This is a genomic window from Pyramidobacter porci, from assembly GCF_009695745.1.
Classification (GTDB): Bacteria; Synergistota; Synergistia; order Synergistales; family Dethiosulfovibrionaceae; genus Pyramidobacter; species Pyramidobacter porci.
Genome location: NZ_VUNH01000003.1, coordinates 114,304 through 171,379, shown reverse-complemented (window position 1 = coordinate 171,379; position 57,076 = coordinate 114,304). Strand labels below are relative to the sequence as shown.

Sequence of the window (57,076 nt, the reverse complement as noted above, 5' to 3'; positions counted from 1 at the left end):
ACGTCGGGAATGAAGCGGTGCCCGTCGACCTTGGTGCCGTGAAGCGCCACAAAGCCTTCGCCTTTCTGCGTTTCGCGGCTGTCCACCCGAATGACCAGAGGCAGCTCGGGGTCGGTTCCCTTCACCGTCACGCCGGCCTGCGACGCCAATCGACTCAGTCTCACCGGATCTTCACTCCCCTCTCGCAGCTCCAGCCCTCGACGACCGACCGGTCGCTGTAAGGATATTTGACACCGTTGATTTCCAGATACGCTTCCGGCCCCTTGCCGGAGAGCACCAGCAGATCGCCGCGGCGGCACCAGTCCAGCGCCTTGCGGATCGCGGCGTCTCGAGGAAGTTCAATGGACCAGCAATCGTCGGCGCGAACTTCTTTGATGCCCGCCATAATCTGTTCGGCGATTTTTACGGGATCTTCCGTGCGCGGGTTGTCCATGGTGACGAAGATCCGATCGGCTTTCTGCGCCGCTGCCCGCCCCAGCAACGGACGATGCCCGGCGAAACGGTCGCCGCCGTGCCCGAAGAGACTGACGAGTCGTCCTTCGGTCAACGGGCGCAGCGTTTCCAACAGCGCTTTCAGCGCATCCGCCGTGTGCGCGTAATCGATGACGACGCGCACGCCGTTGTCGAGATTCAGGCGTTCCATGCGTCCGGGCACCTGAGGCATGAGAGCCAGACCTGCGACGACTTTTTTTTCGTCGCAGCCTTCGGCTAAACAGACGGCCGCCGCGCCAAGCGCGTTTTCCACGTTATAGCGCCCCGAAAGCGGGATATGAACGCGCCCCATCTTTCGCCCGTCGAGGGTCAGGTCGAATTCGCTCCCGTCGATATCGAGCTTTACATTCGTCCCCTGCAGGCGGGCCGGAGCTTCGAGAGCCCAGGTCATGGCCTCCGGAAACTCGGCCGCAAGACGGCGGCCGTATTCGCTGGCGGCGTTCGGCGCCACGGCCGCGCCCGGCTTCAGATATTTGCGGAACAGCGTCGCCTTGGCTTCGTAGTAATTCGCCATCGTCCCGTGAAAGTCGAGATGTTCGGGCGTCAGATTGGTGAAAACGGCACCGTCGTAAACGCATCCGCTCAGACGTCCCTGCACGATGCCGTGCGAGGAGCATTCCATGGAACAGGCCTGGCAGCCGTTCTCGACCATGCTTTTCAAGAACTGCTGAATTTCGCTGCCCTCGGGCGTCGTGCGGTCGGCGAGCACAGACGCGGAACCGTCGTCGTAAACGATCGTTCCCAGCAGGCCGCATTTGACGCCGCAGTTTTGCAGAATGCTGCGCACCATGTAGCTGGTGGTGCTTTTGCCCTGCGTTCCCGTAACGGCGAACATTTTCATCTTTTCAGACGGCTCTTCGTTCAAAGCCGCGGCGATATATCCCATCGCCGCCCGGACGTCGGTTACCTGGATCCAAGGGATCGGCAGTCCCGACACAGGGCGCTGAATCAAAAGATACGACACACCGGCTTTCAGCACCTGCTCGATGAAACGATGCCCGTCCGCATGAAGCCCTACGACGCAAGCAAAAATATCTCCCGGGCCGACGGTCCGGGAGTCGCTTTTCAGGGTGCAGTCCGCCGGTATTTTGTTCCAGTCACCGCCGATATCTGTCAGAAGCCCAGCATTTTTCAGATCTTCAAGTCCTCTTTTTAATCGCCGATCCATGGTCACGCACTCCTCTTACTTGACTCCGATGCCCTTCAGACGTTCCACTTCGTCGACAATTTTTTTAAAAACCGAACCGGCGACGGGACCGCCGTAGTACAAACTGCCCGTCACATCGCCGAAAACGATCAGCATGGTATACTCAGGATCGTTCGCGGGCCAGAAGCCGATCATGGACGAATTGTAAAGCCCTTTGACGTACTTCCCGTTCCGGGCAACCTGAGCGGTACCGGTTTTTCCGGCTACGTGGACCAGCTCGCTGTCGGCCGGTTTGCCCGTGCCGCTGACCACTACCTGGCGCAGGACGCCGCGAAGCCATTTGGAATTTCGCGGCGAGACGACGCGGTTCACCTCCATCGGTTCGGAGTGATACACCTGATGCCCTTCGCCGTCGACGGCCGAACGCACCAGATAAGGACGGAGGAGCACGCCGTCGTTGACGATAGCGTTGAAAGCCGTGACAAGCTGAAGCGGCGTCACCGCGAAACCTTGCCCGATGGCGACGTTCGCCGGAGTGATCCCGTACCACTTGTCAGCCGTCGGCAACAGCCCCACTTCCTCACCGTTCAGTTTGATGCCCGTGCGGGAACCGATCCCCCAAGAGCGCATTTCCTCATACGTACTGAAGGGAGGCATTTTCATGCCGATCTGGGCCATGCCCACGTTCGACGATTTTTCGATGATCTGTGCCACCTTCATGACGCCGTTGTCCTTCGGATGGGAATCGCTGATATAACCGTCGGCCACCTTCAAATGCGCGGGACAACGGAATGAATCGCCCTGTTTCACTCTTCCCTGTTCAAGCGCCATGGCGACCATAATGGGTTTAAAGGTCGACCCCGGTTCGTACACCCGGTTTACGGCATTGTTGCTCAAGGCTTTCAGATTCTTGAATGTAGAACGATTGTTTGAATCGAAAACGGGATAACTGGCCATGGCCTTGATGGCGCCGGTCCTCGTTTCCAGACAAATTCCCGCCGCCCAGGGAGCCTTGATCTCGGCGGCTTGAGCGCCAAGAAAACGCTCTATTGCATATTGTATTTCAGAATCGATGGTCAGGTACAATCCCTGCTTTCCGCTGTGGGACTTCGCCCCCTGCGTCACGTCCACGGCCGCCGGCGCGCCACGGTAACTCGTGTGCATTTTTTCGGGAACCACCAGCGTGCCGTTCCACATCAGCTCGATGCCGGCAAGCCCCCAGCCGTCCTGATCGCAGAATCCCAGCAGGTGTGAAAGCATATTTCCCTTCGGGTAGATCCGTTTGCGTTCCTCTCTGATGTAAAATCCCTTGCCGCAGTTCTTTACGATCTCTTCTGCTTCGCTGCGCTCAAGATAACGTTTGATCCAATAAAAGCGACGATCCAATTTTTTGCCCAGGGCCTGCACTTTCACCTTGCCGATATAAGGCGCCAGATTGTCGAGACTGCCGGGCTCAAAACCTTCCACTCCCGGATCGAGAAACACGCTGTATGTCGTAACGGAGAGAGCCAGCGGCTCGCCGCGGCCGTCATAGATGCTGCCCCGGTCCATCGCCTTGCGCTCGTTCTGCTGATATTGCTTGGCGAGCTGCTCGGCCGCCCGACGATCCGGGTAAATATGGACCTTCACCAGCGCGGCCAGATACCAGGCCATCACGATAAAGACGAGACACCACTGAATTTTTCTGCAGCACGGCTCTCTTTTCGTCTCACCCGTTCTCCCTTCCGGCATTTCCTCGTCACCCGTTCTCCGTCAAAAGCGATTCCCCATTATCATCATTAACGAGACAACACGACTTCCGAACCGATCAGAGAAGCGGCCCTTGTGCCGCTGGAGCGCCCGACGCCATCCAGACGGACGGCGCCCGCCAGATGAACCTGAGTCATGCCGAGCTGATGGGCCGCATAAGTATAGATCACGCGGGGCGACATCATGGCCGCCGCTTCGCGCTCCAGATCGCGGCATTCTTTCTCGCACGTATCCAGCTGTCCCTGAACCGCAGAGATAGCCTCATCCATCCGCTGAGAATCGTTCCTCAGCATCGACAGAAGCCCCAGACACATAATTGAAGTGATAAAGAACATCACTAACGCCTGTCCAAACTTCCCGGAATTTCTTCTCGAATATCTTACACCCTGCGCCATGGTCCGATCCGCCCTTTCACCTTGTTCGACATGTTTTTCTTGAGAAAGCCGCGAAGCCGTGCGCTACGCGACTTCGGGTTGCGTTCCACTTCCTCGTCGTCAGGAACCTGTCCCTTTCGCGGCTCCAGAACGCCTTTCCCCTCTTCGTTCCACTCCTTAAACCGCCGCTTGACGATGCGGTCCTCCAACGAGTGGTACGTCACGACAAGCAGCCGCCCTTCCTCTACCAGGAGCGAAAAAGCTTCGCTCAAGCCCCGCTCCAGCGCGCCCAGTTCGTCGTTCACCGCAATCCGCAAGGCTTGGAACACCTTGCGCGCCGGATGGCCGTTCATCTTGCGCATCACCGGGGCGGGAATCCCCCGGCGGATCACATCGACCAGTTCCGCCGTGGTCGCTATCGGCCTTTTCAGCCGTTCTTTGACGATCTCGCCGGCGATGCTCCAGGCGAAACGCTCTTCACCGTACTTTCGAAAAATATCCGTCAGAGATTCTCGCGAAAGTTCATTCACTAATTCCGACGCCGCTCGAGCTCCTCCAGCGGGATTCATCCGCATATCCAGCGGCCCGTCCTCGCGGAATGAAAAACCGCGTTGACTGTCGGCCAGCTGCATATTCGACACGCCCAGATCGAGCACCACACAGTCAACTGTCTGAATCTCGACAGACGCGCAAAGTTCTCTCATGTTCCGAAAATCTCCGTCGAGAGCCAAAAAACGTTCCCCAAAAGGGGCCAGCCGCTGACGGGCGATGTCTCGCGCCCGTTCATCACGATCGATGCCAATGACCCTCCACCGGGGAGAGCGCTTCAAAAACGCTTCCGAATAACCGCCCAATCCCAGCGTGCCGTCGACGATCAACGCGTCGGCTTTGAGATCCATGCTCTCGACGACTTTCGTCAGGAGCACGGGAACGTGCTCAAACTCCAAGATCCGACACCCCCTCGGCCAGGGAAGTGAAGTTCTCCAGCATTTCGTCATTACTGGCGGCCCATTTCTCGCTGTTCCAGATTTCCAGATGATCGTTGACTCCATTGACGACGACCGCGTCGCTTAACAGCGCATATTTGCGCAGTTTTGCAGAAAGCAGAATGCGTCCCTGCCCATCCACGGGAAGTTCCTCCGCCGCCCCAAGCAGCGTGCGCATAAACTGGCGGGCCTGTCCCTTGGTGAATGGCAGCGATTGGAGCTTCTGCAGATATACGTTCCACGCGTCCATGGGGTAGACGGCAAGACAATTATCGAGGCCCACCGTGCAGACCACGGTGTCCCCCATCTGGGAACGAAACTTCGCCGGCATGACGAGTCGTCCCTTGTTGTCTATGCGATGGTCGTAGCTTCCCATGAACATGTCCATTTTCCCCACTTTCTACCACTTTACTCCACCGTGGCCAGAATATCGTTTTTTTCGAGGAGGGTCAATAAGCTGAAAGATCCTCTCAATCGTAGCAAAATGAAGCTTCGACATATTTGTTGACGAGCTATACCCCCAACAAAGAAAAAGACGACAAAACGAGAGCAAAAAAATTGGATCTTCCCCAAGCTGGGGAAGATCCATGATAAATTATCGAAATCTTAGAATTATTAATTACAGGATAAATGCAGATAATTCAAAATATTATTTGTGTAACATGGGACTTTTAAGCTGTTTATATTTTTACGGAATGACGGAGTGGCCCGTAAGCCGGGTTCTGTCTGGGATAGTCATTTATCTAGAACATGCATTGCTGCATGTCTCAAGCGATCTGTACCCGGAGGTCAGCGGGCAGCCTCGGCCCTCCCTATTCGATCTTGCTCCAGACGGGGTTTGCCAGGCACGACAGTCGCCTGTCGCCCGGTGGGCTCTTACCCCACCCTTTCACCCTGACCCGGTGCGGGAACCGGGCGGTCTGCTCTCTGTTGCACTTTCCTGTGGCTCGCGCCAACTGGACGTTATCCAGCGTCTTGCCCTGTGGAGCCCGGACTTTCCTCTCCCGTTCGCACGGCAGCGACTATCAGGACCACTCCGGTTCTGAAGTATATCATCGTTTCGTGCTCGCGTCACGCCGCAATTTTCCGCCAACGCTCCCACGCGGCGCTCCTGCCGGGGGAAGTCCGATGGCAGAAACCATTTCGCTTTTAAAGACGTTATAATAAACGCACTCATACTATTTCTTGATAAAAAGCATTGACATAGTTTGCCGGGCGCTGCGAGGGAGATTCACAAAGCGAGTTGCGCAGACTGCGCAGCAGTCGAGTATGTTCGAGCGACTGGACTCCCTCGCAGCGCCCTTGTGTTCAGCCTTTTAATTGAGGAGTAGTATCAGAGCGTTAAGGAGGTAAAATGAGCCGCCCTTCCGGAAGGACGGCTCATTTTTTACTAAAACGCCGGCAAGCGCTCGTTCTTCACAAAAGGGCGTCGACCTCTCGCCCTTTCAGCGCGTTTTTCAGTCCGCGTTTTCGCTGGCGCGCATCGCCTCTATTGTTTTGCCGATCAGTTCGTCAAGTTCCCAGCCCAGCATCTCGGTTCCCTGACGGATTACGTCGCGTGAACAGCCAGCGGCGAAACTTTTGTCCTTGAATTTTTTCTTCACGGACTTCACTTCGAGGTCGCTCACGCTCTTGGAGGGACGCATGACCGCCACAGCGCCGATCAGACCGGTCAGTTCATCGGCGGCGAAGAGGATTTTTTCCATCCGGTGCTCCGGTCGGGCGGCAATCCCCGTCAGGCCAAAGCCATGACTGGTCGTCGCGTGAATTATGCGTTCGTCGACGCCGTGCTCGCGCATGATCTCTTCTTCTTTGACACAGTGCTGCTCGGGATATTTTTCGAAATCGAGGTCGTGAAGAATTCCCACCGTCTGCCAAAAGTCGGCCTCGTCGCCAAATCCCTGGTCGACGGCAAACCAGCGCATCACATCGCCGACGATACGGCCATGTTTGAGATGAAACTCCCCCGTGTTGTATTCTTTCAACAGTTCATAGGCCTCCTGCGGTGTCGGTATCATCGCGCAACAACCTCCCCTGAAAATTTTCGGATGAAAGAGCCGCCCTGCGGCGGCGTGTCTTTTATTGTACTCTTTTGCACGGTGCGAATCAAACCGGCGCGTTCCACTTTAATCCAACTGGCGACTGCTCTATAATAAGAATAAGGTCACACGTCTTTGCGCAGGAGGAAAACCATATGCTCATCGTTCATCCTCTGGAACCTGTTTTCGACGCCTCATCTCGCGTTCTGATCCTCGGCACCATGCCCTCGCCGAAATCGCGGGAAGCCGGGTTCTATTACGCCCACCCGCAGAACCGTTTCTGGAAAGTTCTGGCGGCGCTTTTCAAAAGCGAGATTCCTTTCGACCGAGAGGCTCGGCGAGGGTTCGTCCTTCGCCATCGTATCGCTCTGTGGGACGTGCTGCGCTCGTGCGAGATCGAAGGCGCCAGCGACGCCTCGATCAAGCGCCCGGTGCCCAACGATCTATCGGTCGTTCTCGATCGCGCTCCGATTCAGGCCATTTTCTGCACTGGCGCAAAATCAGCCGCTTTTTACCGCAAACTGATTGAGCCGGTTACGAAACATCCCGCGATAGCGCTTCCCTCCACCAGTCCTGCCAACTGCGCCGTATCTTTCGAACGGCTTTGCGCCGCCTACGGCGCCATTCTTCCCTGGCTGTAGGAGCGCGCTCGCAAAAGAGGGAAGCGGGCGGAAGGCGCTGGGCGTCTTCCGTCCGCTTCTGTGCCGTCGCGTCACGAGGCGGCGATTTTCTCCGCGTCGAGCACGGCCAGCAGGGGCAGGAGCTTTTCCAGCTCCTGCATGCCTTCGATGTCGCCGTCGAGCATCGGCAACTGCACGATGCCGTACTGTCCGAACTCTTTTTGGATCTGCTCGAGATATTGAGTCTGCTGAGCCCTTTTTTTCTCGAAAAAACTTCCCGTTTCCGGCGGCATGACGCGGTTGACGATCAGCGGCCCCACGGCGATTTCGAACTCATTCATCAGGGCCACGGCTCGCTCCGTTTCGAGAACTGCCAATTTTTCGGCGTTGAGCACAAAGTGGAAGGTCGTCAGTTCGTGATTGGTCAATAATTCGCGGGCACGCTGGAAACGGTCGCGGCGGCGAGTCAAAAGATCGAAAACGGGATCTTCTTTCAGCTTCTCAAGCAGGTCGCGTTCATAATGAGAGGCCAGACGCATCATATCCATAGCTTTGCGGCGCTTCTCCAGCAGATGTTCCATCCACATGCCGAGCACTTCGGGCAACGTCAACAGACGCAGCGTGTGCCCGGTTGGGGCCGTGTCGAAAACGATCGCGTCGTACTTCTGCCCCGCTTGCTCCATCAGATCGACAAAACAATCGAAGATCGCCGATTCTTCCGAACCGGGAGACACATAAGCAATGCGCAGCTGCTTGTCGACCTCCTCCACAATCGCGGGACTGACGATCTGGCGCATCTGTTCGCGAATGCCTTCCATGTATTTCTTCGCTTCGAGCGCAGCGTCGATCTCCAGTCCCCAGAGATTCTCCTCGAGCTTGACCACTGAGCTGCCGATTCCGGTGCCAAACGCATCGGCCAGAGAATGAGCCGGATCAGTGGACACCGCCAGCGTGCGCACACCTTGGCGAGCCAGATGAAGCGCATAAGCCGACGAACACGTTGTCTTGCCGGTACCGCCCTTGCCGCCGAAGAATGTGAACCGTTTATAAGCCATGATTTTCTCCTTAGCCGTCAAATCCGTACTGTCCAGCCTTTTCCGCGATGAGCATCTGCCGGTTCATCATGCGGCGCTCCCAGCCGGGGATATCCTTCGCAATGTAAGGCAGCAGCTCCATCATATAGTAGGAAACCGGATTGGGAATGCCCAGATAATCGCCGAAAAGCAGCAGCATCAGCTCGTCGTTGACGTCGTAAGCCTCCTTGCGAACAACGCCCATGCGCTTGTCAAACGAAGCTCCCCAGAAAAAGAGACGAATCCACTCCCACGCGACGGCCATTTTTTCTTTAAAAGTTCCGTTCACTCCACTTCACCTCTACGCATAATCGTCATCTCATCCCGCACAGCTCGCCGTTTTGCTTATTATACACCACTCCGGCACATCGGTGCTGCTGAAGAGAACAGGATGTCCGATTTTGCCGCGGGCCCCATTTCATCCGGCGAAACCGCTCTCTGCCGTGCGGGCAATCGAACGTCCCGCCTGACGAACCATGAGGAACTCTTCCCATGTCCTCTTGCCTGAGGTCCTTCAAAATATTACAATGAAATTCGCAGTATCAAAAAATTCCATGGACATTTACCAGGGCGTTGCTGGAATGGGGTTGATGATCATCGACGCGATAAAAGACAAAGCCCCGCTTCCTCAAAAGCGGAACGGCAAAAAACGACTTCGCTGGTCTCTCGTTCCCAAGATATTCCTGGCGCTGGTTGCGATTATGGTCGGGCTGGCTGGCTTCGTGATCTGGGGGGGACCGCTGGTCACCGACATCGTCGCCTTCGGTGCGGGCAAATACTTTTCGAAAATGCAGTATCTCAGCGCTGCCTTCGAAAAGTTCGGCGGCAGTCCGTTCGACGGTTACGAACTGCTCGGACTGACCGTCGGCGACAAAAACGACCCCGCCATCGTCGCCGTGCGGAGAATTTTCGTCGCCGTCGATCCCGAAGAAAGCTGGCGGCGGCGCAAAGTGATCCTGCGCGGCGAGCTGGAAGGGCTGCGCGTCAAAGAGAACCGGCTGGCGCGGCTGGCCGCCGCGGCACAAAAAGATTTTCCCGCTCCGCCTCAAAAGCCCTCGAAAGACGGAGATGGGATCGCCCTTTTGTCGATCGTCACGCCGCAAAGTTTCATCGCCAGGGATCTGTCCGGTTCTCTGGGCTGGCGGGTCGAACGCCTGAGCGTCGAACAGCCGGAACCGAACAAACTGGCCTACACGCTGGAACTCGACGCCGATTATTTAAAGGAACAGATTCGCCTCGACGGCACGTTCGCCGTCACGGAAACGGGCCTGCCGGAACGGGTCGAACTGCGCCTGCGCGCGCTGCAAAGCGACGTGCAGATGCAGGCGTCGCTGCAAGACGGGCAGATCGCGCTGAAAAAACTCGAAGGCACGCTGCTCGGCGCTCTCGTCAAAGGCAGCGCTTCCATCGACGCGGCGGCCAAGGATCCGCGCATCGCCGCCGACCTGACGCTGCAAAAAGTTGACTTCAAGCCTTTGCGCAAGTGGGTTCCCGGGCTGGGGGCAAGCACGTTGGAAAGCCTTCGGGCGCATATCGCGGGATCCCTTGCCCGGCCGACGGGCACGATCGCTCTGAAAAACGGCGACATCGCTTACCAAAAATACCGGGCCGACAACGTGGAGGGCGTCGTCAGCCTGAACGGCGCCGCCGTGCAGATGGACCTCTCCGCAAATCTTCTGGGTTCGCCGCTTTCGGTCAAAGGCTCGCTGGGGCTGACGCCGGACGCGGCGCTGGACGTAAAGGCTTCAATGCCCTCGCTGGCGCTGAAAAACCTTGCTTCATGTTTTCCCGAAACCGCAAGCGCAGGGCTCGACGGCGCGCTCCATGCCGAGCTCGGCGTCACGGGCACGCTGGCGCAGCCGAAAGCCCGCCTGTCGATGCGTCTGCCGCGCCTGACGGTCCAGAAGCAGTACGTGGTTTCCGATATTGCGGCCGACGTGCTGGCCGGCCGCAAGGAACTGACGGTAGAGCATCTTTCCGCCCACGTCTTCAAGGGGCGCGTCCAGCTTCAGGGAACCGTCGGCCTGACCGGCAAGGCGCCGGCGCTCGATCTGAACGGTCTGGCCGAACGCCTCGACCTCGGCTCGGCCGTTCCCGGCAGGACCGTCAGCGGCACTGTTCATGGCACATTTCATCTGGGAGGCACGACGGCCAGGCCCGAGCTCGCGCTCGATTCGCGCATCGACAGGCTGGACGCCGGTCAGTTCGGCGTCAAAGAAGTCGCCTTGAACGTCAGCGGCGGCCGCGAAAAGATAAACGTGGAGACGAAAGGGCGCACCAAACGTGACGCTCCCTTCGGCGGCGGCGGAACCGTCGTCCTGCCGCTCGACAGGCGCCGCTCGTCGCTCGACCTGCGGCTCGACGTGGAAAAAATGGATTTGACGGAAATCCTTCCCAACACGATGAAATTTGCCGGCAGCGTGACGGCCTCTCTCCTCGTCAAGGGTTCTCTGGAAAGACCGCACGTCAGCGCCGAACTGGAAAGCGAAGAGATCCAGGTCAGCGGATTCAAGATCGTCAATCCCAAAGGCGCGGCCGAGTTAAAAGACAGTCATGTCGACGTAAAGGCTTCGATCGCCTTGGGCGACCGCCGCTCCGAGATCACCGGCACGGTGGATTTCAAAAAGGGACTGAAAGGCGCGTTCGACGTGACGGCCACCACGGTCCGCCTCGACGCGCTCGATCCCTCTCTGACCGGCGTCGCGGACGGCCGCGTTTCGCTCGCCGTCCACAGCGAGATCGACGGCAGCGACGTCAGTCTGACCGGTCAGGCCGCTTCGCCGCTCGTCACCGTTGCGCAGGCGCCGGTAAGCAACGTGCTGATTCCCTTCGCTTTCAGACAGAACAAAATGGATATTCCCGACGGACAGTTCGAACTCGGTGGCGGCACGTTCCATGTAAAAGCGGACGGCGACGTGGCCAAAGGAACTTATTCGGTGCAGCTGAACGGCAAGGACATCGACCTGAACCGCCTTGCCGCGCCTTTTGCGCCGCCGGCGCAGCTCGCCGGGAAAAGCGAAGTCAGCTTCAGGGGCACAGTCCGTTCCGGCCTGACCACGCTGGTGCAGGGCGACGGCAGGATCCGCATCCGGGACGTCGTCGTCGACAAATATCCGGGACAACTTGCCGTCACCGGTAAAGACCCGTTCAAGATCCAGCACGGCAACGTTTTCTTCAACGTCAACGACGGCGAGGTCTTCGTCCTGCCCGGCAGCGCCATCACGGCCTGGCCCGACGACACGTTCTTTCACTTCGTTTCCTTCACCGGCACGGCATGGAAGCGGGGACGCACGCTCCCCAGACTGGATCCCGCCATGATCCCCAAAGATCTGCTGCAGCGCGGCGACAACGTGTACCACATGCTCGTCAGCGGCAGCGTCAACATGCGCGTTCTCAACGGTTTGCTAGGCGGGCTCGGCGCCGTCATGCAGGCCGGCGTGTCGGGCAACGTTTCCGCCGAAAGCCTCGCCTCCAACTTCCTGCAAAAATTCATCGGCGGCAGCCTCGCCACGCAGTTCCGCGACTTCGATCTGGAAGTTTCCGGCAAAAATTACGGAGAGTTCAACATCGGCCTGATGAAATTCGGAGGCGAAGGCAGCTATGCCGACGTGGCGACCACCGACTGGACCGAAGACGCCGGGCAGAAAAAAACGTATCAGCGCTACTCTCTCAGCTATCCTCTTCCCGTCGGCCCCGATCCCGCCAAGCTCAAAACGAAAGACAAAAACGGCAAAAAGAAATAAGCGCGTCCCGTCTTCCGCAAGTTCGCAAAAGCCCGTGCATTTCAGCCGCACGGGCTTTTGTCGTCTTTTCGCTGTCATGTTATAATTTTTCGTAAAGTTTCGCGCTGTCATTGAATTTCAACGGCGCAGAAGGAGTGACCTGATCATGACGGAAAACTGGAAATCCAGCGCCGACGCGCCGGAGATGGGGGGTCGGCAGTACCACATCCAGTGCGCGCCCGGCGACGTGGCGCCTTATGTGTTTTTGCCCGGCGATCCCGGCCGCGCCGACTTGATCGCCGCGACATGGGACGAGCGGCGCTTCGTCGCCGGCAACCGCGAGCACCGCACGTTTACGGGAGCGACCGGCGGCGCGCCCGTTTCCGTCACTTCCACGGGCATGGGCGGCCCCTCGACTGCCATCGCCGTGGAAGAATTGCTCCGCGTCGGCGCCGACACGTTCATCCGCCTCGGCACCTGCGGCGTCATCCAGAAAGACATCGCCTGCGGCGATCTGATCGTCAACACGGCGGCGGTGCGTCACGACGGCGCCAGCAATCTCTACGTGGAAGACCGCTATCCGGCCTCCGCCGATCACGAGGTGACGCTGGCGCTGATCGAGGCCTGCGAGGAACTCGACCTGGCGTATCACGTGGGGCTCACCTGCTCCACCGGCTCGTTCCACTGCGGTCAGGGGCGTCCCGGTTACCGCGGCTACCGGCAGTCGTTCTTCGAGAACATCGTCGAGGACATGCGCCGCGCCCGTGTGCTCAATTTCGAGATGGAAGCGGCCACGCTCTTCACGATGAGCAACCTGTACGGCTTCCGCAGCGGCTGCCTCTGCGTGGCCGTCGCCAACCGCGTCACCGACGAGATGCTCTCGGTTCCGCTCGAACCGGCCATGGCCGCCTGCAATCGGGCGGTTCAGATCCTCTGCGGCCGCGACGCGAAAAAACGCGCCGCCGGCAAGAAGCACTGGACGCCGCGGCTCGGGTAAAAGGCGCGGCGTGCGCAAGCGCCGCACGGCGAATTTTTTCCGCACGTCGCCGTCAGAAGCAATCAAAAAGGGATCTGAACTCATGCCGAGGTCAGATCCCTTTTCTTATTTTCGCGACAGAAACTCCTCCGCCGCGCGCACGGTGTCCATGGCGTCGCGGGCATAGCGGTCGGCGCCGACGTGACGGGCCAGATCGGGCGTAAGCACCGCGCCGCCGACGATGACGCGCACTTCCGGACACTCGCGCCGCAGCGCGGCGATCGTTTCTTTCATGCTGGCGACCGTGGTGGTCATCAGGGCGCTGAGGCCGACCACCGCAGCCCCCGTCTTTTTGACGGCGGCCACGATGGCATCCGCGGACACGTCCTTGCCAAGATCGATCACGTCGAAATTGTAATTTTCCATGATCACCTTGACGATGTTCTTGCCGATGTCGTGCACGTCGCCATAGACCGTCGCGACGATAACCTTTGGACCGCTGCGGGGCGCGCCGCTCTGACCGCCGGCCAGCACGGCCTTCACCACTTCGAGGGCCGCCTTCGCGGCGTCGGCCGATTTTATCAGCTGCGGCAGATAGATTTTCTGCGCCTCGTAATCGCGCCCCACGGCGTCGAGCGCGGGAATCAGCGTTTCCTCGATGATCTCGAGCGGCGGCCGTTTTTTGACGAGCTCGGCCGCGCAGGCGCGGGCTTCGTCTTTCAGGCCGCGGGCGACCGCTTCGCCGAGGCCGCCGGAAAATTTTCCCCGATCCGAAACGGCGGCGGCACGCGGAGCGGACGCCGTCTCTTCGGGATTGGCGGCGCAGTAATCGATATATCCTTTGGCGTCGCGGTCCTGGGCGCTGAGCACCCGCCAGGCGGCCAGCGTCTCCTGCACGTTCTTCTCGCCGGGATTGACGATGGCGGCGCTGAGTCCGTTCGCCAGCGCCGCAGCCAGCATCGTCCGGTTGATCAGCGGGCGGCGCGGCAGGCCGAAGGAAACGTTGCTCACGCCCAGCGTCGTTTTGACGCCGAGACGCTCGCCGACCAGGCGCACGGCCTTGATCGTTTCCAGCGCCAGATCCTGCTGCGCGGAGGCGGTCAGCGTCAGACAGTCGATGAAAACGTCGTCTTTGGGAATGCCCAGCGCCGCAGCGCGGCCGACGATTTTCTGCGCCACGGCGAGCCGCGCTTCGGCGGTCGGGGGGATGCCTTCGTCGTCGAAGCAGAGGCCGAGCACGCAGGCGCCGTATTTTTTCGCCACGGGCAACACGCTGGCGAGGCTGGACTCTTTGCCGCTGACGGAATTCAGCAGCGGCTTTCCCGCGTAGCGCCGGGCGGCCGCTTCCAGCGCCGCGGCGTTGGCCGAGTCGAGCTGAAGCGGCAGATCGACGGCGCCCTGAAGCTCCGTGACGACGTCCCGAAGCATGGCCGGCTCGTCGACGTCGGGCAGTCCCACGTTGACGTCGAGTACCTCGGCGCCCTGTTCTTTTTGCTTCTGCGCCTCGAGCACGACATAGTCGAGATCGCGCTCGTACAGCGCCTGTTTGAGTCGTTTTTTGCCGGTAGGGTTGAGGCGCTCGCCGATGACCACGGTGCGGTCGAACGGCTCGACGCGCGTGGCGCTGCATACGCCGCGCAGAGGCGCGACCTCGCGCCGGCGCAGACGGCGGTCTCCGATCGCGTCATGGGCGGCGGCCAGAAATTCCGGCGTGGTGCCGCAGCAGCCGCCGACAAAGGCCGCTCCCCACTCGACGAACTGTCCAAGCCACTCCGCGAACTCAGCGGGGCTCACGTCCCATCCGGAAACGCCGTCGCGCACGACCGGCAGGCCGGCGTTGGGCTGAACGATGACCGGCACTCGCGAATGAGCGGTCAGTTTCTTCACGATCGGCGCCAGCTGGGCCGGCCCCAGCGAACAGTTCACGCCCAGTCCCGACAGGCCCAGCCCCTCGAAAGTCATGATCATGGCTTCCACGGGCGTGCCGAAAAACGTGCGTCCATCCGCCTGAAAGCTCATGGTCAGAAACACCGGCTTGTCGCTGTTTTCCAGCGCCGCCAGCGCGGAGGCCTTCGCTTCCAGCAGATCGGTGAAGGTTTCGAGCAGGATGCCGTCGCACAGTTCCGCGCCGGCGCGCACCTGACGGGCCACCGATTCGTAAATCTCGTCGAAATCGGCGTCGCCGACGGGAGCCATGGCACGCCCCGAAGGACCGATGTCGAGCAGGATCCCTTTGCCGGAAAAAGCGTCCGCGGCACGGCGCGCGATCTTCGCGGCCGCCTCGACGATCTGTCCCGTTTCATAGCCCGTTCCCCCGAGCTTGTACGGATTGGCGCCGAACGTGTTGGTCTGCACGAAATCGCTGCCGGCTACGAAGTACTCGCGATGGATCGACTCGATCAGCTCCGGCCGGATCACGTTCAGGCTTTCGGGAATCTCGCGGAGCTTCAGGCCTTTTTTCTGAAGCATCGTGCCCATGGCGCCGTCGAACATGACGACACGGTCAAATCCTTTCATCATGGCAGAAACCGCCCTTTCTTCTGTATTGGCAGGCCGCAAAGGAGCAGTCGTCGCAGCTGCGCCGCCGCTGTTCCGGTACGCTGGAAATCCCGATCAGCGCCGTCACCGACTTGATAGGAATCATCATGCCCTTCCGCGTCATCGTCAGGCCGATGCGGCGCTCCGCGTCGACAAGCCGGAGCAGATCGCCGGTAAACTCCATGGGGACGTCGCCGTAACCGGGGCTGAAACGCAGCGTCAGATACTCGCCCTCGCGCAGCGTTTCCTCGACTTCGTCTTCGATCTCGTCGCAAAGCGAATCGGCCCGCACGGACGCGCAGGCGTCAAGGCACAGCGCCCGGCTCATGCTGCCGCGGCCGAGAAGCTGCGTGCGGCGGTCAACCTCCGGCCCCAGCGTCACCGCCATGACGATGCAGGAACGGCAGTTTTTGAACAGTCGGGACAGATCGCGCGAGACACAGATCACCGAGCCGTCGCCCAGCGCGATGCCGCGCTCCCCGACCGTCAGCGGGAACCGTCCCCAGACTTTGCGCGGTTTCGCGCAGCTGCCCAGCTCCGCGAAACCGGCGCGCGCCAGCTCCAACATTTCCTCGCGCCCCCCAACAGGCACGCGGAGATAGCGCAACGCTTCTTCCAACTGTCTGCGCGTCGGTTCCATCAGGATTTCTTCACCCGCAGCGAATAAAGGATGCCGTGAATATTTTGGGCGATCTGGCGAGTGACGCCAGCCTTGTTCATGCTGTAAATGTGAATGCCCTCCACGCCCGACGCGAGCAGATCGACGATCTGCGACGCCGCGTAAGCGATCCCCGCTTCCCGGATGGCTTCGGCGTTATGGCCGTAAGCGTCCACAAAGCGCCGCACCGCCGGCGGGACCGAAGCGCCGCACAGGGAGACCACTTTGTCCAGCATGCTGGCCTGAGTGATCGGCATGATGCCGGCGATGATCGGGACGTTGATGCCGGCTTTCTGCGCCAGATCGCGAAAGCGATAAAAATCGTCGTTGTTCAGGAAGAGCTGAGTGATCAGCGCGTCCACGCCGGCGTCGACCTTTTCCTTCAGATGGGCGATATCGGCTTCCAGCGAAGGCGCTTCGGGATGTTTCTCCGGATAACAGGCCCCCAGCACGCGAAAATCGTAATTTTTCTTGATGTGAGCCACAAGTTCCGCCGCGTGCTTGAAGTAACCGTCCCCAAAATCCGCGTCGGCGCGGCGGTCGCCTCGCAGCGCCAGAATCGTGCGCACGCCTTTTTCCTTCAGCTCCGCCAGCAGCGCGTCGGTCTGTTCCAGCGAACTGCCCACGCAGGTCAGATGAGCTACGGCGGGCAGCATGTAACGATTCTGGATCGTGGAGGCGATTTCGATCGTGTTGTCGCGGTTCGAACCGCCCGCGCCGTACGTGACGCTGATCAGGTCGGGATGCAGGCTGGCCAGCGCGTCTACCGTGCCGTAAACCGATTCCAGACTGCCGGTCCTCTTCGGAGGAAAAATTTCGAAGGAGAAATTGGGAAGCATCTTTTCAAAAGCGTTGTTCATTTGGACACGACTCCTTTTACCTCAAATTTCCATAAAAAAACAGCCGCCCTGTTCACGACAAGACGGCTGCAAAATTTTCTCGCCCCAGCGGCTTATCGCTGTCAGCAGGACCACCACGTCCGCACGACGCGGACAGGTTGGCGCAGGATCGTTGAGCTGACTCTCTCCCCTGACTCTGGATAAAGGAAAACGATTATTCGGATTTTTGGATAGTATCACAGAATATCGACGGACGCAAGAGCTTGTTTGCGCAGACGCCGGGAAGCCTTCTCGTTCTCTCAGACGAGAGCCGCTCCCGCTTCCGCGCGGTTCTCGTTCAGCTTCTTCGTCAGCGCCTTGCCCGTGGGCGTCAGCGCGCAGCCGCCGCGGGCCGTTTCGCGCAGCGAAGGCGGCAGGGCGCGGCCGACATCGCCCATGGCGTCGATCACTTCGTCGGGCGGGATGATCGAGCGGATCCCCGCCAGCGCCATGTCGGCGGCAATCGCGCCGATGGAAACGAGCGTGCCGTTGCGCTTGACGCAGGGCGATTCCACCAATCCCGCCACGGGGTCGCAGGCCAGTCCGAGGATCGACTTGAACGCCAGCGCCACGGCGTGGGAGCAGGCTTCCGGCGAGCCGCCTTCCATGTGGCAGAGAGCGGCCGCGCCCATGGCGGCGGCCGCGCCGCACTCGGCCTGACAGCCGCCGGAAGCGCCCGCCAGCGTGGCGCGCTGGGAAATGATCTCGCCCACGGCCGCGGCGACGATCAGCCCTTCCAGAAGTTCTTCGTCGCCGCCATGCCGCGTTTCCTGCCAGGCAAAGAGCAGCCCGGGCAGAATGCCGCAGCTGCCGGCCGTCGGAGCGGCGACGATGCGTCCCATCGAGGCGTTGCAGGTGCCCAGCGCCACGGCGATCTCGCTGGCGCGCCAGACCAAACCGCCCGACAGCGGCGCGCGGGCGAGCGCCGCGTATTTGTCCTTATCGTCGCCGATCAGCTTCGGCTGCCAATGTCCCGCGAGCGCCGCGCTAACCGTTTCGCGCAGCACTTCGAGACGCGCGCGCAGCCGCGGACGCAGCGCGGCTACGTCAATCATCTGCTCTTCGGCGTCCATGGCGAGGACGGCTTCCGGCAGCGAGCCGCGCTCGCCGGCGCGGGCGATCAATTCTTCAAGGGATCTCATGCGGAAGCTCCTTCCTCGGCGCTTTTCAACAGGATCACGCGCTGGCAGGCGGGAACGATCGTCCGGATCCGCTCGTCCAGATCGGCGGGAACGGCACCGTCGAGAACGAACACGAAAACGGCCATGCCGCCGCGCACGCGGCGCTCCATCTCCATGCGCGCCACGTTGAGCCCGAGGCGGTAAAACTCGCCGGTAATGGCCGAAACGACGCCCGGCTGGTCGCGGTGCATGACGATCAGCGCCGGCTGGTCGAACGGCACGACCATGGGAAAACCGTCGACGGCGCGCAGCTCCACGGCGCCGCCGCCGATGGACGCGCCGACGACCTCGCACCGTTCCGCGCCGTCCGACATGACGACGCGCACGGAATTGGGATGCGCGCCGTCGATCTCTTCCGTGTCGAAAGAAAAATCCAGCCCTTCCGCGCGGGCGACTTCAAACGATCGGGGAATGCGCAGATCGTCGGGCTGCATGCGCAGCAGGCCGGCCACCAGCCCGCGGTCAGTGCCGTGCCCCCAATAGGTGGCGGCGAAAGAGCCGCGCAGGAACAGTTTGGCGGAACGCAGCGGCCGCTTCCAGCCCCAGAGGCGGCGCGCCAGCATGCCGATCCTGACGGCGCCGGCGGTATGGCTCGAAGACGGCCCGATCATCACCGGGCCGACAATATCCAGTAACGACATCTCGATCGACTCTTCCTTTGAAGGATGATGAAAATCAGCGGCCGCCCGTTTGCGGAGAGCCGCCCGCGAGACTTTCCCGAAAGTGAACGCCTCGCCGGTTAGCGTGACATTTTACCACAGCGGCATGGGCCCGTCAAAAACGTGCCGCGCGGCGTCTTCAAAAATGCGCTTGATTTCGGAAAACATTTTCATTATATTGAGTCCGTCTCATCCGCGTTGACTATCCGACATAAAAGGAGCGATCGCATGTCTTTCCTATCGTACCGAACAACGCCGCTGTTTCTCGCTGCTGCGCTGTGGGCCGTTCCCGCCGAGGCGGTGACCACGGCGCAGCTGGTTTCGCCTTTTTTCAAGGAAGAAAGCCGTCTTTCCATGAGCTGCGAGAACGTAAAAGCTCTCTTCAACGACGGCGCGAGGCCGCTGGAACAAATTTTCAGCAAAGCGGCGGCCGCCGCCATGGAATTGGACGAGGATCCCGACTTCCGCGAACTGGTCCTGCACGCCGGCAGCGCCGAAGGCCGGTGGCGCTACGACGTCGGCGCGCGGAGCGTCGGCACGGGAGTTTTCGCCGTCGAGCTGGACGACGGATTTCAGCTGCCCTTCGGGAGCGCAACCTTTCCTCTCCATCTGAGCGCGGCGCCTCCGGGAACCACGCTTGAGACTTTGGCCGTGGCCGGCTCCGAGGAGTCGCCCGTTTATATCGCGCTGCTGAGGCGCGGCGGGCAGCGCTTCATCGTCGGCGCTTCGGACGATTCCACCCTGCTCGAAGCGATGGCCGCCGTGCCGGATACCGAGCCGCTGGAGCCGAAGCACGCGCCGGCTCCCATCGGCTTCGCGTTCTTTCTGCCGCAGTCGCAGCTGCCGCTCTTGTTCGGCCAAAGAGCCCTGCCCGACAAATTCCTTAAAGCTCCCTTTGCGTTCGAAGTGGGCATCAGCGACACGGAGCGTTCGCTCCGCGCCCGGCTGTGGAGCAACGCAAGCGAGATCGTCGCGTTCGAAGCCGCCAAAGGCAGCGCCGACACTCATCCGGGATACGCGCTTCCTCCCGTTCAGGAAAAGCCGCTTCTTGTCGGCGGCGGACCGCTACTGGCGCTGCTGAGCGTCGAAAAACTGCTGCCGAGCGAAGACGCTCTCGACAGCTCGCTGCGCCAGAAGCTGCTCCCCGCGCTGGAAAAATTCGGCCTGACCATGAGCGATCTGGCGGAAGTGCTGCGCGGCCGCATCACCGTCGCTGTAGCGGGGCGCTCCAGCGGTTTGCTGGGCTCCTACCCCGGCTTTTACCTCCATCTGAGCGGCGCGAATCAGCGCGTCTGCGAGCTGCTGCTGGGGCTTCTCCAAAAGCAGGCGGAATCCCGCGCCTCCGTCAAGACCGAGCCGTTTGCCCAAGGGCAGTGGCAGGGACTGCGCCTGTCGAACAATCTGCTGTTTTCCGGCTATGCCGCATCGTCGCCGCGGGGCTTCATCGCCGCTTTTCAGAACAGCGCCGAACTGGAGCGGACGCCCTCGCCGGCGGACGATATTCGGAACGCGCTGGCCAAGCCCGGCTATTTCGCCTTCAGTTTGGATTTCCCCGCCCTCAGGACCGAGCTGAAAAAACTGATCGACCGGTTCGGGCCGCCGAGCGCGGACGCTGAACGACGCCGCGCCGCCGAAGCAACCGTCGACGCGCTAGACGCTTTCGGCGTCTTCAATATCACCGTGACCGGCCCTGACGGAGCCGACGCCGAGCTGTTCGTCAGAGAACCCCAGTTCGGCCGTCTGCTCGACCAAAAAATGCGCGAAGAACGGAGAGCCCCCGCCGACGGGGAGAAGCCCGCGGGGCCCGATGCCGCCCCGGAGCAGCGGCAAGAAGAAGCTTCCGGTCCAGGCGCCGGCATCAGAGCTCGCGCCAAGCGCCAGTTCCAACAGGTCGTCGGCAGCGCCGCCGCGGAATCACCTCTTCGGGTGAGGCGCGGCCGTCGCGAAACGGTTATGATCTTTTCAACGAAGAAAATATCCCCGCTCCGCGATGGCGTAAATTTTTGCGCCTGATATAATGGGCGCGAAGGACTGATTTTAAATTTTTATCGCAAGGAAGTGATTTTATCATGAAGAAAAAGAAAAGAATCGCGGCGCTGGCCGCGATTGTTCTCTGGGCCGCGCTGGCCGCGGCTGCGCCCGCGGCCGACAAGCGGCAGCTGATCAGCTACGCCGAACATTACCTGCGCGAGTTCGAACAGGAAGTCGCGCGCGAGCGCGGCGGCGAGAAGACGATCTGGCGCAGCAAGGACGCCGCGCTGAGCCGCGTGCAGGAGCTGCACGAGAAATACCCGAACGATCCCCAGGTGCAGGCGCTGTTCGAGCGCGCCCGCGTGGCGCTGAAAAAGAGCAAGGGCGACTTTATGGAGATCACGCCGGAGATGACGAGCTACCTGCGCACCGAGGAAACGCTGCGCAAAGACATCGCCGCCGCCGGCAAGGCCGCCTGGGAAAAGCTGATCGGCGAAAAGCGCGCCGAGACGATCGAAAAAATATTCCCCACGCCCGATTACAAGACCGTCTCCGTCGACGACCTGCAGGGGCGCTACGTCGTCCTCGAAAACGCGCGCTACCCGCAGGGACAGTTCTACGGCGCCACGGGCGAATACATCGCCGTCGGCAAGCCCTCCACCGGCTACTACTTCGTCGATATTTCCGGACGCGCCTGGCTCGGCCCCTACGAGGCCGTCAAGCGCTTCCGCCGCCAGGTCGACACCGATCTTGAAGACGTACAGAACTGGACGATCCTGGGCAAGATCACCGACATCACCTCGGAGATCCCCGACGCCAGCGAGAACAAAGTCGGCAATTACCAGTTCGGCTGGGTCGTCACGCCCGTGGCGCTGTACGTCCCCGACCACTGCATGGCACTGTACGACGCCAACCACGAATCGTCGGGCGTCTTCATCGGCGAAGAGAGCGTGCAGCGCGTCAAGGAAAGCTGGTACAGCGTCAAAAGCGTTCCCGACGACGTGACGCCGGAACGGCTGATGGAGATCTTCGTCACCGCCATCAAGGAGAAAAATTTCAAGCTGTACTGCAGCTGCATCGACCCGTCCGCCGACCGCAAGGACATCGACGGCGAACAGTCGACCTTCTTCTGGGACCTGCACCAGCGCCGCTTCCACAGCCAGTACGTCCACGTCACCTTCGGCAAGGCCAGGATTAAGGTGCTCAAAGGCTTCGACGAAAAGGACACCTTCGACAACTACTTCCTCGACGAAAAGGATCGCGCGGACATCAAAAAAGCCAGCGGAACGAAGCTCGAGGAAGCGGTCGTCGAAACCCGCGCCTGGGACGCCAACGGCAAGGTCGTCGGCTCGCCCAAGCCGCACCGCCTGCGCCGCCAGGACGGCGGGCGCTGGTTCGTCTACGACATCGGCTTCCGTTTCTAGCCGCAGAAAGGAGATCGCCATGAAACTCCGCGCCGTTATCGCCGTTCTCGCTCTGTGCCTGGCGGCTGCCGCGCAGCCCGCCGCGGCCGATCAGGATCCGCCTCGGCTCCCGATGCCGGAAGTCAGTCCCGAGGGACTGAACCTCAAAGTCGCGATGGATTTGCTGGAGCAGATGCACACGATCCGCCATCCGCTGGTCGTCGGCACGGTCTTCAAAGACCCCTCCATGGAATTTGCCCTCAAGAATTTCCAGGTCTACACGACGGCGCGCAACATGTTCGACGAGCGGACCGCCATCCGCGACACGGCTCAGAACATCCAGCGCGTCAAGGAAATCATCGAAGCCTACTACACTTACGTCAAAAAATCTACTCTCGACCAATATATGAACCAGCTCGTCGCCGTCATCATGGCCAACAGCATGGTGCTGCGCGCCAACCGGCTCCACGAGTCTTTCGAGTGGTTTCGCAAGTACGATGCGGAGTACGCCGAGACGCTTCGAGAGTACAACGTCGCTTACCGGGCTTTTCTCTCCATGGTGGAATCGCTGCGCGGCGGGCAGGGAATTTCCGGCCGCGCCTCCCGCAGCGGCGCGTACCCGAACAATTATCTTTTCAACGACGTGCTGCTTTATTCCGGCCTCTCTCAATACGTCAACACCGGCGGCAAACGCGCCGCCAGCGGCATCAACAATCTCGCCCGCATCATCGACAATCACGTCATGGCCGTCAGCGACGCCAAGCTGAAAGAATGCGAGGAACTCTTCGCGGAGCTGGATCGACGGCAAAAAGCCGCCAGGAGTTCCTACGACAAGGCCGTAGACGCCGTGTCGAAACTGCCCGGCGCCGACGCGCTCGGCAACATAGGCGTGGACGACTATCAGATCCTCGACAACGTCGACAAGCTGACCGCCCAGGTGATCGCCGAGATCGCCGTCCTGCGCGATCCCGAACTGACCCCGCTGCGCATGAACAAGAACATCGCGCCCGACGCCTTCAAGGTCGATCCCTCGTACAGTTCCACCGGCGGCCCCGTGTACGCGCGCAAGCTGCGCCGTTCCGTCGAGGAGCTGCGCGCGATCTGGAACGGCATGGCCGACCGGCTCGACGAACAGCACCGCGGCGATCCCAGCTGGCAGAGGATGCACGCCGATTAGAAAAGCCCAAGTTTTTCCGATATACCGCAAAAAAGACGCCGCCTCGATTATCGTTTCGAGGCGGCGTCCTGCGTTCCGCGCGGGACATTCTGTCGGCAAAATTTTCTACGATCCGGCGATGTCGGCGGCGAGCGCGCGAACGTCTTCTTCCCTGGTCGCCCAGCTGGTGCAGAAGCGCACGGCCTCGCGCCGCCCGTCGATTTTCGCCCACGGCGAATAAGCGTACTTCTCGCCGAGTTTTTTCAACGCTTCGACGGGAACGATCGGGAACTGCTGGTTCGTCGGCGACTCCACCAAGAATTCCCAGCCCTCGGCGCGGCAGGCGTCGCGGATCAGCATGGCCATATCCACGGCGTGACGGGAGATTTTCAGATACAGACCGTCCGTAAAGAGCGTTTCGAACTGCACTCCCAGCAGGCGCCCCTTGGCGAGCATGGCGCCGCGCTGCTTTTCGATGTAGCGGAAGTCTTCCTTCAGCGCCTCGTTGGTAATGACCAGAGCCTCGCCGAACAGCGCGCCGACTTTGGTGCCGCCGATGTAAAAGGCGTCGGTCAGGCGGGCGACGTCGGCCAGCGTCAGGTCGTTGCCCGCGGCCGCCAGAGCGTAGCCCAGGCGCGCGCCGTCCAGATAGAGATAGAGATTTTTCTCGCGGCACAGATCGTGCAGCGCCGTCAGCTCGGCCAGGCTGTAGATCGTGCCCAGCTCGGTCGGGTTGGAAACGTAGACCAGCTTGGGCTGCGCCATGTGCTCGTGGGTCACGTCATCCCAATGGTTTTCGACGAGCGCGCGCACCTGGGCGGCCGAGATCTTGCCGTTCGTCCCCGGCACGGCGATTACCTTGTGCCCGGTCGCTTCCACGGCGCCGCTTTCGTGCACGTTGATGTGCCCGGTACCGGCGCAGACGGCGGCCTGATGCGGGCGCAGCGCCGCGGCGATCATGACGAAGTTGGCCTGCGTGCCGCCGACGAGGAAATGCACGGCCGCCTCCGGCGCGGCGCAGGCGGTTCGGATCAGCGCGGCGGCGCGTTCGCAGTGCGCATCTTCGCCGTAGCCGGGCGTCTGCTCCATGTTGGTGCGGACCAGGGCTTCGAGGACGGCGGGGTGGCAGCCCTCGCTGTAATCGCAGTTGAAGCGGATCATATCGGTTCCTCCTTGCGCGGAGAAAATTTTGTTCCGAATCCCAAAAGAGCCGTCCGACGCGCGGCGTCGGACGGCTCGGAAAGCGCGGCGGGGCGCGCGGGAATTACTTTTTGAGGCTGTCGGCGAAAACGACGGCGGCTGCCACGGAAAGCAGCTTGGTGCGGGGCGAATCGGCGCGGCTGGTAAGCACGATCGGAGCGGCGGCGCCGATGATCAGGCCGGCCGTTTCGTTCTCGGAGAAGTAAACGATGGCCTTGAACAGGGCGTTGCCGGCCTCGATGTTGGGCGCGAGCAGGATGTCGGCTTTGCCGGCCACGGGCGAGTCGATGCCCTTGATCTGGGCGGACTTTTCGCTGACGGCGTTGTCGAGGGCGAAGGGGCCGTCAACGATGCAGCCCTTGATCTGCTTGCGGTTGTTCATGGCCGTCAGAGCGGCGGCGTCGAGCGTGGCGGGCATGTCGGGATTGACTTCTTCAACGGCGGCCAGGCAGGCGACCTTGGGGCACTCGATGCCGAAGGAATGGGCCAGCTGTACGGCGTTGCGGACGATGTCGGCCTTCTGGGCCACGTCGGGATACATGTTGAAGGCGGCGTCGGTGACGAAGAACAGGTGGTCGTAGCCCTTGATGTGGTGGAAGAAGCAGTGGGAGATCGTGTTTTTGCCGCGGCGCAGGCCCACTTCCTTGTTCAGCATGCCGCGCAGGAAGTTGGCGGTGTGCAGCTGTCCCTTCATGTAGATGTCGGCCTTGCCGGAGGAAACTTCGGTGACGGCCTTGATCGCCATTTCCGCCTCGCTGGCGGAGCACTCGATCACGTTGTAGTCGGCCAGATCGGCGCCGGCGGCTTTCGCGGCGGCCTCGATCTTGGCGCGCTCGCCGGTGATCGTGAATTTGGCGATGCCGGCCTTGCGGGCGTCTTCCATGGCCTCGAACAGGCCGGGGTCGTCCGCCTTGGCGACGGCGATGCATTTGGGACCTTTGGCGGCGGTGATCTGCTTGGCGTAATCCAGAAGCGCGCTCAGACTGCGAAGCTGTTCCATAAAAATTCCCCCTTGGATGATTTGCGCCACAGGAGAAGCGACCTCTGACGCGATTTTATGTATCGATTATACACTCGGCGGCGAAAGATTGAAAGGCGAAAGTCAAAATCCTCCCCTCGACGGGCTGCCGCAAAAAAAATTCCATATTGTGCGTTTCGCCATGTTCTTTCCCGCCGATTCTGCTAAACTACAAAGGTGTTTTCCAATTCAACGCTATCGAAAGGACTGATCGCTTTGAAATTTCTGCTTCTGATCGCCGCTCTGCTGACGCTTGCCTCGAGCGCCGGCGCAGCCCAGCGCCCGCCGCTGATCCCCGTTGAGGACTTTTTCCGTCTGCCGGACAAGGCCCGCTTCACGATCGCGCCCGACGGGCTCCACTACGCCTGGCTGGCCCCTTGGAAAGGCCGCATGAACGTCTACGTCGCCGCCGTCGACGCGCTCGGATCGGGCGAAGGCACGCGCGTCACTTCGGCCACCGAACGCGACATCGCCGGCTACGGCTGGGTCAGCAACGACCGCCTCGTCTACATGCAGGACAAGGGCGGCGACGAGAACCACCACATCTATTCCGTCGCCAGAGACGGCTCCGACGTCAGGGACATGACGCCGTTCGACGGCGTCAAAAGCGGCATCGTCGACCAGCTCGAGGAGGACGACGAACACATCCTCATCGAAATGAACAAACGCGACCGCCGTGTCTTCGACGTCTACCGCCTGAACGTGCTCACCGGGGCGCTTGAACTGATCGCCGAGAATCCCGGCACAATCGTGGGCTGGGGCACCGACCACGACGGCAAACTACGCCTCGCCACCGAATACGTGGGCACCACCACGCGGCTGCTCTATCGCGACAGCGAAAACTTGCCGTGGAAAACGCTGTTCGAGACCGATTTCCGCGACAGCGTCTCGCCCCAGGTCTTTACGGCCGACAACAAACGCCTCTACGTCATTTCCGACATCGGCCGCGACAAGGGTGCGCTGTTCGAGTACGATCCCGCCGCCGGCACGCAGAAACTGATCTATGAAAACGACGAAGCCGGCGTCGGCGGCATCATCTGGTCCAATCTGCACAAAAAACTGCTCGGCGCCACCTACTACACCGACAAACTGCACCGCGTCTACTTCGACACGGAAGCCGAGACCTTTTACAACAAGCTTCAGGCGCAGTTCCCCGGCCTGCGCGTCGGCGTCAGCGACATGTCGAAGGACGAAAAGCGCATGTTCGTTTCCGTCGGCTCCGACCGCGTGCCCGGACGGCTGTATTACTACGACAAAGACCAGCCCGGCGCCTTTACGCAGGTCACCGATTTCTACCCGTGGCTCAAGGAAGAATATCTCGCCGAGATGAAACCGATCAGCTATTCAGCCCGCGACGGACTGACCATTCACGGCTATCTGACGCTGCCCGTCGGCGTGGAAGCGAAAAATCTGCCCGCGATCGTCGTCGTCCACGGCGGCCCCGAAGCCCGCGACACTTGGGGCTACGACACCGAAGCCCAGCTCCTTGCCAACCGCGGCCTGGCCGTGCTGCAGGTCAATTACCGCGTCTCCACCGGCTACGGCAAAGCCTTCTGGGAGGCCGGCTTCAAACAGTGGGGACTGAAACAGCAGGACGACATCACCGACGGCGTCACATGGCTGATCGATCAGGGCATCGCCGATCCCAAGCGCATCGCCATTTACGGCGGCTCCTACGGCGGCTACGCCACGCTGATGGGGCTGATCAAGACGCCCGAACTCTACGCCTGCGGCGTCGATTACGTGGGCGTCAGCAACATCTTCACGCTCTTCCAGTCCATCCCCGAATACTGGAAACCGCTGCTCGAACAGATGTACGAGACCATCGGCCATCCCGAAAAGGACAAAGCCCAGTTCGAAGCCACCTCGCCCGCGCTCCACGCCGACAGGATCAGCGTACCGCTGTTCATCGCCCAGGGCGCCAACGATCCCCGCGTCGTCAAGGCGCAGTCCGACGCCATGGTCGAGGCCATGCGCCGCCGCGGAGTGAAAGTGCAGTACATGGTCAAGGACAACGAGGGACACGGCTTCCACAACGAAGAAAACCGTTTCGACTTCTACCGCGCCATGGACGCATTTCTGACGGAGCATCTGAGGCTCGAACGCACTGCCGGCTGACCCCTCTTTCGCCGTTTCATTTCCACAGACGGGCACAAAAAAATCCATCCCGATACCTTAAACATCGGGATGGGTTTTTTTGTTATTCTGCGTTGTCGTCCGTTGGAACCCGAGACTGCCCGGCCGGCGAAATGTCCGGGCGGCTGGAACGGCGGCGGCGGGGCCGGCGGCTGCCGGAGCGTTCGCCGTGCCGCCGGTCGGGACGTTCGCGCCGCTCCTCGCCCTCACTCTCGTAACGGCGCTCGGGGCGTCCGCCGCTGATCAGGCGGACGGCCACTTTGCGGCCGGGTTCGACGCCGATGGAATGAGTTTCCACGTTGGCGCTTTCGCGCAGGGTCAGATGGACGATGCGGCGCTCCCAGCTGGACATGGGCTGAAGGTACACGGTGCGCCGCGTCTTCATCGCTTCCTTGGCGGCGTCCATGGCGATGCGCTCAAGATCCTTCTCGCGCTTGCGGCGGAATCCCTCGCAGTCGATGCGCACGTGAGGCACGGGACCGTCGTTGCGGGCCATCAGGTTGACGATGTAATCGAGGGCTTTCAGTCCCTCGCCCTGACGGCCGGCCAGCAGGATGCGGCTGTCGGGGCCGGAGAGGTTGACCGAGCCGTCGGACTGGACATTGACTTCGAGGTCAAGCCCCGCCGCCTTCAGGACTCTTTCAAGCAAAACGACAAATCCGCCGTTCGCTTCGGCCGCTTTCGCCGGTCCCGCCGCGGGGACGGCGGGGCGGCGCGCTTCGACCTTCAGCTTGCGGCCGAAAAGTCCGAAGAGTTTTTTCTCTTCGCCGACGATGGTGAGGAGCACATCTTCCCTGGCGATGTTCCAATGAGACGCGGCGCGGTCGCGCGCCTCGTCTTCCGAGGAAACTTCCAGCACCAGCACTTCGTCGTCCTGAGTCTTCAGAATGTTTTCTTCCATCGTGCGGGAACCTCCTTCGGTGTCAGGCCTTACTTATGCCGTTTGGGGATGAAGTCGCTGAAATCATCGTAAGCTTCACCGCTCTGCACGGCGGCGGAGGGGATTTCCCCGAGCTCGCGCTTGGAAGCGGGGCGTTTTTCTCTGACGGGACGGGGCGCAAAGACGGCCTTCTGAGCGGGCGCCTCGCCCTCGCGGGGCTTGTCCTTGAACAGGACGGGCTTCTCCTCTTTAGCCACCTTGTGCACCGTGAACCACTGCTGGATCACGGCGAACAGCGAGGACAGCATCCAGTAAAGGAGCAGTCCGCCGGGCATGGAAAGGCAGATGAACCCCATGAAGATGGGCATGACGATGTTCATCGTCGCCATCTGCGGATTGCCCTGCGCGCTGAGCTTCTGCTGGTACCAAGTCAAAAAGACGATGAACAGCAGCAGGAACGTAATCGGCAGCCAGACGCCGACGGCGGAAAGTCCCGCGGGATTGGCGCCGATGGCGCGGCACGTGTCCATGAAACCGGCCGTCAGAGGATCGCCGCTGAAACCGACCGCCTTGGCAATCGAGGAAAGCACCGTGCCGGCCAGAGGCACGCCGCAGAAAGTGGCTTCGCCGAACTGAGCGCTGGCGTCGCGCAGCACGTTGAACAGCAGGATCAGGATCGGCAGCTGGATGATCAGCGGCAGACAGCCCGAAGCCGGATTGACCTTGTTCTCCTTGTAGAGCGCCATCGTCTCGCGGCTGAGGGTATCGCGGTCATTGGCGTATTTTTCCTGAAGCACCTTGAGACGAGGCTGAAGACGCTGCATCTGCTGCATGCTGCGCATCTGCTTGGCGTTCAGGGGATGCAGCACCAGGCGGACGATCACCGTCAGGGCGACGATAGCCCAGCCCCAGTTGCCGGTCATGCTGTAAAGGAGGTTCAAAAACTGAAAAAGATAATCACTCAGAGCTTTCCACAAGATTCCGTCACCTTCTCAGAAATTTTATAAACCATAAGAATGGTCAGAAACGTTTTTTCCGCGCCGGCGGCACCGGGTCGAAACCGCCCTCGCTCCAGGGGCCGCAGCGGAGCAGCCGCCAGACGGCGAGCGCCAGCCCTTTGACGGGGCCGTGAACTTTCAGCGCTTCGACGGCGTAGCTTGAACAGCTGGGATAAAAACGGCAGCGATGGCCCAGCAGCGGCGAGATCCAGCGCTTGTAGCCGCGGATCGGCAACACCAAAAGCCAGACGAAAAATCTACTGATACCAGATCGCACCGGGCCAGTCATCTTTCATAAAGCCTTTGCGCTTCAACAAAGCGCCAAGATCGGCATACACCTCGTCGGCTTTCGCCCGAAGCCCCTGCTCGTTCAGCATGCAGGCGAACCACCAGCCCTCTTTCATCCAGGGATGGAGACGGCGCAGCGATTCCTTGAGCACACGGCGGCCGCGGTTGCGCAGGTGCGCTTTGGCCGCCTTTTTGCCGACCGCCATGGCGAAGCGCGTTTTACCGTCAGGCGCCTTAACAAACAACAACCGCACCAGCCTGCCTTTTAAACGACTGCCGGTGCGGAATAGTGTGTCGTATTCCCAGCCCTGTTTAAGCCGTAATGAAGCGGGATATGGGAAGACCAAGGCTTGCGGATTAGACGGCCAGGCGCTTGCGGCCTTTGGCGCGACGCGCGGCGAGCACGCCGCGTCCGCCGTGGGACCGGGAACGGGCGAGGAATCCCATGCCCCTCTTGCGCGATCTGACGTGAGGCTGAAAAGTCTGCTTCATCCGATGTACACCTCCTAATTTAGGAACTCCAGCATGAAAATACTTTTCTGGATAGTCAATTCAGCCCTCGAACTATATCACATCCGGGGCGAAGTTGTAAATACGCAAATTCATTTACGAGCGCCGACCAGGCGGTATTTTTTTACAGGGACCGCCGGCAGGCTGTTCAATATTTTCCAGTCGGGGCGGGTCACGATGCGCCCGTCGAGGATCACCACGCGCCCCCGATCGGCGCCGGAGCGGATCAGCCGCCCCGCCGCCTGGCGCAGCTGCATTTTGGCGCTGGGCAGCACCACCTTGACGAAATTTTCGCGGCCCTCCAGTTTGGCGCGCGCCTCGCCGACGGGATCGTCGGGATGGGGAAAAGGAATGCGGTCGATGATCACCTGCGTGAGCGCCTCGCCGGGCACGTCGATGCCCTCGCGGAACGACGCCATGCCCACCAGCACGCTGCGCTCGTTTTCCTTGAACAGTTCCAGCAGTTCCGTGCGCGGCAGGTCGCCCTGCACGAGGATATTCAGCCGATCCTTTTCAGCGTTCATCTTCAGATAAGCGGAAACGGCCGTCAGCAGCCGCCGCGACGAGAGCAGGATCAGCGTCGCGCCGCCGTTTTCGCGCGCGTATTTGCGGCACACCCGCGCCACCGCGTCGGCGTAGCCCGGCGACATCACCGGCATCCCCAGATCGACGACGTCGATCTCCATCAGCGAAGACAGATCGAACGGCGAATCGAGCACCGCCGTCTCGTCGGGGGCCAGCCCCGTCTCGTTGGCCCAATACTCGAACGAATTGTCCACCGTCATCGTCGCCGACAGGGCGACGACTTTTATCTCATCGTCGTCGAAGGCCGGCGGGATCAGGTCGCCGCCGTTCACACAGGAGCTCTTCAGGCTGCCGCCCTCGCGCCAATAGGCCCACTCGGGATAGTTCTGCGTGTCGTAGCACCAGCGCAGCGAGTCGCGGAACGCCGTCAGTTCGCCGTTCCAGACGGCGATCCCGCCGTCGTCCCGCAGGGCGTTCGCGTCGTGCCCGCCGCCGGCGGCCGCTTCCTGAAGTTCGTCCAGATGGCCGATGATCCGGTCGCATTTGACCAGCAGCTCGGCCGTGTCGTTTTTCAGCTCCGGCGGATAGGCCGTGAAACTTTTCCCGTCGGGCAGCAGCGCGGCAAGCTGATCGAAAACGCTCTCAAAGACCCGGCTCAGATCGGCCACTTCCTCGGCAAAACGATCGGCCGGGCAGTCCACGCTGCGCAGCAGAGACGCCTCCACCTTGTCGAGGCGGGGCGCGCGCCGCAGAAGACGCTGCCAGTCCCGCGCGTCGACGCCCACCTGCGTGACCGCACGGGCCGCGTCCTCCATCTTATGCGCCTCGTCGCAGATCAGCAGCCCGAAAGGGGCCGGAAAGGGCTTGCGCTGCCCCAGCACGTAGGAGAAATAGACGTGATAGTTGGCGACGATGACACGCCAATGCGACAGGTTGCGTATCACCTTGTTATAGAAACAGCGCTCGTGATGCGGGCAATAAGGACCGAGACAGGTCAGATAAGACGAGGCGATGCGCTCGCGGGCCGGATGGGTGTCGCCCAAGCTCAGCTCGCTCAGGTCGCCCGTTTCGGTGGCATAAAGCCAGCCGCTGATGTCGCGCGAAGCTTGCCCCTTATCGCCGCCGAAGTCGAGAAAACCTTCCGCGCCGATCTCGCGGGCTTTGCGGATGCAGGCATAGTTGCCGCGGCCTTTGAGCAGCCCATACGGCAGGTCGAGCCCCAGCACGTCCAGCAGCGCGGGAATGTCCTTGTAGATCAGCTGTTCCTGCAGCGTGATGCCCGACGTGAGCACCAGTACGGTGCTGTTGTTCGCGGCCGCCCAGCGCATGGCGGGGACCAGCATCGCGTAGGTTTTGCCGACGCCCGTCGGCGCTTCCGCCGCCAGAAGACGCCGGTCCGACTGCAAAAAATTCTCTATTTTTTCAGCCAGTTCGCGCTGCTGCCGGCGATATTCGAAATTTGGAAGGCGCGCGTTGAGAATCCCTTCGGGACCGAAAAAATCTTCCATGCGATCACCGTGTTTTTCTGTTAGAATAGGCGGAGTTTTTCAAAGCGCTCCGAAAAGATATTTTACAACGACTTGCACCGTTTGGCCCACATTTCCATTTTATTGTTTTTCTGGTAGAATATCATTTGTCTGTTGCGAATAAACCACGGTCCGTGGTAGAATTCTTATCGTTTAACCGGAGGAGGTGAACCGAATGCCCAACAAGAAGTCCGCTATCAAGCGCGTCCGCACTTCTGAGAGAAACCGCCTTTACAACCGCTACTGGAAGAGCCGCTGCAAGACCGCCATGAAAAAGGTCCTCGCCACCGTCCAGAACGGTGACGCCGAAGCCGCCGTGCTCCAGCTCAACGCGGCCCAGTCCGTGTTCGACAAAGCCGTTGTCAAAGGCGTGCTCCATCGCAATACAGCCGCCCGCAGAAAGGCCCTGATGACTGCGAAGGTCAAGTCCCTCTCCGCCGAAAAGCCCGCCGAATAAGCTTCACCGACCATAAAAAATGCCGCCGAAAGATGAATGAACGTCTTCCGGCGGCATTTTTTGTTTTTCCGATTTCGGCTTTTATCCCGCGGCGCGGGACATGACGGCGAGAAGAAGCTTTTCCAGCCCTTCCCAGCCTTCGCCCTCGCCGCTGCGCTCGCTCCAGGACAGGCGGATCAGCTCGCCCAGCCACAGTGACAGGAGTTCGGGACCGTAGGTCTGCGCCATGGCGCGGGCCGTTTTTGTCTGAAAATTGGTGAGATGCACCGCTCCCGCTCCGGCATCGCCCAAGCGAGCCGCGAACATGGCGCCGCGCACGCGCTTATGTACCGCCGCAAGCGCGGGGATCAGTTCGCCTTCCTCGCGCAGGATCGCGAGATTTTTCACGGCAGCGGCGACGTCGGCCTTGGCGACGGCGTCGAGCAGGTTGAGCACGCCTTTGCCGCCTTCGTCCATGGAAAGGGAATTGACCTGTTGCACCGTGATGCGCTTGTTCGGCGCCGCTTTGGCCAGCTTGTCCACCTCGCTGCGCAGCTCTTCTTCGTCTTCGATCCACTCCGCCAGCAGCGCCGCCGCCGCGGCGTCCAGCGTACAGCCCGAAGCGCGGGCAATCCTCTGCAGCCAGCCGACGCGCTGGCTCGGCCAATAAGGCGCCGTTTCATAGGGTACGGAAAAGGCCGTTTCGAAAACGTCGCCCAATTCCTTCTGCAAAGATTTGTCGGAATGGATCAGAAAGATCACGTCGGCGTCGCCGCGCTCGACATATTTTTTGTACTTGTCGGGCAAAACGCCCAGCGACCGGCCGTCGTCGACCTCGAAAATCCGCCGGGGGACAAAGAGGCTCGGCGTCAGAGCCTCTTCGAACAGCTCAGGCCACGCGGCCGTTTCCAGACGCCGGTCCAGCACGTAGCCTTTCTTTTCGTAAGCGGAGAGCGTTTCCGCGCGAAGACGGGGCTGAGCGCCCGCCGGCGCCGCGATGAGCACCAGCGCGGGCATTTACTTCACCACCAGGTTGACCAGCTTTCCGGGAACGATGATGGTCTTGACGATCGTCTTGCCCTCGAGGCGTTTTTTGACCGCCTCGTCGGCCATGACGGCAGCCAGCAGCGCGTCCCTGTCCAACCCGGCCGGCAGTTCGAGTTTCTCGCGCACTTTGCCGCTGAACTGCACGGGGACCGTCACCGTCTCGCTGACAGTCAATCTCTCGTCATACTCCGGCCATTTGGCCAACGACACGCACGGTTTATTGCCGATTTTAGCCCACAGTTCTTCGGCAAGATGCGGCGCATAAGGCGACAGCAAACGGGCAAAGACGTCCATCATGCCGCGGTAGCACACGTCGGCCTTGCTGGCGTCGTTGACCAGCACCATCATCTGCGAGATGGCGGTGTTGAAGTTCAGCGCCGCCGTATCGTCGCTCACCTTCTTGATGGTCCGGTGCAGAGTCTTCTCCAGTTCGGCCGGCAACGGTCCGTCGCTGACGGGCTTTTCGCCCAGCTTCCACACCCTCTCGAGGAAACGGTACACGCCCTGAAGCCCCTGCGTGGACCAGGGTTTGGACATCTGCAGCGGCCCCATGAACATCTCGTACAGCCGCAGCGAATCGGCGCCATAGCTCTTGACGATCTCGTCGGGGTTGATGACGTTCTTGAGCGACTTCGACATCTTGGCGACGACGCGCTCCAGCTTCACGCCGGTCCCCTTTTCGACAAACGAGTCGGGAGCGGGCTCCTCCACCTGATCCACGGCGACCAAAGATTTGTCGGGACGCTGATAGGCGAAAGACGTGATCATGCCTTGGTTGACGAGGCGGGCAAACGGCTCGTCCGTGTTGACCAGGCCGAGATCGTAGAACACTTTGTGCCAGAAACGGGCGTACAGCAGATGCAGCACGGCGTGTTCGGCGCCGCCGACGTACAGGTCGACCGGCATCCAGTAGTCGATGGTGTCGCGGGCCGCGAATTCCTTGTCGTTGTGCGGGTCAAGGAAGCGCAAATAGTACCAGCACGAACCGGCCCACTGAGGCATGGTGTTGGTCTCGCGCCGAGCGGGAGCCCCGCAGACGGGGCAGGTCGTATTCACCCATTCTTCCACGTTGGCCAGCGGCGATTCGCCGGTACCGGTCGGCTCGTACTTCTTCACCTCGGGCAGCAGCAGAGGCAGCTGCTCCTCGGGAACGGGCACGGTGCCGCAATGCGGGCAATGGATCAGCGGCATGGGTTCGCCCCAGTAGCGCTGGCGCGAGAAGATCCAGTCGCGCAGCTTGTAGTTGACGGCTTTTTTGCCTTTGCCATGCTCTTCCAGCCACGCAATGACCGTATCGATTGCCTCCTGCATGCCAAGACCGTCGAGGAAACCGGAATTGACGTGGGGACCGTCGCCTTCGTAAACTTCTTCCTGCACGTCCACGTTGCCTTTCAGGACTTCGACGATGGGCAGGCCGAATTTCTTGGCGAACTCCCAGTCGCGACCGTCGTGCGCCGGCACGGCCATGATGGCGCCGGTGCCGTAGGAAATCAGCACGTAGTCGGAGATCCAGATCGGCACGCGCTGCTCGTTCAGCGGGTTGACCGCATACGCGCCCGTGAAGACGCCGGTTTTTTCTTTGTTCAGCTCCGTCCGTTCGAGCTCCGATTTGAGCGAAGCCTCGCTCACGTATTCCCGCACCGCTTCGCGACACTCTGAGGTCGTGATCTTCTCCACCAGCGGATGCTCCGGCGACAGCACCATGTAGGTGACGCCGAAAAGCGTGTCGGGGCGAGTCGTGTAAACCTTGAGATCGCCGTGCCCGCCCTCGATCTCGAAGGTCACTTCAGCGCCGACGCTCTTGCCGATCCAGTTGCGCTGCATGATCTTGATCGGTTCGGGCCAGTCGAGCTTGTCCACATCGTTCAACAGGCGCTCGGCGTAATCCGTGATCTTCAGAACCCATTGACGCAGGTTACGGCGATGCACTTGATGACCGCAGCGTTCGCAATGTCCTTCCTTGACTTCCTCGTTGGCCAGTCCCGTCTGGCAGGAAGGACACCAGTTGATGGGAATCTGTGCCTCGTAAGCCAGCCCTTTCTTGAATATTTGCAAAAACAGCCACTGCGTCCATTTATAATATTCGGGATCGCAGGTGGAGACCTCGCGATCCCAGTCGTAGCTGAACCCCAACGATTTGATCTGAGCGCGGAAAATGTCGATGTTCCTCTCCGTCGTCACCTTGGGATGAGTGCCCGTCTTGATGGCGTAGTTCTCGGCCGGCAGTCCGAAAGAGTCGAATCCCATCGGGTGAAGCACATTGTAGCCGTTCATGCGCAGATAGCGGCAATAAATATCCGTCGCCGTATAACCTTCGGGATGTCCCACGTGAAGCCCGGCTCCCGAAGGATAAGGGAACATGTCCAGCACGTAGCGGCGTTTGTCGTCAGGCACCGCGGGATCTTCGAACGTCTTGAAAGTTTTGTGCTCGTCCCAGTAGTCTTGCCATTTTTTCTCAATTGACTTGAAATCGTATTCCATGCAGAAGCTTCCTCCTCGAAAATTCTTGCGCACAAGAAAAAATCACTGCGATTATAGCAGTTTTTCGGGATCTGTTCACAAAATTTTGAAAAACTATGGCTCAACCACACTGGCGCGGGCCAGCGCTTCGCCGACCGAAAGCACGCGAATCAGTTCGATTTCGGCGTCGAGCCGCGGCTTCTCCTCGCGGGAGCTGACCACGGCGCGTTTAAAGCCCAAACGGGCCGCCTCGCGCAATCTCTGCGCCAAACCGGAAACGGGACGCACTTCGCCGGCCAGTCCGACCTCGCCGATCAGGCAGCACTCGGACAGGACGTTCCGCCCCGTCAGCGCCGAAGCCATCGACGCCGCCAGCGCCAAATCGGCGCCGGGATCGTGGATCTCCAGCCCGCCGGCGACGTTGCAGTAAATGTCGTCGCGCAACGAGGGCAGAGCGCAGCGGCTCTGCAACACGGCCAGCAGCATGCCGATCTTGTTGGCGCCAAGACCGATGCCGGCGCGCTTGGGGTAGGCGAAGCTGCTTTCGCTCGCCAGCGTCTGGATCTCCGCCACAAGCGGCCGCGAGCCTTCCATGATCACGGTCATGACGACGCCGGATACCGCCCCGTCGGAACGATTCCAATAGAGATAGCTGGGATCGGGCACTTCCGCCAAGCCGTCGCTGCGCATCTCGAAAATGCCCATCTCGTCGGTGCCGCCGTAGCGGTTCTTGCTGGCCCGCAGCGTGCGGTACACCGACGAATTGTCGTCGGCGAACATGACCACCGCGTCCACCATGTGCTCCAGCAGCATGGGGCCGGCGATGCGCCCTTCCTTGGTGATGTGCCCGACGAGCACCATGGGAATGCCGTGCTCTTTGGCGTAGTTGACACAAACCTGCGCCGTGGCGCGCACCTGCGTGGGCGTGCCCGGCCAGCCTTCGGCCTGCGAGGTGCGCATGGCCTGGACGCTGTCCACGACGATCAGGCTGTGGTCTTTCGCCAGCGCCAGCGCGTCGTCGATGACCGTGTGACAACAGACGTCGAGCCCGTCGTGAAGAATCTTTAGTCGTTTGGCGCGCAGCCCCAGCTGCGACGGCGACTCTTCGCCGGAGATGTAGAGCACGCGGCGCCCAGTTGACGAAATGTGACCGCAGACCTGCAGCAGCAGCGTCGATTTGCCGATGCCGGGCTGACCGCCCAGCAGCACGACGCCGCCGGGCACCCAGCCGCCGCCCAGCACGCGGTCCAGTTCGCCGAATCCGGAGGCAAGCCGCCGAGGCGGCTCCAGCGTGCTGATGTCCACCGGCGTGAGGATCTTCGCCGTGCCGGCGGCCGCCATGCTGGGCGCGACGGGAATCTCTTCTTCCAAGGTGCCCCAGGCGCCGCAGCGCGGGCACTTGCCCGAAGGGACCAGGGAAACATAGCCGCACTCAATGCAGCTGTACCGCTTGCCGTCTTTTTTCGCCATGGTTCCTCCTTCGCCTCTGACGGCGCGCTAACGCTTGTAGCCGATGATCCGGTTCAGCAGATCGCGGCGCGCCTCGATATCTTCCGCCGTTTCGACGCCCGCCGGCGGGAAGCCGTCGATCACGCCGGCAATACCGCGTCCCTGTTCGGTTTGGGCGACGATGATCTGCAGCGGGTTGGCCGTCGCCGCGAAAACGCGGCACACTTCCTGACAGTTTTTGATGCGGTCCAGCACGTTGAGCGGATACGCCTTGCGCAATATGATAAAAAACGTGTGCCCGCAGGCGATCGCCCGGGCGTTCCTGACGGCCAGATCGACCATCTCCTGATTATTGCCTTCGTAACGGATCTTGCAGTCGCCCGACGCTTCGCAGAAGGCTACGCCGAACTCCATGCCCGGCGCCGAGGTCGCCATGACCTCGTAAAGATCTTCCGCCGTCTTGATGAAGTGGCTCTGCCCGACGATCACGTTGCAGTCCGAGGGAAATTCCGCCTGTACGATGTGCCACTGAATGTCCGCCATTGTATTCTCCTCCATTTCAAGCATTTTTGAGAGCTTGTTCAATCATACAACGTCAGCCGTAAAATCGCGACAAAAAATATCCCGCGCCGAAGGACGCAGGATATTTTTTGTACCGGAGCTACTTCTTTTTCTTCAACTCATTGATGACGTCGGCGGTGAGGTCAACGCCGCCGAACTGAACGGCCTGGGAATCGAGAACCACGTCGCAGCCCTTGTTCTTGGCCACGGTGCGGACGGCCTGGCGGATCTCCTTGTAGATGGGCTCCTTGAGCTTCATCTCTTCCTGCGCGGCTTCGCGGCGTTTGGCTTCGATCGTCTCGGCGCCTTTCTTCTTGTCGGTGACCTTTTCGAGAGCGCTTTTCAGCTCCTGTTCCTTGGAACGATACACCGCTTCGATTCTCTTGCTGACCTGCGCGAAGTTGGGATGATTGAAAAGGATCCTCTGCATGTCGGCCACGCCGATCTTCGTATCGGCGTAAGCCGCGCCGGCGATGACCAGCGTCAGAGCTGCAAGCAGCGTAGAGACACGGAAAAACTTCTTCATTTGGTAATTCCTCCTTGGTTCAGTCTGTTTTGACGTGGTCATTGTACTGCAAAGACGCGATTCCGTCCAGACCGTTGAAAACAACAATATATTTATCGCCGTCCTACGGCAATGTCCGGATTTTACCATCAACTCACAATGGTGCTCATGAACGCCTCGAAAACGCCCATAAAAAAACGACACTTGACCAGAAGCGGACTTCCAGTGTTAAATTATTCGAGGTTTTCGGCCGTCCCGGTTCCGGCCGCCATAGACGATCAAAAGTGACGGAGGTTCTCTGTGCGCATCATCATCGCAATTTCGGGCGTTATTTTCCTGTACGAAACGTTCAGCATGATCTGGCCGCTGCGGCTCCCTCTCTGGGGCAAGCTGGCCGCCGCGGCGCTGCTGCTGGCGGGAGCTTTCAAAAACTCCATCTACCAGCGGCTGGGCGGCGGCATGTTCTTCGCCCCCGATCTGCCGCGCTGGGTCATGATCGCGGGCTCGCTGCTTTACAATCTGCTGATCGTGGCGCTGTTTCTGCTGCTGATCAAGGACGCGGCCTGGCTGCTGTGGAAACTCTGCGTCCACCGCCCGTTTCCCGCCGCGGGGGCCTCGCTGCTCGTCTTCGCCCTCGCCGCGGCGCTGACCTTTTACGGCACGTGGGAGGCGATCCGCGTGCCGGACGTCGCCGAGCGCCCCGTGACGATCCGCGGGCTGGCTCCCGAGTTCGAGGGGCTCAGGGTGGCGCTGCTCGTCGACCTTCATGCCAGCGCGCTGAACCGCCGCCCTCTGATCCAGGCCATCGTCGACAAAACGATGGCGCTCAAGCCCGACCTGATCCTGATGCCCGGCGATTTCGTCGACGGGCTGGTCAGCCAGCGCAGGGCGGATCTGGAGCCGCTGGCGCAGCTGAAAGCGCCGCTGGGCGTTTTCGGCTCGTCGGGCAACCACGAATACTATTCGGGCTTCGACGCCTGGATGAAGCAGCTGCGCGAGTTCGGCGTCACGATGCTGGAAAACGAGCATCGTGTGCTGATCCGCGGCGCAGGACGGCTGGTGCTGGCCGGAGTTTCCGACCAGCAGGGAGGGCGCCTGGGCTACGCCGCGCCCGATCCGGACAAAGCGCTGGCCGGCGCGCCTCGCGGCGTTCCGGTCATCCTCATGGCCCACCGCCCCGAGGCGGCGCGCGAAAACGCGGCCCGCGGCGTAGCCCTGCAGGTGTCGGGGCACACGCACGGCGGCATGATGCCGGGGCTCGACCGGCTCGTCGCCCGGTTCAACGGCGGCTTCGTCAAGGGATGGTACGACGTCGGCGGCATGAAACTGTTCAACAGCCCCGGCACGTCGCTCTGGAGCGGTTTTCCGCTGCGGCTCATGGATCCCGCCGAAATCACGCTGCTTACGCTCCGCGCCGCCCCATGATCTCGCGGCAAAAAAAACTAAAGAAGCGCGCTTCCGCGGTTGAAACGATCGCGAAAACGCGCTTCTCTTTCGTCTCTCTGATTCTCTTCGCCGATTGAAAAAAAAATCGTTCGGCTTCTTCGTTGAAAACCGTCTTCTCTCAACGACTACGACGCCAGGCTCTCCAGCGCGCAGACCAGATCGCCGAGACGGTTGATCTGTCCGCGCCGGAATGCCTGAATCATCAGTTTCGCCCGCCCGCCGCGCGGAGAAGCTTTCTGCGCCAGGGACAGTCCCGGCAGCCAATCAAGCGGCAGAGCCCAATCCTGCTGCTGCGCGTCCTTGAAGGCGTACAGCGCGCGGTTCAAAAGCCGCGTGGCGCGCAGGGGTTCTATCCGCGATAGCGGCAGTTCTTGCAGCCGCGCGCGCAGGTCTTCCGTGTCTTCATAGCGGGCCAGCTCCCGTTCCAGCACCGCGGCCAAGGCCGACACGTTGAAGGGGAATTTTTCGGGCGACGCCAGGCGGCTCAGCGCCAGCGCGTAAAGTCGCGCATCCTGCTTCATGACGCCGGCATCGACGTGTTCCATCACGTCCTCTTCCGTATGCCACCACCAGCTCATGAAGCTGTTCGCCGTGCCGTCCGGCGAACCGTCGGGCAGCGTCGAGCTCCAGCTCATGCAGCTGGAAACGCCGATGTTCTTGAACGACAGGTCCCAGCCCGTCACGAAGCCGCCGGGGCGCAGGATCTGACCGGTCGCGTCGGCGACGACGGAAGCGTACAGACCGCGCAGGTCCGGCCCCGAAGAGCCGCGCGCGAAGTCGTCCGCGCCGCGCAGCCCCGGCATGTCGGCGTTGCACAGCGCCAGACAGCGGCGCTGCAGCGAATCGAAATTGTCCGCGGCGAAGGCCGACGAGCCGGCGTAGCGGCCGTTCGAGTGTCCTGACCACCAGCAGATCTTGATTCCCCGCGCCAGCGGTCGTCCGGCGAAAAGTCCGGCCATCGCGAGCGCGACGGCGTTGCCGGTGGCGTTGTCGCAGGCGCCGTAATGCCACGAATCCAGATGGTTGCCCAGCAGCACATACTCCTCGCTTTCGCCGGGCAGGTCGGCTTCGAGCACGGGTATATCGCGGCAGCCGCTCTCCACTCGCGTTTCGAGTTCGAGAACCGCCTCTCCGCCTCTGGCGCGGCGAATCAGTTCCTCGCCCTCGCCGCGCGGCATGACCGCGACCGGCAGCGCGGGATAAAGCGAACTTTCCCATGGGTCGGGCTGTCCCCAGATAAAATTGACGTTGCCCTCGTGGATCAGCGTTTCGTCGCCCTGTTCCCAGACGCAGACCAGCGCCGCCGCGCCGCGGTCCTGCGCGTCCATGGCCGCGACCGGCGACGCGGTGCGCGCGACGACGATCTTTCCCAACAAGTCGCGCTCGCGCGGGGCGCCGCGCGCGGCCAGAAGGTCGAGCGGATTGTGCAGCAGTTCCGTCTTTTCGACAAAGACCGGCGTCCCCCGCACGGGCTCGCGCGTCGAAGCACAGAAGCTCCACGTCTTGCACGGCAGGCGGCGCTCGCTTCCGTCCGCGTCGATCAAGGTCAGCCGCGCCGAGACGGGATCGCTGAGCCAGACGGGATAACGGTGCAATGTCCATTTCACGCCGGCGCGGTTGAGGCGTTCGGCGATAAAGTCCGCCGCCTTCGCCTCGCCCTCGCGCCCCGACCGGCGGTCAAAAGCGGCGATCGTTTCGACGTCCTTCCAGACGCGGCCGTGATCGATCGCGCCAAGAAGGTCGCGTTCCGCGGACGTCAGCATTTCGCCGCCGGCAGAGGAGCTTTCAGAAACTCCTCCACGAAATCGCTCAGATAGCGAACCGTGCCTTCGAAAATCTGGCGTCCCCATTCGGGATTGGCCTTGGCGCAGCCGTCGTCGTCGCCGCCGAAGGTACCGGTCTTGGTGAACGCCGCCGTCGAGCGGATGATCTTCACCGTCGCGCCCCTGAAAGTAATGGCGTTGCCGTACGTGCTTTTCAGCTCCGGCGTCAGGGACCGGATCTCCTCGGGGACGAAGTTCTTTTCCTTGCGCACCCAGTCGGGGCGCAGCGCCATCATCACCGCCGCCTCCTGACCGCCGCCGTGGCCGCCGCCCCACCGGGGATCGAGCTCGCGGGCGATCGTCCACCAGTCCAGGATCGCCCCCAGCCCGCCGCGTTCGTAGATCCGCAGGCACGCCGCTTCAAGCGCAGGATCGTTGCCGCCGTGTCCGTTGAGAAAGGCGAACCGGCGCACGCCGGCGTTCATCAGATGCTCGGCGACGCTCGTCATCACCGACTGCAGCGCCGCCGTGCCGATGTCGATCGTGCCGCTGAACTCCGTGTGATAGGGACACACGCCGTAGGGCATCGCCGGCAGCACGACCAGACGGTCGGGAGAGCGCGCTTCGAGCCGGCGCGCCATCTCTTCCGGGATCGTGAAATCGGTTCCCAGCGGGCCGATGGAGCCGTGCTGCTCGGTGCTTCCCAGCGGGACCAACGCCAGCAGATCGTCGGAAGCCGCTTCGCGGAACTCGTACCACGTCATCGAAGCCAGATACATTTTCAATTCCTCCCGTACTTCCCGAACAAAAGCAAGGAGAGATCCCCGCCGCGCGCCGGTCGGCCGCGGCGGGAACCTCCGTCATGACTGGACGAGCCCTAGGCGAAATGGCGCTTCAGCGTCTCGTCCGAAGCCCTGCGGGTCACCAGACTGACGACGATCATGACGATCATCGCGTAAGCCCAGCAGACCATCAGCGGGTTGAAACCGAAGGCCCAGCCGGGATGTTTCAGCGTCATCAGCACGAAGAGGACCTCGCCCACCGCCACGCCGGCGAACGCGCCCGCGCGGGTCGCGCCCTTCCAGTAAAGCCCCAGCAGCACAGGCGCCGTCCAGATCCCCAGCCCGCCGAAAGCGAACAGGATCAGCTTGAAGATCGTCGCCGGACGGGAAACGCCGAAGCAGATGGCGATCACGCCGATGATCACCGTGACGTAGCGCGACAGTCGCAGGATCTGGCCGTCGGTCGCCCGCGGGTTGATGCGCATCTGGTAAATGTCGCGCGTGATCGCGCCCGTGGCGGAGATCAGCAGCGAGTCGATCGTCGACATGCCGGCCGCCATGATGCCCGTGATCAGCAGCGAGGAAATGACGGGCGACAGACTCTTCTGCAGCAGCAGCGGCACGATGAAGTCGATGTCCTTGCCCTGAAGGCCGGGAATGGAAACGATGCCGTTGACGCCCGACCACTCGATCAGCGTCGCGGCGATCCACATGCCCAGCGTGCCGAGGATCGTTGCCTTGAACATGACCTTGTAGTCTTTCATGGCGAAGAACTTCGTCACCAGCGTCGGCTGCGAGATCGAAAAGAAGCTCCACAGCACGATCATCGACACGTAGTTCGCCCAGCCGTACGCCCCGCCGACGCCGGGATGGGACATGTAGGCGGGATTGAGTTCGAGCAGCTTCGCCGAGATCGCCTCGAAGCCGCCGCCGAGATCGAGCGACACCGCAAACGTGACGATGGCCGTGGCCAGCATCAGGCCGCCCTGGATCACGTCGGTCAGCATGGCGCCGCGGATGCCGCCGCTCATGCAGTAAAGGATAACGACGATCCCCATGCCCACGATGCCCACCCACTCGGGCGCGCCCGTGTAAACGCGCAGGATCACGCCGGCGCCGATGGTCTGCGCGCCCATCATCGGGATCATGAAGAGGATCATCAGCAGCGCCTGGAACGTGCGCAGACCGTTGGACTCGAAACGGTCGCCCAGATAGTCGGCCAGCGTCAGAAAACCCTGCGTGTGCCCGAGCCTGATGAGCTTACGCCCCACCAGCAGCACCGGGATGATCATGGAGAACACCAGCCCCGGCACGGAAATGGACAGCCCCGCGAAACCGACCTTGTAGCAGGTCGCCGGGCAGCCCATGAACGTGCTCATGCTGTACTGCGTGGCGAAATAGGCGAAGCCGCTGACGATAGCGCCGGCCTTGCCGCTCATGACGAAGAAGTCCTTCAGCGTGTTGGTGTTTTTCGCCGAAAAATACCCGATGCCCGCCATCAGCACGAAATAAAAAGCGAGAACGCCGTAAAAGACCGACGGGATCGGCTTGAGCATTGTCCCTACGTCCATGATGAACTACTCTCCCTTCCGCTCTTCGTCAAACTCGTGATACTCGGGACGGCGCATGGCCTGCGCATAGAACACGACGATGAGGATCATCGTGATCGCCGTGTGGGCCGTCCAGCCCACGATGAAACTGGGCAGCCCGTAAATCACGGGGATATACCGGGTCGCGTAAAAGAACGGGAACGGGACCATGATGATAAAAAACAGAAAACCGAATATCAGCGCCCATTTTTTTTCAAAACTATTGCTGAAAATATCCATTCAAGCCGCTCCTTTCAAAAGGAATGCCTCTGCCGCACCTCCGCCGCCGACCTTGAAAACACGCCCCCTTTCCCGGTCTCAGGAATATCGCACACGCCTAAAATCCGGCGTCGTAAACAAAAAATAAATGTATCCAAAAAGACCTCGGCTTGAGTATAATAATTTTCCCTGAGCGTGTCAATGGATCCATTTTTTTCGACGGCGGGCGATGCCATGATACGGTTTCTTTATCAAAAAATCGAACCTTGCGGCAAGGCGCGTAAGATCCGCAAAGCGAGCTGCGCAGACTGCGCGGCAGTCGAGATGGTTCTGAGCGACTGAACTTACCCGCAGCGCCCGGCAAACCATGTTAGCGCTTTTTATCAAGAAGCAGTACGAGATCTATTTCGCGATCTGCCTTTCGACGCGGTCAGCCCATAACGGCAACGGCCCGGCGGGAGCTGGAAAATTTCAGCTCCCGCCGGGCCGTTATTGACTTTATGTACGATTTTTCAGAACCGCGCCAACAGTTCCTCGACCGTCTTCTTGCCGAACATCGGCTGTCCGTCGTTGACGACGCAGCAGGGAACGCTCATGACGTTGTACTTCTCGCGCAGCGCCGGGAAGTGGTTGAGATCGTAGATGTCGACGGAGACGCGCGGATTCAGCGAGACGATGCGCTGCGCCGCGGTCACCAGCTCAGGGCACATCGTGCAGGTCAGGCTGACCATGATCGTCATGTGGACGTCGCGATCGAGCGCCTGAGCCTGCGTTTTCGTTCGCTCGTCGATGCGCTGTCCGGGACCGGCGAGGTTGTACAGCCCAAGCACGAACGAGGTGAACTCGTGTCCGCCGGGCACGCCGTGGAACGCCACGCCCGTCTCGCGCCCGTCGGCACGGCACACTCTGACGCAGGGGGCGCCGTCGTCCGCCGCGGCGGATTTTTCCACGGTCAGCTTGTCCGTCAAGGCCGCCAGCGCGTCCATGTAACGTTCCAGCTCGCGCGAAACGGGCCGTTCGTCCAGCGACAGACGCAGGATCAGCGGCGACTCCATCTTGGCGAACAGGTCGTTCAGCTGCCGGACCATGTCGTCGGTGAAGAGCGCGCCGTCCGGAGAAACCGTCGGGGCGTTCTCGGTGCGGCCGGAATCGACGGGTTGATGCACGGCCGCCCGCTTGTGGGGCACTTCCGGCTTCAGTCCCGTCTTCTTCTGCATTCCCGCGCAGTATTTTTCAAGCTCGGTCGCCGCCAGAGCTCCGTCGCCGACGGCCGTGACGACCTGACGCAGATTTTTGATGCAGACGTCGCCGGCGGCGTAGACGCCGTCCGCCGAAGTTTTCTGCTGCCGGTCGGTGATCACGTAGCCGTGCTCGTCCAGCTCGACGATGCCCTTGAAAAGTTCCGTGCTCGGCGAGTAGCCGGCGAAGACAAACACGCCGAAGGTGTCGCCGTTCTCCGGCTCGAAGACCGTGCGCTCGCCGGTCTTGCTGTTGACGTAGACCAAGCGGCGCAGCACGGAATCGCCCGAGACGCTTTCCACCGAAGTGTTGGTGAGCACGGTGATCTTCTCGTTCCGCCGCGCCTCGTCGGCCGCCGACTTGGCGCAGGAAAAGTCGTCGCCGCGGACCAGCACGGTGACGTGCGAAGCGTATTTGGTAAGGAAAACGCTCTCCTCCGCCGCCGCGAAACCGCCGCCGACGACGAAGACCGGCTTGCCGGTGAAGAACTCGCCGTCGCAGGTCGCGCAGTGGGCAACGCCGTGCCCGCGGAAATCCAGTTCGCCTTCGAATCCGACCGCGCGCGGATGCGCGCCCGTGGCGACGAGCAGGCCGAAACACTCGAAGACGCCGCGGCTGGTCGAGACTTTGCGGATCTCTCCGCCGGCATCTATGCCCGTGACCTCGGCCAGCAGGAACTCCGCGCCGAAATTTTCCGCCTGGCGGCGCATCTTTTCCGTCAGCTCCGCGCCGCTGGCACGCTCGACGCCCGGATAATTGACCACTTCGGACGTGATCGTGATCTGTCCGCCGAATTTTTCCTTCTCCACGACCAGGACGCGGTAGCACGCCCGCGCCAGATAAAGAGCGGCGGTCAGTCCTGCCGGACCGCCGCCGATAATGATCGCGTCGTAGAGATTTTCGCCCGCGCTCACTTAGAGCGCTCCGACGAGGTCGAGGCTCGGCTTCAGCGTCTCCGCGCCGGGCTTCCATTTGGCCGGGCAGACCTGGTCGCCGTGCTCGGCGACGAACTGACAGGCCTGCAGCTTGCGCAGCAGCTCGTCGGCGTTGCGGCCGACGTTGCCGGAGTTGACCTCGTAGGCGACAATCTTGCCCTCGGGATTGACGATGAACGTGCCGCGCTCGGCGATGCCCTCCGCCTCGATGAGGACTTCGAAATCCTTCGCCAGCGCTTGGGTCGGATCGGCCAGCATCGGATAGGTCAGCTTGGAAATCTTCTCGGAATGGTCGTGCCAGGCCTTGTGCACGAAATGGGTATCGCAGGACACGGAGTAGATCTCGCACCCGGCCGCCTTGAACTTTTCGTAATTGTTTTCCAGATCCTCGAGCTCGGTCGGACAGACGAAGGTGAAATCCGCGGGATAAAAGAAAAACACGCTCCACGTGCCGAGGATGTCGGCCTTGGTCACGGTCTTGAACTCGTTGTTCTGATAAGCCGAAACCTTGAAATCGGAAACTTCCTTGTTGATAAGAGACATATGGAATTACCCCCTTGAATGTTTTTCGGATTAGCGTTAATTAACCCTGACTAAAAATATCATATTTTTACGCGATGTCAAGAGGGGGGTCGAGCGAAAAGCGAATTTTTTAGCGCTCCACGGGAAAAGAGGGCCGCCTCGGGTTACAGATCCTTCTCCTTGACCGCGGGGCCGACGTACCGATCCATCACGAGCGCCAGGTAGAGATTGAGGCAGGTGCGGAAGTCCTTCAGGTCCAGTCCCGATTCCTTGTTGAGCTTGTCGAGGCGGTAAATCAGCGTATTGCGGTGCACGTGCATGCGCCGCGCCGCCTCGACCAGCGAAAAACCGCTTTCGCACCACTCGCGGATGGTCTCGCGCATCTGCTCCCAGTCGGGGTAGCGGCGGAAAGCGCCCGTCACGGCCTGGACAAAACGGGTGCGCACAGGCGAATCGATCGTGGTGATCACGTCTTCGAGGCGGTAATCGGCGATGTTGTACACGCCCGGCTGCTGTCGGAATTTCTTGCCGAGAAACAAAGCTTTCCACGCTTCCTGATAGCTTATCGCCAACGCGGAGATGCCCAGCGCCGGCGAGCCGATGCCGATGGCGGCCTTGAGATCGAAGGCTTCGATGGCCTGGAGAATCTTTTGTGCGCGCGCCGCGGCTTCGTCGATCATGGCATTCTCGTGCTCCGTCTTTTCGCCGCCGGCCGCAAAAAGGATCACGAAGCGGTTGTTGCCGAGCATGGCCGAAAGATCGCGCGGCTCGGCGAAGAGTTTGCGAATCGAAGCGAGCACGGCTTTTTTCACGTTGAGGATGCGCGTCTCGGCGTTCTCGCTCTGGCGGCGCATCTGCTCGCGGACCTGCAGGGCGAAACGGCCGAACTGGTACAGGTCGACGGCAATGGGGATGTAGTGCCAGGTGCGGTCGTAACCGTATTCGGACGCGCGCGACAAAAGGAGCGCCTCGTTGCTGACGCCGGGGACGAAGGAGCCGATGTCCTGAACGAGATTCTGCAGCGTGCTTTCGCGATTGACCGAATAGGCGTACAGCTCGCGCTCGCGCAGCAGCAGTTCGATCTGCCGCTTCACGATCGTAGCGAAAGGAGCCACTTTTTCAGGATCTCCGGCGATGGCCACAGTGCCGGCGATCTGCCCGTTCATGCTCTGAATGGGTGCCGTCACGCCGGGCAGCGTGCCTCTGAGCTGCTGCGCCTGTCTTTCGCCGGTGCGAGCGTTCTGTCCGCTGGCGACGACGGGTAGCGATGCCTCGTGAAACTGTTCAAGACGGTCCTTGTTGCTGGAACCGACGATAACGCCCTCCGTATCGGTGATGATTACGTCGAAATTAATGGCCGAAGCGACGGCGGCGGCGATCTCCTGGGCGCATTTGCGCAGCAGGACGTTTCCTTCTGAATTCTGATCATACATCTTTCTCACCTTGTGCTTAAAGTATAAACACCGTCAATATTTAGCCATAATTTTTATATTTTTGCAATAGCGTATTGAGTGATCTTTCACGAATAATCCTCCAAAGTTGTCAGTCAAGTTCCGCTTATGCCTTCCCTGACCGAACGAAAAACGGGAAACATGCCGCGGCGCATGGAACATTCCTGTCCGAATGTGTTAAGATGTACTTTATTGACTCGTTCATCGGCAAATTTTCATTCTTCGAACGCGAAAGGATTTGATTTAATTGGCAGAAAATGCGCTTGAGGTGCTTCGCGCACGCGGCTTCATCGACTGGACGACGGACGACGCCGGCGTCAGGGAATTGTTCGACAAGGGCATGGTTACCGCCTACGTGGGCTTCGACCCCACCGCGGACAGTCTGCACGTCGGCCATCTGATCCCGCTGATGGGGCTGGCCTGGCTGCAGCGGCTCGGGCACCGGCCTATCGTGCTGGCCGGCGGCGGCACGGGCATGATCGGCGATCCTTCCATGAAGAGCGCGGAGCGCAATCTGTTGACGATGGATCAGATCCGCCACAACGTGGAAGGCGTCAAAAAGCAGCTCATGCACTTCGTCAGCTTCGACTGCGGGGAGAATTCCGCCCTGCTCGTGAACAATTACGACTGGCTGAGCGCCATGAACTTCCTCGAATTCCTGCGCGACGTGGGCAAGTTCTTCACGATCAACAAGATGATCGCCAAGGAACACGTCAGGAGCCGCATCGAGGACCCGACCAAGAGCCTTTCCTTCACCGAGTTCGCCTACACGCTGCTGCAGTCCTACGATTTCTACCATCTCTACACGACCTACGGCTGCCGCCTGCAGCTGGGCGGCAACGACCAGCAGGGCAACATCACCAGCGGCATCGACTTCATCCGCAAGCACGAAGAGGGCGCGGCGGTGTACGGCGGCACCAATCCGCTGCTGCTGACTTCCGCCGGGCACAAGTTCGGCAAGACCGAGGGCGGCGCCGTCTGGCTCGATCCCGCCAAGACCTCGCCCTACCAGTTCTATCAGTTCTGGGTCAACAGCGAGGACGCCACGATCGCCAAGACGCTGCGCTACTTCACGTTCCTGCCCCTCGACGAGATCGACGCGCTGGTCGCGCGCCACATGCAGGCGCCCGAGAAGCGTGAAGCGCAGCGCGTGCTGGCCTACGAGATCACCAAGCTCGTCCACGGCGAAAACGTGGCGGCCAACGCCAGGCACGCCAGCGAGATCCTCTTCGGCGGTTCCTATACGCCCGAAGACCTGACGGAAGACATGCTCCACACGCTGGCGGCCGAGACGCCCTGCGGCAAAGTCGCTTCGCTGCCCGTGCCGCTCGCCGACGCGCTCGCCGAGGTGGGCGCGTGCAAGAGCAAGGGCGAGGCCAAGCGCCTGATCGCCGGCGGCGGCGTGTCCGTCAACGGCGTCCGCGCCGACGAGGGAGCGCAGCTCGAAGACAGGGACGTGCTTTGCGGCTACTTTTCGCTGATCCGCCTCGGCAAAAAGAAATACTTTATGATCGGCCGCAAGTAGATGAGCTTCGCCGTTTCGGCCGTAGAATTCCTGCGCAAAACGTTCGCCTACCCCGGCTGGCGCGGACGCGCGCTCTACGGCCTCTTCCGAAGCGTTTTCGCCCTCGCGCCCATCCGCCGGCGGCTGATGCTCGACGCGCTCAAAGCCTCGTTTCCCGAAAAGGACGAGGCGTGGCGCAAAAGCACGCTGCGCGGCATGTACCGCCACTTCTCCTGGATGATCGTGGAGTTCCTCGCCTGCCAGAACGATCCGTCGCTGGTCACGAAAATGGTCGTCGAAGTGGAAGGACGCGAGCACGCCGACGCGCTGAAAGCCTCCGGACAGGGATGCTTTATCCTCTCGGGGCACTTTTCCAACTGGGAGATCTGCGGCGCATGGTTTCCGCAGAACGGTTATCCCGTGCAGGCTGCCGCGCGCGACGCCGACAACCCCGAGTTCGCGGCGCTGATCGAACGCTACCGCGCCAACCTCGGCGAGACCACGCTGCGCAAGGGGGCCATGAACGTGCGCCATATGCTCCGTCTCGCGCAGTCCGGCCAATGGATCGCCCTGCTGGCCGATCAGGACGCCGGCCCCGGCGCCGTGCCCGTCACGTTTCTGAACCGCCGCACCACCATGGTGGAAGGCCCCGCCGCGCTGGCGCTGACGGCCAAGCTGCCGCTGCTCGCCATTTACTCGCTGCGTCTGGCCCCGTTCAAGTACCGCGTCGTCTTCCTGCCGGACCTCGCCGCCGGATTCTCCGGGCGCAGCCGCGAAAACATCGCCGCCCTGACGCAAAAAGCCAACGCCGTGCTCGAAGACATGGTGCGCCTCGCTCCCGAGCAGTGGTTCTGGTTCCACCGCCGCTGGAAGACCGACCCCGACCGTCCCGGCGTGAAAATGCAGTGACCTTTTCCGCTTCCGCGGACTTCGCAACAAAAACATCCCGCGCCGGCGGGCCGAAAATTTTCGGCCCGCCGGCGCGGGATGTTTTTGTTCAGCTCAATCCAGCCGCGCTATTTCACCTTCCAGCGATTCTCCAGCAGCTGCAAGGCCCCCGAGGTGACGCTGGTCAGCACCAGATAGACCAGCGCGACGAAGATGAACGTCTCGAACGAGGCGTAGGTGACGCTGCGCACCTGCTGGCCGACCATGGTCAGGTCGCTGATGGCGAGCACGGAGAGCAGCGACGATTCCTTGATCAGCGTCACGAACTCGTTGCCGATGGCCGGCAGCATGTGACGGATCGCCTGCGGCAGGATGATGCTCTTCATCGTCTGCCAGTAGGACAGCCCCAGCATCTTGGCCGCTTCCCACTGCCCCTTCGGCACGCCTTCGATGCCGCCGCGCACGATCTCGCCCACGTAACCGGACGAGTTGATGCCGATGCCGAGGATGCCCGCCGTGGCCGCGTCGAGATTGACGCCCAGCGCCGGCAGTCCGAAGTAGATCAAAAAGAGTTGAATCATCAGCGGCGTGCCGCGCAGCACGTAAATGTACGTCGCCATCAGATAGCGCAGCGGCTTGAACGGCATGACGCGGAACGAGCCGATGAAGATGCCCAGCGCCGAGCCGAACAGCACGCCGAGGAACGAAGCCTGAATGGTCACGCACACGCCCTTCCAGAACATGTGCATGTACGGGATCAGCACGGAAAAGTCCAGTTCCATTTACTCCGCCTCCTCTGCTACGGCCGTGCCGTAATGGGAAAGCACGCGCTGCAGGAACGCGCGCGTGCGCTCCTTCCGCGGACGCACGAAAATGTCGTCCGGCGCGCCCTGCTCGACGATGCGCCCGTCGGCCATGAAGATGACGCGATCCGACACATCCTTGGCGAAAAGCATCTCGTGCGTGATGATCATCATCGTCATGCCGCTTCTGGCCAGGTCGGCGATGACGTTGAGCACATCGCCGACCAGCTCGGGATCGAGCGCCGAAGTCGGCTCGTCGAAAAGCATCACCTTCGGGTCCATGGCCAGCGCGCGGGCAATAGCCACGCGCTGCTGCTGGCCGCCGGAAAGCTGCGCCGGGAACGCCTCGAACTTGTCGCCGAGACCGACGCGGTCCAGCAGCTCCCGTGCGGTCTTTTCCGCCTCGGCGCGGGATTTGCCGCGCACCTTCATCGGCGCGATCGCCACGTTCTCCAGCACGCTCAGATGCGGGAACAGGTTGAACTGCTGAAAGATCATGCCCAGCAGCTCGGACTCCCTGGCGTTGGATATCTTCCCGCCGTCCATGCGGCGGCCGTAGACGGAGATCTCGCCGGAATCGATCTTCTCCAGACGGGCGATGCAGCGCGCCAGAGTGCTCTTGCCCGAACCGCTCGGGCCGATGACCGTGATCACTTCGCCCTCGTCGACAGTCAGCGAGACTCCGTTGAGTACGTCGAGAGAGCCGAACGACTTGTGCAGATCCTTCACTTCTATCGCGTGAGTCACATTCGCTCACCTCCATTGAAATGCGTTCATTATAAATCAACTATCAGTTTATTGCCAGATGAAAATTGCAATTTTGTTTATATTTTTCACGAAAAGAACGCCGGCCGCAAAAAAACAGGCCGGCGCGTCGGCCAGCCTGTCTTATAATATTTTTCTACAGCCCCATGACGCGGGGAATATAAGTCGTGAAAACCGGAAACGTCACGATGATCAGCTGCACGGCCAACGCCACGAGCACGAACGGCCAGATCCGGCGGAACATCTCGCCCAGCGGCACCTTGCCCACCGCGGCGACGATATAGTTGCACGCTCCCACCGGCGGCGTGATCAACGCGATCGTCACGTTCAGCGTCATTACCACGCCGAAATGAAACGGGTCGATGCCGGCCTTGGCCGCCAGCGGCGCGAACACCGGCGTCAGCAGCGTCATCACCGAGATCTCCTCCATGAACATGCCGATCACGAAGACGATCAGGCTGAGCACGACCATCAGCAGCCAGGGATGTCCCAGCAGGCCGGCGTCCACGATGACCTGGCTGAACGCCTGAGTGACGCGCTCCCACTTGAGGTACCAGCCGACCACCGAAGCCGCGCCCATGATCAGAAAGATCGCGCTGGTCAGGCGCACCGTCTCGCCGACCGCTGCGGCGAAACCGCGCAGCGTCAGCCGGCGCGTCACCGCCGCGCCGGCGAAAACGCAGTAGCCCGCGGCCAGCGCGCCCGACTCCGTCGGCGTGACGATCCCCGACATGATGCCGCACATGATGATGCACGGCGCCAGCAGGGCCAGAAACGAACGGGACAGGATCCGCCATTTCTGCGCGTACACGCCCGTCAGATCGGTCTTCGGCACGTCGTACTTGCGCACGTAGTACCAGTTCATGACCATGTAGGCCAGCCCGAGCGCGACCCCCGGCGCCATTCCCGCGGCAAAGAGCCCGCCGATGGACGTGTTCGTCATCGACGCGTAAATGATCATGAAGATGCTCGGCGGAATGATCGGCCCGATCAGCGAACTGCCCGCCGTGATTCCCGCCGCGTAGGAGGCGGGAAAGCCTTCCTTCACCATGGCCGGGATCAGGATCGAGCCCAGCGCCGAAGCGTCGGCCGCAGCGCTGCCGTTGACGCCGGCGAAGATCACGCTGCCCAACACGTTGACGTAGCCCAGTCCGCCGCGCACCGAGCCGACCGCCAGCCGGCTGAAGTCGATGAGGCGGTCGGTGAGTCCGGAACGGTTCATCAGCGTGCCCGTGAGGATAAAAAAGGGAATCGCCATCAGCGAGAAAGAATCCATGCCGCCGAAAAACTGCTGCGGTACGACGCGCAGCAGCGTCAGGCCGCCCGCGCCGAGAATGCCGAGCAGCCCCGCCATCGTCAGCGAAGCGTAGAGCGGCACGCCGAAAAGCATCAGCGCAAAAAACGCCGCCAGCAGAAAAATGCCGCTCATCGTTTTTCGCGCCCGCTTCCGGAGTCATGCAGATACTTGCCGACGACGACGGCCATCAGCATGGCCATGCCGACCGGCACCGCCGTCAGAGGCACCGCCTTGGGCACGCCGAGCGCCATGGTCTTCATCTTCCAGCCGCCCATCACGTTTTGAGCGCCGAACCAGACCATCACGCCGAGGACCGCGACTTGGACCGCCGCCGACAGGAAGCGGCAGAACGCCTTGCCGCGCGGCGGCAGGACGTTCACCACGAAATCGATCGACATCTGATCGCCGTTGAGAAAGGCCGCCGCCGCGCCGATCAGCACCATCCACACCAGCGAAAAGCGCGCCAGTTCCTCCGTCCAGATGGGGGCGGCGTGACATAAATAGCGCAGCACCACGCCCATGACGATGTCGCCGATGTTGATCATCAGCAGCAGCCCGCCAAACCAGAGACTGAAGAGCCCCACCCAACGGCTCAGCCGTTCGAGAGAATTCATGCGCTGCCGGGCCTCACTTCGCAGAGGCTTTTTCGTTGGCCGCCTTGGCGTCGCGCAGAGCCGCTTCGAGCCACTCGGCGGGAACTTTGCTCTTCAGCCACTCGATGTAAGCCGGCTGGCCGACGTTGCGGAACTGCTCCATCTCCGCGGGCGTAGGCGCGTAAACCTGCATGCCCAGCCGGCGGCACTTTTCCACCTGCTGCGAATCCTCCGCCTCGATGCGGGCACGGGTAAGGCGGTTGGCTTCCTTCGCCGCTTCGAGGATGACGGCGCGCTCTTCGTCGCTGAAGCTGTCGAACAGATCGCCGTTCATGACCAGAAACTGGTCGGAGTACTGGATGTTCGCCAGCGTCATGTACTTCTGCACTTCCGTCAGGCTGCCCAGAAGCACGTAGAAGGCGGGGTTCATCTGCCCGTCGACGACGCCCGTTTTCAGCGCCATGTAGAGTTCGCCCCAGGGGATAGGCGTACCGCTGGCGCCGAACGCCTTGAAGATTGCCACCTGCCCCTCGTCCATGCCGCGGAACTTCAGGCCGGGGAAATCGGCGGGGCTGCGGATCTCGCGCTTGGAGTTGGTGAAAGCGAGGAAGCCGCCCTCCTCCACCGCTTCGATCAGTACACAGCCCGTGCGCTCGCGGAACAGCTTCTTCAAATTGGCCCAGTATTCGCTCTCGTCGAAGAAAACGTGCGCTGCCTCGTAGCTGTTGAACATGAACGGCACCGACGAGGGATACAGCTCCGGCAGCACCGTGCCCATGGCGGCGAACGAGGAGACGTCGGCCACCGGCTGATTCAGCCCGTCCTTCATCATCAGCTCCATGCGCTGCTCTTCGCTGCCCAGCTGCTCGTCGGGATACAGTTCGAACGTGATGTTCCCCTGCGTGCATTCCGCGACGCGCGAGGCGAACTCCTTGACGAAGTAATGCACCACGTTGTTCTCGACGTTCGCCGGGCCGATGTGCGACATCTTCACCACCCTCGCCGCGCCCGCCGCGCCGTTCAGCCCCAGTGCCAGCGCACAGGCCAGCGCCACTTTCCCGATCACAGATCTTTTCATTTTCCACGCCTCCCAGGTCCGAGCTTTCCGCTCGAAAACTCCTGACATTCTATCCCAAAGAACTCAAAAATGACAGTGTCTCTTCAAAAAACAATTTTTCACGCTACGTCTCCCCCCTCACGCCAACTCTTTCTTACACCGTTTCTCAATTAAAAGGGCGAATACTGGGCGCTGCCAGCAAGATTCACAAAGCGGGCTGCACAGCAGTCGAGCTTGTCCCGAACGCCGGCATTTTCTCGCCGCGCCAGCAAACGATGGCGATACTGCCTATCAAGAATCAGTGTTACCTTGCAGAACAAAATTTCGTCAACAGAGCATCGTCGACACGCCGATCCCGACGGAGCCGCCGACCGGCAAAGCGCCGTCGGAAGTTCTCTGCCGGGATATATGGGGCAGGCATTCAAATTTATGAAGCATTCTTCACAAAAAGCCCCTGCGCCAGCTGCCGTCCAAACGGCGTCTGATACAGGGGACTTTTTTCGCGAACGCTTTATCACTACGACTCTGTCGTTGCAACCTGGCGGCCCCGGCGCGACTCGAACGCGCGACCTACTGCTTAGGAGGCAGTCGCTCTATCCATCTGGGCTACGGGGTCGTTTCCAAAAGCGGGTTCATCATAACACAAGCGCTTCAAAGCCGCAAGAAATGAACGCCGACTTCCTTACTTCCCAGCGATCCACGACGCGTCGGGATCCGCCACGATCACGGTTTTATTCAGCGCGCGCGTTTCGCCGCAGCGAAAGCAGCCGTGCAGATGGTCGTTGATCACGCCGCAGGCTTCGAGGAACGAGAACATGCTCACCGTGCCGACGAATTTGAAGCCGCGCCGGCGCAGGTCGGCGCTGAACGTATCGGAAAGGGCGCTGCGCGTCAGGCGCTGTTTCTGATAGGCGGGATAGATCACGGTGCGCCCGTTCGTAAAGCTCCAGACGTACGCGGCGAAGCTGCCGAATTCCCGGCGCACGTCGAGAAAGCGCCGGGCGTTGTTCACGACGGCGCGCACTTTGCGTTCGGCGTGGATCATCTCGGGATCGGCCATGA

The 57,076-nt window shown here is 61.2% G+C and carries 51 protein-coding genes, 1 tRNA gene and 1 other RNA gene (2 of these 53 running past the window's edge); 11 read left to right on the top strand and 42 right to left on the bottom strand.

Features of this window, described 5'->3' with window-relative positions; all coding sequences use genetic code 11:
- The 8 genes from FYJ74_RS04035 to FYJ74_RS04000 all read right to left on the bottom strand — a co-directional run.
- Positions 1-164: the 5' portion of a UDP-N-acetylmuramoyl-tripeptide--D-alanyl-D-alanine ligase gene (locus FYJ74_RS04035; RefSeq protein WP_195838789.1), read on the bottom strand. The gene continues 1,207 nt to the left of window position 1, outside the view; the window shows 164 of its 1,371 coding nt (coding positions 1-164); it begins with the start codon at positions 162-164; its stop codon lies beyond the left edge, outside the window.
- Positions 161-1,660 carry a UDP-N-acetylmuramoyl-L-alanyl-D-glutamate--2,6-diaminopimelate ligase gene (locus tag FYJ74_RS04030; RefSeq protein WP_154528307.1) on the bottom strand — a complete coding sequence of 500 codons (1,500 nt, stop codon included), beginning with the start codon at positions 1,658-1,660 and terminating at the stop codon, positions 161-163. The genes FYJ74_RS04035 and FYJ74_RS04030 overlap by 4 nt, the downstream gene beginning before the upstream one ends.
- Positions 1,661-1,675: 15 nt before the next feature.
- Positions 1,676-3,370 carry a peptidoglycan D,D-transpeptidase FtsI family protein gene (locus tag FYJ74_RS04025; RefSeq protein ID WP_154528306.1) on the bottom strand — a complete coding sequence of 565 codons (1,695 nt, stop codon included), beginning with the start codon at positions 3,368-3,370 and terminating at the stop codon, positions 1,676-1,678.
- Positions 3,371-3,417: 47 nt separating this feature from the next.
- Complete coding sequence (locus FYJ74_RS04020) at positions 3,418-3,657, bottom strand: hypothetical protein (protein WP_154528305.1); 240 nt, start codon at positions 3,655-3,657, stop codon at positions 3,418-3,420.
- Positions 3,658-3,767: 110 nt separating this feature from the next.
- A complete protein-coding gene (gene rsmH / locus FYJ74_RS04015; protein WP_154528304.1) occupies positions 3,768-4,709 on the bottom strand; it encodes a 16S rRNA (cytosine(1402)-N(4))-methyltransferase RsmH in 942 nt (313 codons plus the stop codon).
- On the bottom strand, positions 4,699-5,136 hold the full coding sequence (mraZ, locus tag FYJ74_RS04010; protein ID WP_195838788.1) for a division/cell wall cluster transcriptional repressor MraZ: 438 nt from the start codon (positions 5,134-5,136) through the stop codon (positions 4,699-4,701). Before mraZ ends, rsmH begins: the two co-directional genes overlap by 11 nt.
- Before the next feature lie 307 nt (positions 5,137-5,443).
- Positions 5,444-5,787: RNase P RNA component class A (gene rnpB, locus FYJ74_RS04005), an RNA gene on the bottom strand.
- Positions 5,788-6,205: 418 nt separating this feature from the next.
- Positions 6,206-6,766 (bottom strand): hydrolase, encoded by a 561-nt coding sequence (locus FYJ74_RS04000; protein ID WP_154528303.1) that lies wholly within the window; start codon positions 6,764-6,766, stop codon positions 6,206-6,208.
- A 176-nt stretch (positions 6,767-6,942) separates the two neighbouring features.
- Here FYJ74_RS04000 and FYJ74_RS03995 point away from each other — a divergent pair, with 176 nt between their 5' ends.
- Positions 6,943-7,428, top strand: coding sequence for a DNA-deoxyinosine glycosylase (locus FYJ74_RS03995; protein ID WP_154528302.1), 486 nt, complete (start codon positions 6,943-6,945; stop codon positions 7,426-7,428).
- A 71-nt stretch (positions 7,429-7,499) separates the two neighbouring features.
- On the opposite strand, the gene FYJ74_RS03990 is transcribed toward FYJ74_RS03995, so the two are convergent.
- Both FYJ74_RS03990 and FYJ74_RS03985 read right to left on the bottom strand, forming a co-directional pair.
- Positions 7,500-8,462: an ArsA family ATPase gene (locus FYJ74_RS03990; protein ID WP_154528301.1), complete on the bottom strand. Its 963-nt coding sequence runs from the start codon at positions 8,460-8,462 to the stop codon at positions 7,500-7,502.
- 10 nt (positions 8,463-8,472) lie between these two features.
- Positions 8,473-8,769 carry a hypothetical protein gene (locus tag FYJ74_RS03985; protein ID WP_320633435.1) on the bottom strand — a complete coding sequence of 99 codons (297 nt, stop codon included), beginning with the start codon at positions 8,767-8,769 and terminating at the stop codon, positions 8,473-8,475.
- 292 nt (positions 8,770-9,061) lie between these two features.
- Between FYJ74_RS03985 and FYJ74_RS03980 the strand changes: the two genes are divergently transcribed.
- The gene (locus tag FYJ74_RS03980) at positions 9,062-12,223 is read left to right on the top strand and encodes a translocation/assembly module TamB domain-containing protein (protein WP_154528300.1); all 3,162 of its coding nucleotides are present in this window, start codon (positions 9,062-9,064) and stop codon (positions 12,221-12,223) included.
- A gap of 145 nt (positions 12,224-12,368) precedes the next feature.
- Positions 12,369-13,199, top strand: a complete 831-nt coding sequence (locus FYJ74_RS03975) for a nucleoside phosphorylase (protein ID WP_154528299.1) — start codon at positions 12,369-12,371, stop codon at positions 13,197-13,199.
- A gap of 105 nt (positions 13,200-13,304) precedes the next feature.
- Here FYJ74_RS03975 and FYJ74_RS03970 read toward each other — a convergent pair whose 3' ends face one another.
- From FYJ74_RS03970 to sdaAB, 5 genes are all read right to left on the bottom strand, one after another.
- Positions 13,305-15,698, bottom strand: coding sequence for a homocysteine S-methyltransferase family protein (locus FYJ74_RS03970; protein ID WP_154528298.1), 2,394 nt, complete (start codon positions 15,696-15,698; stop codon positions 13,305-13,307).
- Positions 15,682-16,356: a vitamin B12 dependent-methionine synthase activation domain-containing protein gene (locus tag FYJ74_RS03965; protein WP_154528297.1), complete on the bottom strand. Its 675-nt coding sequence runs from the start codon at positions 16,354-16,356 to the stop codon at positions 15,682-15,684. Before FYJ74_RS03965 ends, FYJ74_RS03970 begins: the two co-directional genes overlap by 17 nt.
- Complete coding sequence (gene metF, locus FYJ74_RS03960; RefSeq protein ID WP_154528296.1) at positions 16,356-17,234, bottom strand: methylenetetrahydrofolate reductase [NAD(P)H]; 879 nt, start codon at positions 17,232-17,234, stop codon at positions 16,356-16,358. Before metF ends, FYJ74_RS03965 begins: the two co-directional genes overlap by 1 nt.
- 278 nt (positions 17,235-17,512) lie before the next feature.
- Positions 17,513-18,394, bottom strand: coding sequence for an L-serine ammonia-lyase, iron-sulfur-dependent, subunit alpha (gene sdaAA / locus FYJ74_RS03955; protein WP_154528295.1), 882 nt, complete (start codon positions 18,392-18,394; stop codon positions 17,513-17,515).
- The gene (gene sdaAB, locus FYJ74_RS03950; protein WP_154528294.1) at positions 18,391-19,074 is read right to left on the bottom strand and encodes an L-serine ammonia-lyase, iron-sulfur-dependent subunit beta; all 684 of its coding nucleotides are present in this window, start codon (positions 19,072-19,074) and stop codon (positions 18,391-18,393) included. The genes sdaAA and sdaAB overlap by 4 nt, the downstream gene beginning before the upstream one ends.
- A 246-nt stretch (positions 19,075-19,320) precedes the next feature.
- On the opposite strand from sdaAB, the gene FYJ74_RS03945 reads away from it, so the two are divergent.
- The 3 genes from FYJ74_RS03945 to FYJ74_RS03935 are packed head-to-tail and all read left to right on the top strand — an operon-like array spanning position 19,321 to position 23,643.
- A complete protein-coding gene (locus FYJ74_RS03945; protein WP_154528293.1) occupies positions 19,321-21,105 on the top strand; it encodes a hypothetical protein in 1,785 nt (594 codons plus the stop codon).
- A 56-nt stretch (positions 21,106-21,161) separates the two neighbouring features.
- A complete protein-coding gene (locus FYJ74_RS03940) occupies positions 21,162-22,487 on the top strand; it encodes a hypothetical protein (protein WP_154528292.1) in 1,326 nt (441 codons plus the stop codon).
- 19 nt (positions 22,488-22,506) lie between these two features.
- Positions 22,507-23,643 carry a hypothetical protein gene (locus tag FYJ74_RS03935; RefSeq protein WP_154528291.1) on the top strand — a complete coding sequence of 379 codons (1,137 nt, stop codon included), beginning with the start codon at positions 22,507-22,509 and terminating at the stop codon, positions 23,641-23,643.
- A gap of 105 nt (positions 23,644-23,748) precedes the next feature.
- Here FYJ74_RS03935 and FYJ74_RS03930 read toward each other — a convergent pair whose 3' ends face one another.
- Positions 23,749-24,783 carry a threonine aldolase family protein gene (locus FYJ74_RS03930; RefSeq protein ID WP_154528290.1) on the bottom strand — a complete coding sequence of 345 codons (1,035 nt, stop codon included), beginning with the start codon at positions 24,781-24,783 and terminating at the stop codon, positions 23,749-23,751.
- A gap of 103 nt (positions 24,784-24,886) precedes the next feature.
- Positions 24,887-25,822 (bottom strand): bifunctional enoyl-CoA hydratase/phosphate acetyltransferase, encoded by a 936-nt coding sequence (locus FYJ74_RS03925; RefSeq protein ID WP_154528289.1) that lies wholly within the window; start codon positions 25,820-25,822, stop codon positions 24,887-24,889.
- Positions 25,823-26,056: 234 nt separating this feature from the next.
- Here FYJ74_RS03925 and FYJ74_RS03920 point away from each other — a divergent pair, with 234 nt between their 5' ends.
- Entirely contained in the window at positions 26,057-27,958 is a 1,902-nt protein-coding gene (locus FYJ74_RS03920; protein ID WP_229769330.1) for a S9 family peptidase, read from the top strand.
- A gap of 82 nt (positions 27,959-28,040) precedes the next feature.
- Here the strand turns inward: FYJ74_RS03920 and FYJ74_RS03915 are convergent, their stop codons facing one another.
- From FYJ74_RS03915 to FYJ74_RS03890, 6 genes are all read right to left on the bottom strand, one after another.
- A complete protein-coding gene (locus FYJ74_RS03915; protein WP_154528288.1) occupies positions 28,041-28,877 on the bottom strand; it encodes a Jag family protein in 837 nt (278 codons plus the stop codon).
- Between the two features lie 29 nt (positions 28,878-28,906).
- Positions 28,907-29,833 (bottom strand): YidC/Oxa1 family membrane protein insertase, encoded by a 927-nt coding sequence (locus tag FYJ74_RS03910; protein ID WP_154528287.1) that lies wholly within the window; start codon positions 29,831-29,833, stop codon positions 28,907-28,909.
- 43 nt (positions 29,834-29,876) lie between these two features.
- On the bottom strand, positions 29,877-30,131 hold the full coding sequence (gene yidD, locus FYJ74_RS03905) for a membrane protein insertion efficiency factor YidD (RefSeq protein ID WP_320634422.1): 255 nt from the start codon (positions 30,129-30,131) through the stop codon (positions 29,877-29,879).
- Positions 30,112-30,489 carry a ribonuclease P protein component gene (locus FYJ74_RS03900; RefSeq protein WP_154528286.1) on the bottom strand — a complete coding sequence of 126 codons (378 nt, stop codon included), beginning with the start codon at positions 30,487-30,489 and terminating at the stop codon, positions 30,112-30,114. The genes yidD and FYJ74_RS03900 overlap by 20 nt, the downstream gene beginning before the upstream one ends.
- Before the next feature lie 10 nt (positions 30,490-30,499).
- Positions 30,500-30,634 (bottom strand): 50S ribosomal protein L34, encoded by a 135-nt coding sequence (rpmH, locus tag FYJ74_RS03895; RefSeq protein WP_009166225.1) that lies wholly within the window; start codon positions 30,632-30,634, stop codon positions 30,500-30,502.
- Positions 30,635-30,744: 110 nt separating this feature from the next.
- Positions 30,745-32,685 (bottom strand): ATP-dependent DNA helicase, encoded by a 1,941-nt coding sequence (locus FYJ74_RS03890; protein ID WP_154528285.1) that lies wholly within the window; start codon positions 32,683-32,685, stop codon positions 30,745-30,747.
- Between the two features lie 193 nt (positions 32,686-32,878).
- Between FYJ74_RS03890 and rpsT the strand changes: the two genes are divergently transcribed.
- Positions 32,879-33,160, top strand: coding sequence for a 30S ribosomal protein S20 (gene rpsT, locus FYJ74_RS03885; RefSeq protein WP_078017157.1), 282 nt, complete (start codon positions 32,879-32,881; stop codon positions 33,158-33,160).
- A gap of 81 nt (positions 33,161-33,241) precedes the next feature.
- Here rpsT and holA read toward each other — a convergent pair whose 3' ends face one another.
- The 5 genes from holA to FYJ74_RS03860 form a co-directional block, all read right to left on the bottom strand.
- Positions 33,242-34,156, bottom strand: a complete 915-nt coding sequence (gene holA / locus FYJ74_RS03880) for a DNA polymerase III subunit delta (RefSeq protein WP_154528284.1) — start codon at positions 34,154-34,156, stop codon at positions 33,242-33,244.
- Positions 34,157-36,667 carry a leucine--tRNA ligase gene (gene leuS, locus FYJ74_RS03875; protein WP_154528283.1) on the bottom strand — a complete coding sequence of 837 codons (2,511 nt, stop codon included), beginning with the start codon at positions 36,665-36,667 and terminating at the stop codon, positions 34,157-34,159.
- A gap of 93 nt (positions 36,668-36,760) precedes the next feature.
- Positions 36,761-38,116 (bottom strand): DNA repair protein RadA, encoded by a 1,356-nt coding sequence (gene radA / locus FYJ74_RS03870; protein WP_154528282.1) that lies wholly within the window; start codon positions 38,114-38,116, stop codon positions 36,761-36,763.
- Positions 38,117-38,143: 27 nt separating this feature from the next.
- Positions 38,144-38,638: an adenosine-specific kinase gene (locus FYJ74_RS03865; protein WP_154528281.1), complete on the bottom strand. Its 495-nt coding sequence runs from the start codon at positions 38,636-38,638 to the stop codon at positions 38,144-38,146.
- A 118-nt stretch (positions 38,639-38,756) separates the two neighbouring features.
- Positions 38,757-39,182, bottom strand: coding sequence for an OmpH family outer membrane protein (locus tag FYJ74_RS03860; RefSeq protein WP_154528280.1), 426 nt, complete (start codon positions 39,180-39,182; stop codon positions 38,757-38,759).
- Positions 39,183-39,461: 279 nt separating this feature from the next.
- Between FYJ74_RS03860 and FYJ74_RS03855 the strand changes: the two genes are divergently transcribed.
- A complete protein-coding gene (locus FYJ74_RS03855; RefSeq protein ID WP_154528279.1) occupies positions 39,462-40,586 on the top strand; it encodes a metallophosphoesterase in 1,125 nt (374 codons plus the stop codon).
- Positions 40,587-40,732: 146 nt separating this feature from the next.
- Here FYJ74_RS03855 and FYJ74_RS03850 read toward each other — a convergent pair whose 3' ends face one another.
- The 7 genes from FYJ74_RS03850 to FYJ74_RS03820 all read right to left on the bottom strand — a co-directional run bounded on the left by FYJ74_RS03850 (position 40,733) and on the right by FYJ74_RS03820 (position 49,089).
- Positions 40,733-42,370, bottom strand: coding sequence for a M28 family peptidase (locus tag FYJ74_RS03850; protein WP_154528278.1), 1,638 nt, complete (start codon positions 42,368-42,370; stop codon positions 40,733-40,735).
- On the bottom strand, positions 42,364-43,149 hold the full coding sequence (locus FYJ74_RS03845) for a creatininase family protein (protein WP_154528277.1): 786 nt from the start codon (positions 43,147-43,149) through the stop codon (positions 42,364-42,366). Before FYJ74_RS03845 ends, FYJ74_RS03850 begins: the two co-directional genes overlap by 7 nt.
- A gap of 98 nt (positions 43,150-43,247) precedes the next feature.
- Positions 43,248-44,723 carry a sodium:solute symporter family protein gene (locus FYJ74_RS03840; RefSeq protein WP_154528276.1) on the bottom strand — a complete coding sequence of 492 codons (1,476 nt, stop codon included), beginning with the start codon at positions 44,721-44,723 and terminating at the stop codon, positions 43,248-43,250.
- 6 nt (positions 44,724-44,729) lie between these two features.
- Positions 44,730-44,981 carry a hypothetical protein gene (locus FYJ74_RS03835; protein ID WP_154528275.1) on the bottom strand — a complete coding sequence of 84 codons (252 nt, stop codon included), beginning with the start codon at positions 44,979-44,981 and terminating at the stop codon, positions 44,730-44,732.
- A 491-nt stretch (positions 44,982-45,472) separates the two neighbouring features.
- Positions 45,473-47,113 (bottom strand): FAD-dependent oxidoreductase, encoded by a 1,641-nt coding sequence (locus tag FYJ74_RS11930; RefSeq protein WP_326830862.1) that lies wholly within the window; start codon positions 47,111-47,113, stop codon positions 45,473-45,475.
- The gene (gene ahpC / locus FYJ74_RS03825) at positions 47,114-47,677 is read right to left on the bottom strand and encodes an alkyl hydroperoxide reductase subunit C (RefSeq protein WP_154528274.1); all 564 of its coding nucleotides are present in this window, start codon (positions 47,675-47,677) and stop codon (positions 47,114-47,116) included. It abuts the gene before it with no gap.
- A 143-nt stretch (positions 47,678-47,820) separates the two neighbouring features.
- Entirely contained in the window at positions 47,821-49,089 is a 1,269-nt protein-coding gene (locus tag FYJ74_RS03820; protein WP_154528273.1) for a CdaR family transcriptional regulator, read from the bottom strand.
- 265 nt (positions 49,090-49,354) lie between these two features.
- Between FYJ74_RS03820 and tyrS the strand changes: the two genes are divergently transcribed.
- The gene (gene tyrS, locus FYJ74_RS03815; protein ID WP_154528272.1) at positions 49,355-50,632 is read left to right on the top strand and encodes a tyrosine--tRNA ligase; all 1,278 of its coding nucleotides are present in this window, start codon (positions 49,355-49,357) and stop codon (positions 50,630-50,632) included.
- Positions 50,633-51,520 (top strand): lysophospholipid acyltransferase family protein, encoded by an 888-nt coding sequence (locus tag FYJ74_RS03810; RefSeq protein WP_154528271.1) that lies wholly within the window; start codon positions 50,633-50,635, stop codon positions 51,518-51,520.
- A 107-nt stretch (positions 51,521-51,627) separates the two neighbouring features.
- On the opposite strand, the gene FYJ74_RS03805 is transcribed toward FYJ74_RS03810, so the two are convergent.
- The 7 genes from FYJ74_RS03805 to FYJ74_RS03775 form a co-directional block, all read right to left on the bottom strand.
- Positions 51,628-52,281, bottom strand: coding sequence for an amino acid ABC transporter permease (locus FYJ74_RS03805; RefSeq protein ID WP_154528270.1), 654 nt, complete (start codon positions 52,279-52,281; stop codon positions 51,628-51,630).
- Positions 52,282-53,049, bottom strand: coding sequence for an amino acid ABC transporter ATP-binding protein (locus FYJ74_RS03800; protein ID WP_326830861.1), 768 nt, complete (start codon positions 53,047-53,049; stop codon positions 52,282-52,284).
- 154 nt (positions 53,050-53,203) lie between these two features.
- Positions 53,204-54,496, bottom strand: a complete 1,293-nt coding sequence (locus tag FYJ74_RS03795) for a TRAP transporter large permease (RefSeq protein WP_154528269.1) — start codon at positions 54,494-54,496, stop codon at positions 53,204-53,206.
- Positions 54,493-54,978: a TRAP transporter small permease gene (locus FYJ74_RS03790; protein ID WP_154528268.1), complete on the bottom strand. Its 486-nt coding sequence runs from the start codon at positions 54,976-54,978 to the stop codon at positions 54,493-54,495. The genes FYJ74_RS03795 and FYJ74_RS03790 overlap by 4 nt, the downstream gene beginning before the upstream one ends.
- A gap of 13 nt (positions 54,979-54,991) precedes the next feature.
- Entirely contained in the window at positions 54,992-56,035 is a 1,044-nt protein-coding gene (locus FYJ74_RS03785; RefSeq protein WP_154528267.1) for a TRAP transporter substrate-binding protein, read from the bottom strand.
- Positions 56,036-56,553: 518 nt separating this feature from the next.
- Positions 56,554-56,630 (bottom strand) — tRNA-Arg (locus FYJ74_RS03780).
- Positions 56,631-56,696: 66 nt separating this feature from the next.
- Positions 56,697-57,076: the 3' portion of a DNA-3-methyladenine glycosylase I gene (locus FYJ74_RS03775; RefSeq protein ID WP_154528266.1), read on the bottom strand. Its footprint extends 247 nt past the window's final position; only the last 380 of its 627 coding nucleotides appear in the window; the start codon falls outside the window, past its right edge — the gene reads right to left on this strand; the stop codon is at positions 56,697-56,699.

What these genes read in the sequence shown, in the direction of transcription:
- FYJ74_RS04030 (WP_154528307.1), bottom strand. Translation starts at nt 1,660, where the DNA reads ATGGATCGGCGATTAAAAAGAGGACTTGAAGATCTGAAAAATGCTGGG.
- FYJ74_RS04025 (WP_154528306.1), bottom strand. Translation starts at nt 3,370, where the DNA reads ATGCCGGAAGGGAGAACGGGTGAGACGAAAAGAGAGCCGTGCTGCAGA.
- FYJ74_RS04020 (WP_154528305.1), bottom strand. Translation starts at nt 3,657, where the DNA reads ATGGATGAGGCTATCTCTGCGGTTCAGGGACAGCTGGATACGTGCGAG.
- mraZ (WP_195838788.1), bottom strand. Translation starts at nt 5,136, where the DNA reads ATGGACATGTTCATGGGAAGCTACGACCATCGCATAGACAACAAGGGA.
- FYJ74_RS04000 (WP_154528303.1), bottom strand. Translation starts at nt 6,766, where the DNA reads ATGATACCGACACCGCAGGAGGCCTATGAACTGTTGAAAGAATACAAC.
- FYJ74_RS03995 (WP_154528302.1), top strand. Translation starts at nt 6,943, where the DNA reads ATGCTCATCGTTCATCCTCTGGAACCTGTTTTCGACGCCTCATCTCGC.
- FYJ74_RS03990 (WP_154528301.1), bottom strand. Translation starts at nt 8,462, where the DNA reads ATGGCTTATAAACGGTTCACATTCTTCGGCGGCAAGGGCGGTACCGGC.
- FYJ74_RS03980 (WP_154528300.1), top strand. Translation starts at nt 9,062, where the DNA reads ATGGGGTTGATGATCATCGACGCGATAAAAGACAAAGCCCCGCTTCCT.
- FYJ74_RS03975 (WP_154528299.1), top strand. Translation starts at nt 12,369, where the DNA reads ATGACGGAAAACTGGAAATCCAGCGCCGACGCGCCGGAGATGGGGGGT.
- FYJ74_RS03970 (WP_154528298.1), bottom strand. Translation starts at nt 15,698, where the DNA reads ATGATGAAAGGATTTGACCGTGTCGTCATGTTCGACGGCGCCATGGGC.
- FYJ74_RS03965 (WP_154528297.1), bottom strand. Translation starts at nt 16,356, where the DNA reads ATGGAACCGACGCGCAGACAGTTGGAAGAAGCGTTGCGCTATCTCCGC.
- metF (WP_154528296.1), bottom strand. Translation starts at nt 17,234, where the DNA reads ATGAACAACGCTTTTGAAAAGATGCTTCCCAATTTCTCCTTCGAAATT.
- sdaAA (WP_154528295.1), bottom strand. Translation starts at nt 18,394, where the DNA reads ATGAGATCCCTTGAAGAATTGATCGCCCGCGCCGGCGAGCGCGGCTCG.
- sdaAB (WP_154528294.1), bottom strand. Translation starts at nt 19,074, where the DNA reads ATGTCGTTACTGGATATTGTCGGCCCGGTGATGATCGGGCCGTCTTCG.
- FYJ74_RS03945 (WP_154528293.1), top strand. Translation starts at nt 19,321, where the DNA reads ATGTCTTTCCTATCGTACCGAACAACGCCGCTGTTTCTCGCTGCTGCG.
- FYJ74_RS03940 (WP_154528292.1), top strand. Translation starts at nt 21,162, where the DNA reads ATGAAGAAAAAGAAAAGAATCGCGGCGCTGGCCGCGATTGTTCTCTGG.
- FYJ74_RS03935 (WP_154528291.1), top strand. Translation starts at nt 22,507, where the DNA reads ATGAAACTCCGCGCCGTTATCGCCGTTCTCGCTCTGTGCCTGGCGGCT.
- FYJ74_RS03930 (WP_154528290.1), bottom strand. Translation starts at nt 24,783, where the DNA reads ATGATCCGCTTCAACTGCGATTACAGCGAGGGCTGCCACCCCGCCGTC.
- FYJ74_RS03925 (WP_154528289.1), bottom strand. Translation starts at nt 25,822, where the DNA reads ATGGAACAGCTTCGCAGTCTGAGCGCGCTTCTGGATTACGCCAAGCAG.
- FYJ74_RS03915 (WP_154528288.1), bottom strand. Translation starts at nt 28,877, where the DNA reads ATGGAAGAAAACATTCTGAAGACTCAGGACGACGAAGTGCTGGTGCTG.
- rpmH (WP_009166225.1), bottom strand. Translation starts at nt 30,634, where the DNA reads ATGAAGCAGACTTTTCAGCCTCACGTCAGATCGCGCAAGAGGGGCATG.
- FYJ74_RS03890 (WP_154528285.1), bottom strand. Translation starts at nt 32,685, where the DNA reads ATGGAAGATTTTTTCGGTCCCGAAGGGATTCTCAACGCGCGCCTTCCA.
- rpsT (WP_078017157.1), top strand. Translation starts at nt 32,879, where the DNA reads ATGCCCAACAAGAAGTCCGCTATCAAGCGCGTCCGCACTTCTGAGAGA.
- holA (WP_154528284.1), bottom strand. Translation starts at nt 34,156, where the DNA reads ATGCCCGCGCTGGTGCTCATCGCGGCGCCGGCGGGCGCTCAGCCCCGT.
- leuS (WP_154528283.1), bottom strand. Translation starts at nt 36,667, where the DNA reads ATGGAATACGATTTCAAGTCAATTGAGAAAAAATGGCAAGACTACTGG.
- radA (WP_154528282.1), bottom strand. Translation starts at nt 38,116, where the DNA reads ATGGCGAAAAAAGACGGCAAGCGGTACAGCTGCATTGAGTGCGGCTAT.
- FYJ74_RS03865 (WP_154528281.1), bottom strand. Translation starts at nt 38,638, where the DNA reads ATGGCGGACATTCAGTGGCACATCGTACAGGCGGAATTTCCCTCGGAC.
- FYJ74_RS03860 (WP_154528280.1), bottom strand. Translation starts at nt 39,182, where the DNA reads ATGAAGAAGTTTTTCCGTGTCTCTACGCTGCTTGCAGCTCTGACGCTG.
- FYJ74_RS03850 (WP_154528278.1), bottom strand. Translation starts at nt 42,370, where the DNA reads ATGCTGACGTCCGCGGAACGCGACCTTCTTGGCGCGATCGATCACGGC.
- FYJ74_RS03845 (WP_154528277.1), bottom strand. Translation starts at nt 43,149, where the DNA reads ATGTATCTGGCTTCGATGACGTGGTACGAGTTCCGCGAAGCGGCTTCC.
- FYJ74_RS03840 (WP_154528276.1), bottom strand. Translation starts at nt 44,723, where the DNA reads ATGGACGTAGGGACAATGCTCAAGCCGATCCCGTCGGTCTTTTACGGC.
- FYJ74_RS03835 (WP_154528275.1), bottom strand. Translation starts at nt 44,981, where the DNA reads ATGGATATTTTCAGCAATAGTTTTGAAAAAAAATGGGCGCTGATATTC.
- ahpC (WP_154528274.1), bottom strand. Translation starts at nt 47,677, where the DNA reads ATGTCTCTTATCAACAAGGAAGTTTCCGATTTCAAGGTTTCGGCTTAT.
- FYJ74_RS03820 (WP_154528273.1), bottom strand. Translation starts at nt 49,089, where the DNA reads ATGTATGATCAGAATTCAGAAGGAAACGTCCTGCTGCGCAAATGCGCC.
- FYJ74_RS03810 (WP_154528271.1), top strand. Translation starts at nt 50,633, where the DNA reads ATGAGCTTCGCCGTTTCGGCCGTAGAATTCCTGCGCAAAACGTTCGCC.
- FYJ74_RS03805 (WP_154528270.1), bottom strand. Translation starts at nt 52,281, where the DNA reads ATGGAACTGGACTTTTCCGTGCTGATCCCGTACATGCACATGTTCTGG.
- FYJ74_RS03795 (WP_154528269.1), bottom strand. Translation starts at nt 54,496, where the DNA reads ATGAGCGGCATTTTTCTGCTGGCGGCGTTTTTTGCGCTGATGCTTTTC.
- FYJ74_RS03790 (WP_154528268.1), bottom strand. Translation starts at nt 54,978, where the DNA reads ATGAATTCTCTCGAACGGCTGAGCCGTTGGGTGGGGCTCTTCAGTCTC.
- FYJ74_RS03785 (WP_154528267.1), bottom strand. Translation starts at nt 56,035, where the DNA reads ATGAAAAGATCTGTGATCGGGAAAGTGGCGCTGGCCTGTGCGCTGGCA.